Origin of the sequence: Mycobacterium sp. IEC1808, from assembly GCF_002101935.1 — a bacterium.
GTDB lineage: Bacteria > Actinomycetota > Actinomycetes > Mycobacteriales > Mycobacteriaceae > Mycobacterium.
In genome coordinates, this window is sequence record NZ_LQPV01000015.1 from 1 (window position 1) to 55,653 (window position 55,653).

Annotated in this window: 60 protein-coding genes and 1 pseudogene (1 of these 61 only partly in view); 30 read left to right on the forward strand and 31 right to left on the reverse strand. The window is 69.4% G+C overall.

Annotation, left to right across the window (positions count from 1 at the left end; translation table 11 throughout):
* Positions 1-599, reverse strand: a 599-nt coding sequence (locus AWB92_RS08605; RefSeq protein WP_142282006.1) for a PE family protein, incomplete at its 3' end; no start/stop codon positions are given.
* A 122-nt stretch (positions 600-721) separates the two neighbouring features.
* Complete coding sequence (locus AWB92_RS08610; RefSeq protein ID WP_085184957.1) at positions 722-1,747, reverse strand: methionine synthase; 1,026 nt, start codon at positions 1,745-1,747, stop codon at positions 722-724.
* A gap of 86 nt (positions 1,748-1,833) precedes the next feature.
* Between AWB92_RS08610 and AWB92_RS08615 the strand changes: the two genes are divergently transcribed.
* Complete coding sequence (locus AWB92_RS08615) at positions 1,834-2,478, forward strand: sensor domain-containing protein (RefSeq protein WP_173817384.1); 645 nt, start codon at positions 1,834-1,836, stop codon at positions 2,476-2,478.
* Positions 2,479-2,537: 59 nt separating this feature from the next.
* Here the strand turns inward: AWB92_RS08615 and AWB92_RS08620 are convergent, their stop codons facing one another.
* From AWB92_RS08620 to AWB92_RS08650, 7 genes are all read right to left on the reverse strand, one after another.
* Entirely contained in the window at positions 2,538-2,822 is a 285-nt protein-coding gene (locus AWB92_RS08620) for a DUF4190 domain-containing protein (protein ID WP_085184958.1), read from the reverse strand.
* A 102-nt stretch (positions 2,823-2,924) separates the two neighbouring features.
* Entirely contained in the window at positions 2,925-4,001 is a 1,077-nt protein-coding gene (gene mnmA, locus AWB92_RS08625) for a tRNA 2-thiouridine(34) synthase MnmA (RefSeq protein WP_085184959.1), read from the reverse strand.
* Entirely contained in the window at positions 4,002-5,204 is a 1,203-nt protein-coding gene (locus AWB92_RS08630; protein WP_085184960.1) for a cysteine desulfurase family protein, read from the reverse strand.
* 33 nt (positions 5,205-5,237) lie between these two features.
* A complete protein-coding gene (locus tag AWB92_RS08635) occupies positions 5,238-6,059 on the reverse strand; it encodes a lysophospholipid acyltransferase family protein (protein WP_085184961.1) in 822 nt (273 codons plus the stop codon).
* Positions 6,056-6,913 carry a GNAT family N-acyltransferase gene (locus tag AWB92_RS08640; protein ID WP_085184962.1) on the reverse strand — a complete coding sequence of 286 codons (858 nt, stop codon included), beginning with the start codon at positions 6,911-6,913 and terminating at the stop codon, positions 6,056-6,058. Before AWB92_RS08640 ends, AWB92_RS08635 begins: the two co-directional genes overlap by 4 nt.
* A 246-nt stretch (positions 6,914-7,159) precedes the next feature.
* On the reverse strand, positions 7,160-8,116 hold the full coding sequence (locus AWB92_RS08645) for an electron transfer flavoprotein subunit alpha/FixB family protein (RefSeq protein WP_085184963.1): 957 nt from the start codon (positions 8,114-8,116) through the stop codon (positions 7,160-7,162).
* A 40-nt stretch (positions 8,117-8,156) separates the two neighbouring features.
* Positions 8,157-8,957 carry an electron transfer flavoprotein subunit beta/FixA family protein gene (locus AWB92_RS08650; RefSeq protein WP_068100173.1) on the reverse strand — a complete coding sequence of 267 codons (801 nt, stop codon included), beginning with the start codon at positions 8,955-8,957 and terminating at the stop codon, positions 8,157-8,159.
* Between the two features lie 227 nt (positions 8,958-9,184).
* Here AWB92_RS08650 and AWB92_RS08655 point away from each other — a divergent pair, with 227 nt between their 5' ends.
* The 4 genes from AWB92_RS08655 (at position 9,185) to AWB92_RS08670 (ending at position 14,291) form a co-directional block, all read left to right on the forward strand.
* Positions 9,185-10,003: a class I SAM-dependent methyltransferase gene (locus AWB92_RS08655; RefSeq protein ID WP_085184964.1), complete on the forward strand. Its 819-nt coding sequence runs from the start codon at positions 9,185-9,187 to the stop codon at positions 10,001-10,003.
* A 20-nt stretch (positions 10,004-10,023) separates the two neighbouring features.
* Positions 10,024-11,586: a glycoside hydrolase family 57 protein gene (locus AWB92_RS08660; protein WP_085184965.1), complete on the forward strand. Its 1,563-nt coding sequence runs from the start codon at positions 10,024-10,026 to the stop codon at positions 11,584-11,586.
* Positions 11,587-11,680: 94 nt separating this feature from the next.
* On the forward strand, positions 11,681-12,925 hold the full coding sequence (locus tag AWB92_RS08665; RefSeq protein WP_085184966.1) for a glycosyltransferase family 4 protein: 1,245 nt from the start codon (positions 11,681-11,683) through the stop codon (positions 12,923-12,925).
* Positions 12,926-12,935: 10 nt separating this feature from the next.
* A complete protein-coding gene (locus AWB92_RS08670; protein ID WP_085184967.1) occupies positions 12,936-14,291 on the forward strand; it encodes a TIGR01777 family oxidoreductase in 1,356 nt (451 codons plus the stop codon).
* Between the two features lie 9 nt (positions 14,292-14,300).
* Here the strand turns inward: AWB92_RS08670 and AWB92_RS08675 are convergent, their stop codons facing one another.
* Complete coding sequence (locus tag AWB92_RS08675) at positions 14,301-14,975, reverse strand: phosphodiesterase (protein WP_085184968.1); 675 nt, start codon at positions 14,973-14,975, stop codon at positions 14,301-14,303.
* A gap of 351 nt (positions 14,976-15,326) precedes the next feature.
* Between AWB92_RS08675 and AWB92_RS08680 the strand changes: the two genes are divergently transcribed.
* The 11 genes from AWB92_RS08680 to AWB92_RS08730 all read left to right on the forward strand — a co-directional run bounded on the left by AWB92_RS08680 (position 15,327) and on the right by AWB92_RS08730 (position 24,456).
* Positions 15,327-15,764 (forward strand): STAS domain-containing protein, encoded by a 438-nt coding sequence (locus tag AWB92_RS08680; protein WP_085185153.1) that lies wholly within the window; start codon positions 15,327-15,329, stop codon positions 15,762-15,764.
* 243 nt (positions 15,765-16,007) lie between these two features.
* Complete coding sequence (locus AWB92_RS08685; RefSeq protein ID WP_085185154.1) at positions 16,008-17,084, forward strand: polyprenyl synthetase family protein; 1,077 nt, start codon at positions 16,008-16,010, stop codon at positions 17,082-17,084.
* Entirely contained in the window at positions 17,081-18,610 is a 1,530-nt protein-coding gene (crtI, locus tag AWB92_RS08690; RefSeq protein WP_085185155.1) for a phytoene desaturase family protein, read from the forward strand. Before AWB92_RS08685 ends, crtI begins: the two co-directional genes overlap by 4 nt.
* On the forward strand, positions 18,607-19,548 hold the full coding sequence (locus AWB92_RS08695) for a phytoene/squalene synthase family protein (RefSeq protein ID WP_085184969.1): 942 nt from the start codon (positions 18,607-18,609) through the stop codon (positions 19,546-19,548). Before crtI ends, AWB92_RS08695 begins: the two co-directional genes overlap by 4 nt.
* Positions 19,545-19,868: a lycopene cyclase domain-containing protein gene (locus AWB92_RS08700; protein ID WP_085184970.1), complete on the forward strand. Its 324-nt coding sequence runs from the start codon at positions 19,545-19,547 to the stop codon at positions 19,866-19,868. Before AWB92_RS08695 ends, AWB92_RS08700 begins: the two co-directional genes overlap by 4 nt.
* Entirely contained in the window at positions 19,865-20,176 is a 312-nt protein-coding gene (locus AWB92_RS08705; RefSeq protein ID WP_085184971.1) for a lycopene cyclase domain-containing protein, read from the forward strand. Before AWB92_RS08700 ends, AWB92_RS08705 begins: the two co-directional genes overlap by 4 nt.
* Entirely contained in the window at positions 20,163-20,888 is a 726-nt protein-coding gene (locus tag AWB92_RS08710; protein WP_085184972.1) for a class I SAM-dependent methyltransferase, read from the forward strand. The genes AWB92_RS08705 and AWB92_RS08710 overlap by 14 nt, the downstream gene beginning before the upstream one ends.
* Complete coding sequence (locus tag AWB92_RS08715; protein ID WP_085184973.1) at positions 20,885-22,393, forward strand: NAD(P)/FAD-dependent oxidoreductase; 1,509 nt, start codon at positions 20,885-20,887, stop codon at positions 22,391-22,393. Before AWB92_RS08710 ends, AWB92_RS08715 begins: the two co-directional genes overlap by 4 nt.
* Entirely contained in the window at positions 22,390-23,382 is a 993-nt protein-coding gene (locus AWB92_RS08720; RefSeq protein ID WP_085185156.1) for a DUF5914 domain-containing protein, read from the forward strand. Before AWB92_RS08715 ends, AWB92_RS08720 begins: the two co-directional genes overlap by 4 nt.
* A 47-nt stretch (positions 23,383-23,429) precedes the next feature.
* Positions 23,430-23,861: a DUF2784 domain-containing protein gene (locus AWB92_RS08725; protein ID WP_085184974.1), complete on the forward strand. Its 432-nt coding sequence runs from the start codon at positions 23,430-23,432 to the stop codon at positions 23,859-23,861.
* Between the two features lie 52 nt (positions 23,862-23,913).
* A complete protein-coding gene (locus AWB92_RS08730; RefSeq protein WP_068176074.1) occupies positions 23,914-24,456 on the forward strand; it encodes a MarR family transcriptional regulator in 543 nt (180 codons plus the stop codon).
* Here AWB92_RS08730 and AWB92_RS08735 read toward each other — a convergent pair.
* Genes AWB92_RS08735 through AWB92_RS08750 form a run of 4 tightly spaced genes read right to left on the reverse strand, consistent with a single transcriptional unit; the run spans position 24,421 to position 27,823 of the window.
* Positions 24,421-25,683 (reverse strand): glycosyltransferase, encoded by a 1,263-nt coding sequence (locus AWB92_RS08735; RefSeq protein WP_085184975.1) that lies wholly within the window; start codon positions 25,681-25,683, stop codon positions 24,421-24,423. The genes AWB92_RS08730 and AWB92_RS08735 overlap by 36 nt on opposite strands.
* A gap of 12 nt (positions 25,684-25,695) precedes the next feature.
* Positions 25,696-26,721 carry a type 2 isopentenyl-diphosphate Delta-isomerase gene (gene fni, locus AWB92_RS08740; RefSeq protein WP_173817389.1) on the reverse strand — a complete coding sequence of 342 codons (1,026 nt, stop codon included), beginning with the start codon at positions 26,719-26,721 and terminating at the stop codon, positions 25,696-25,698.
* 17 nt (positions 26,722-26,738) lie between these two features.
* A complete protein-coding gene (locus AWB92_RS08745; protein ID WP_085184977.1) occupies positions 26,739-27,242 on the reverse strand; it encodes a TspO/MBR family protein in 504 nt (167 codons plus the stop codon).
* A gap of 2 nt (positions 27,243-27,244) precedes the next feature.
* A complete protein-coding gene (locus AWB92_RS08750) occupies positions 27,245-27,823 on the reverse strand; it encodes a heme-binding protein (RefSeq protein WP_085184978.1) in 579 nt (192 codons plus the stop codon).
* A gap of 202 nt (positions 27,824-28,025) precedes the next feature.
* Here AWB92_RS08750 and AWB92_RS08755 point away from each other — a divergent pair, with 202 nt between their 5' ends.
* Positions 28,026-30,269, forward strand: a complete 2,244-nt coding sequence (locus tag AWB92_RS08755; protein WP_085184979.1) for an MMPL family transporter — start codon at positions 28,026-28,028, stop codon at positions 30,267-30,269.
* On the opposite strand, the gene AWB92_RS08760 is transcribed toward AWB92_RS08755, so the two are convergent.
* On the reverse strand, positions 30,220-30,693 hold the full coding sequence (locus AWB92_RS08760; RefSeq protein WP_068133282.1) for a MarR family winged helix-turn-helix transcriptional regulator: 474 nt from the start codon (positions 30,691-30,693) through the stop codon (positions 30,220-30,222). The two genes, AWB92_RS08755 and AWB92_RS08760, sit on opposite strands and share 50 nt — an antisense overlap.
* 74 nt (positions 30,694-30,767) lie before the next feature.
* Between AWB92_RS08760 and AWB92_RS30025 the strand changes: the two genes are divergently transcribed.
* The 4 genes from AWB92_RS30025 (at position 30,768) to AWB92_RS08775 (ending at position 33,372) form a co-directional block, all read left to right on the forward strand.
* Entirely contained in the window at positions 30,768-30,935 is a 168-nt protein-coding gene (locus AWB92_RS30025; protein WP_173817385.1) for an MMPL family transporter, read from the forward strand.
* On the forward strand, positions 30,932-31,411 hold the full coding sequence (locus AWB92_RS08765) for a TspO/MBR family protein (RefSeq protein WP_173817386.1): 480 nt from the start codon (positions 30,932-30,934) through the stop codon (positions 31,409-31,411). Before AWB92_RS30025 ends, AWB92_RS08765 begins: the two co-directional genes overlap by 4 nt.
* A 3-nt stretch (positions 31,412-31,414) precedes the next feature.
* Positions 31,415-32,746, forward strand: a complete 1,332-nt coding sequence (locus tag AWB92_RS08770; protein WP_085184981.1) for a deoxyribodipyrimidine photo-lyase — start codon at positions 31,415-31,417, stop codon at positions 32,744-32,746.
* 83 nt (positions 32,747-32,829) lie between these two features.
* On the forward strand, positions 32,830-33,372 hold the full coding sequence (locus AWB92_RS08775; protein ID WP_085184982.1) for a DUF4333 domain-containing protein: 543 nt from the start codon (positions 32,830-32,832) through the stop codon (positions 33,370-33,372).
* A gap of 6 nt (positions 33,373-33,378) precedes the next feature.
* On the opposite strand, the gene AWB92_RS08780 is transcribed toward AWB92_RS08775, so the two are convergent.
* Positions 33,379-34,116: an acyltransferase gene (locus AWB92_RS08780; protein ID WP_068176044.1), complete on the reverse strand. Its 738-nt coding sequence runs from the start codon at positions 34,114-34,116 to the stop codon at positions 33,379-33,381.
* An 89-nt stretch (positions 34,117-34,205) separates the two neighbouring features.
* On the opposite strand from AWB92_RS08780, the gene AWB92_RS08785 reads away from it, so the two are divergent.
* The gene (locus AWB92_RS08785; RefSeq protein ID WP_085184983.1) at positions 34,206-35,528 is read left to right on the forward strand and encodes a PQQ-binding-like beta-propeller repeat protein; all 1,323 of its coding nucleotides are present in this window, start codon (positions 34,206-34,208) and stop codon (positions 35,526-35,528) included.
* On the forward strand, positions 35,525-35,863 hold the full coding sequence (locus AWB92_RS08790; RefSeq protein WP_085184984.1) for a hypothetical protein: 339 nt from the start codon (positions 35,525-35,527) through the stop codon (positions 35,861-35,863). Before AWB92_RS08785 ends, AWB92_RS08790 begins: the two co-directional genes overlap by 4 nt.
* A gap of 83 nt (positions 35,864-35,946) precedes the next feature.
* On the opposite strand, the gene AWB92_RS08795 is transcribed toward AWB92_RS08790, so the two are convergent.
* The 8 genes and pseudogenes from AWB92_RS08795 to ctaD all read right to left on the reverse strand — a co-directional run bounded on the left by AWB92_RS08795 (position 35,947) and on the right by ctaD (position 44,366).
* Positions 35,947-36,630, reverse strand: a complete 684-nt coding sequence (locus AWB92_RS08795) for an esterase (protein WP_085184985.1) — start codon at positions 36,628-36,630, stop codon at positions 35,947-35,949.
* 57 nt (positions 36,631-36,687) lie between these two features.
* Complete coding sequence (locus AWB92_RS08800) at positions 36,688-37,884, reverse strand: class I SAM-dependent methyltransferase (RefSeq protein ID WP_241523402.1); 1,197 nt, start codon at positions 37,882-37,884, stop codon at positions 36,688-36,690.
* Positions 37,885-37,922: 38 nt separating this feature from the next.
* Positions 37,923-38,906, reverse strand: coding sequence for a class I SAM-dependent methyltransferase (locus tag AWB92_RS08805; protein WP_085184986.1), 984 nt, complete (start codon positions 38,904-38,906; stop codon positions 37,923-37,925).
* A gap of 31 nt (positions 38,907-38,937) precedes the next feature.
* Positions 38,938-39,600: pseudogene (locus tag AWB92_RS08810) on the reverse strand (enoyl-CoA hydratase); the annotation flags it as partial.
* Positions 39,597-40,430: an NUDIX hydrolase gene (locus AWB92_RS08815; protein WP_085184988.1), complete on the reverse strand. Its 834-nt coding sequence runs from the start codon at positions 40,428-40,430 to the stop codon at positions 39,597-39,599. The pseudogene AWB92_RS08810 and the gene AWB92_RS08815, both read right to left, overlap by 4 nt.
* Positions 40,427-41,302 (reverse strand): ABC transporter ATP-binding protein, encoded by an 876-nt coding sequence (locus AWB92_RS08820; protein WP_085184989.1) that lies wholly within the window; start codon positions 41,300-41,302, stop codon positions 40,427-40,429. The genes AWB92_RS08815 and AWB92_RS08820 overlap by 4 nt, the downstream gene beginning before the upstream one ends.
* A 52-nt stretch (positions 41,303-41,354) precedes the next feature.
* The gene (gene serB, locus AWB92_RS08825) at positions 41,355-42,590 is read right to left on the reverse strand and encodes a phosphoserine phosphatase SerB (protein WP_085184990.1); all 1,236 of its coding nucleotides are present in this window, start codon (positions 42,588-42,590) and stop codon (positions 41,355-41,357) included.
* Between the two features lie 15 nt (positions 42,591-42,605).
* A complete protein-coding gene (ctaD, locus tag AWB92_RS08830; RefSeq protein WP_085185158.1) occupies positions 42,606-44,366 on the reverse strand; it encodes a cytochrome c oxidase subunit I in 1,761 nt (586 codons plus the stop codon).
* A 178-nt stretch (positions 44,367-44,544) separates the two neighbouring features.
* On the opposite strand from ctaD, the gene AWB92_RS08835 reads away from it, so the two are divergent.
* Entirely contained in the window at positions 44,545-45,600 is a 1,056-nt protein-coding gene (locus AWB92_RS08835) for an iron-siderophore ABC transporter substrate-binding protein (RefSeq protein WP_241523410.1), read from the forward strand.
* 78 nt (positions 45,601-45,678) lie between these two features.
* Positions 45,679-46,719, forward strand: a complete 1,041-nt coding sequence (locus tag AWB92_RS08840) for an NAD(P)-dependent alcohol dehydrogenase (RefSeq protein WP_085184992.1) — start codon at positions 45,679-45,681, stop codon at positions 46,717-46,719.
* Here AWB92_RS08840 and AWB92_RS08845 read toward each other — a convergent pair.
* Positions 46,708-47,124, reverse strand: a complete 417-nt coding sequence (locus AWB92_RS08845; RefSeq protein WP_085184993.1) for a DUF3349 domain-containing protein — start codon at positions 47,122-47,124, stop codon at positions 46,708-46,710. The genes AWB92_RS08840 and AWB92_RS08845 overlap by 12 nt on opposite strands.
* A gap of 195 nt (positions 47,125-47,319) precedes the next feature.
* A complete protein-coding gene (locus tag AWB92_RS08850; RefSeq protein WP_346962948.1) occupies positions 47,320-47,469 on the reverse strand; it encodes a CsbD family protein in 150 nt (49 codons plus the stop codon).
* Here AWB92_RS08850 and AWB92_RS31270 point away from each other — a divergent pair.
* Entirely contained in the window at positions 47,404-47,922 is a 519-nt protein-coding gene (locus AWB92_RS31270; protein ID WP_346962946.1) for an ANTAR domain-containing protein, read from the forward strand. The two genes, AWB92_RS08850 and AWB92_RS31270, sit on opposite strands and share 66 nt — an antisense overlap.
* 168 nt (positions 47,923-48,090) lie before the next feature.
* On the opposite strand, the gene AWB92_RS08860 is transcribed toward AWB92_RS31270, so the two are convergent.
* From AWB92_RS08860 to AWB92_RS08875, 4 genes are all read right to left on the reverse strand, one after another.
* Entirely contained in the window at positions 48,091-48,579 is a 489-nt protein-coding gene (locus AWB92_RS08860) for a hypothetical protein (RefSeq protein WP_085184996.1), read from the reverse strand.
* A gap of 39 nt (positions 48,580-48,618) precedes the next feature.
* Positions 48,619-49,755 carry a GGDEF domain-containing protein gene (locus AWB92_RS08865; protein ID WP_085184997.1) on the reverse strand — a complete coding sequence of 379 codons (1,137 nt, stop codon included), beginning with the start codon at positions 49,753-49,755 and terminating at the stop codon, positions 48,619-48,621.
* Between the two features lie 200 nt (positions 49,756-49,955).
* Positions 49,956-50,930: a class 1b ribonucleoside-diphosphate reductase subunit beta gene (gene nrdF / locus AWB92_RS08870; RefSeq protein WP_142282007.1), complete on the reverse strand. Its 975-nt coding sequence runs from the start codon at positions 50,928-50,930 to the stop codon at positions 49,956-49,958.
* Between the two features lie 112 nt (positions 50,931-51,042).
* Positions 51,043-51,642 carry a TetR/AcrR family transcriptional regulator gene (locus tag AWB92_RS08875; RefSeq protein ID WP_085184998.1) on the reverse strand — a complete coding sequence of 200 codons (600 nt, stop codon included), beginning with the start codon at positions 51,640-51,642 and terminating at the stop codon, positions 51,043-51,045.
* Positions 51,643-51,782: 140 nt separating this feature from the next.
* Between AWB92_RS08875 and AWB92_RS08880 the strand changes: the two genes are divergently transcribed.
* Genes AWB92_RS08880 through AWB92_RS08890 form a run of 3 tightly spaced genes read left to right on the forward strand, consistent with a single transcriptional unit; the run spans position 51,783 to position 54,375 of the window.
* Positions 51,783-53,363, forward strand: coding sequence for an NAD(P)/FAD-dependent oxidoreductase (locus tag AWB92_RS08880; RefSeq protein ID WP_085184999.1), 1,581 nt, complete (start codon positions 51,783-51,785; stop codon positions 53,361-53,363).
* A gap of 33 nt (positions 53,364-53,396) precedes the next feature.
* Positions 53,397-53,843 (forward strand): SRPBCC family protein, encoded by a 447-nt coding sequence (locus AWB92_RS08885; RefSeq protein ID WP_085185000.1) that lies wholly within the window; start codon positions 53,397-53,399, stop codon positions 53,841-53,843.
* Entirely contained in the window at positions 53,827-54,375 is a 549-nt protein-coding gene (locus tag AWB92_RS08890) for a TetR/AcrR family transcriptional regulator (protein ID WP_085185001.1), read from the forward strand. The genes AWB92_RS08885 and AWB92_RS08890 overlap by 17 nt, the downstream gene beginning before the upstream one ends.
* Here AWB92_RS08890 and AWB92_RS08895 read toward each other — a convergent pair.
* Positions 54,347-54,919 carry a TetR/AcrR family transcriptional regulator gene (locus tag AWB92_RS08895; RefSeq protein WP_085185002.1) on the reverse strand — a complete coding sequence of 191 codons (573 nt, stop codon included), beginning with the start codon at positions 54,917-54,919 and terminating at the stop codon, positions 54,347-54,349. The two genes, AWB92_RS08890 and AWB92_RS08895, sit on opposite strands and share 29 nt — an antisense overlap.
* A 101-nt stretch (positions 54,920-55,020) precedes the next feature.
* Between AWB92_RS08895 and AWB92_RS08900 the strand changes: the two genes are divergently transcribed.
* A protein-coding gene (locus AWB92_RS08900; protein WP_085185003.1) for an SDR family NAD(P)-dependent oxidoreductase crosses the window boundary here: on the forward strand, positions 55,021-55,653 show its 5' portion. The gene runs 276 nt beyond the window's last position; 633 of the gene's 909 nt are visible here — the first part of the coding sequence; it begins with the start codon at positions 55,021-55,023; the stop codon falls past the right edge of the window.

Sequence of the window (55,653 nt, forward strand, 5' to 3'; positions counted from 1 at the left end):
CCGCTCCCCCACAGCAGCCCGCCGGCCCCACCGGCACCACCCGTAGTGATCGCGGTCGCACCCGACCCGTTTCCACCGGCCCCACCGGCGCCACCGGTGCCGAACAGGCCGGCGGCGCCACCCGCGCCGCCGTTCTGACCCGTTCCGCCCGATCCGCCGGCCCCACCGTCACCGAGCAACCACCCGCCGGCCCCGCCGGGCGCGCCGGTGCCCGGCGCCCCGTTGGCGCCGTTGCCGATCAGCGGGCGCCCGGTGAACTGAAGGAATGGCGCGTTGATCTGGTTGAGGATGTCCTGCGCCGTCGGAACGGCGGCGGCGTTGGCGGCCTCGGTGCTGAGATATGTCGCCGCGCCACCGTTTAACAGGCCGACGAACTCGTCATGAAACGCCGTGGCCTGATTGGCGAGCGCCTGGAAATCCAGGGCGTGCGAGTTGAAAAGCGCCGCGATCGCTCCCGATACCTCGTCGGCGGCCGCAGCGGTGATCCCGGTGGTGGACGCGGCCGCCGCGGACTGCGCCGCGCTCAATGTCGAGCCGATATTCGCCAGATCCCCGGCCGCCGCCGTCACAAACTCCGGCGCCACAACGACAAACGACATGCCCGTGCCCCTTCAAGTCGACCGAACCGATGCCGGCCCCAACTCCGGGACACAGGCGCGAACTAAGATTAACGGGCCCGTCAATTAATCCCAGCGCTTTTGGATAAAGTTCTTTAAACGAGCTAAATGGCGTCCGGATCCTCGGCGAACGCCTCGGCGGCCTTGCGGGCGAGCTCGATCGCGGTCCGGGCCCACGCCGGCGTGGCGTCCGCCAGGCCGCACGCCGGGGTCACGCCGATGCGCTCGCGCAGCGCCGAGCGGCCGAATCCGAGCCGATCGGTCACCGCGACGACGGCGGTGGCCACCTCCTCGAACGACGGCCGCTTGGGCGGCGCCGCCACCGGAATCACGCCCAATGCGACGGTGCGGCCCGACTCCACGAAGGCCGCGATGCCGTCCAGGTCCTCGGCGCGCAGCGTGCCGGCGTCCACGGATACGCCACCAATCCCGCTGCGCTGCAACAGATCCCACGGCAACGCCGGCGCGCAGCTGTGCAGCAGCACGGCCGCGCCGACGGTCGCGGCGCACGCGTCGAGCAGTCCCAGGGCAACGGCCTCGTCGAGCGGGGCCACCGGGCTCAGCGACGTCACCCCGCTCAGCTGCCCGCCCAACGCCGCCGGCAGCGACGGCTCGTCGAACTGCACCACCACCGGCGTATCGAGGCGCCGGGCGAGCGAAGCACGGTGCGCCGCAACGCCTTCGGCCAGCGACGCCGCCAGGTCGCGCACGGCACCAGGGTCGGTGATGGCCCGGTGCCCGTTGGCGAGCTCGAGCCCGGCGGCCAGGGTGATCGGCCCGGGGGCCTGCACCTTGACAACGCGCTCACCGCCGCGCAGGCCCGCCGTCTCCCACGCCTCCTCCAGCGCGTCCATGTCCTCGTCGAGCAGGCTGACGGCGCGGCGCGTCACGGCGCCGGGCCGGGCGACGACGCGATAGCCGCGCGGCACCGTGTCGATGGCCACGTCGATGAGCAGCGCGCCGGCCCGCCCGAACAGGTCGGCACCGACTCCGCGGGCGGGCAGCTCGACGATGTGGGCCAGCGCGCCCGCCAACTCACCGACCACCACCTCGGCGGCCTCGCGCGCCGCGGTGCCGGGCCACGATCCGACGCCGCTGCCCGTCGCGAACGGATGCGCCAAAACACTCACCGGCCAACCGTATTCGACGTCGCCCAGCGCGCCGGTCGCGAGGGGTGTTGCGGCGAGGTAGGTTCTAGCCGAGAAGGGTGCAAACGGTGGGGCGTAGAGCGAGGTTCACCAGGCCGCTGCTGTTGGTGGGCGCGGTGTTGCTGGCGGCGGCGTGCACCCGGGTGGTGGGCGGCACCGCCCTCCCGGGATTCGGGCCCGCGGCCAAGGGCGTCCAGGGCGTCAACGTCGACACGATCCTGCTGGACCAGTCACGGATGCGGGCCATCACCGGCGCGGGCGAGCACCTGACGATCATCCCCTCGATGGACGGCACCCGCCCGGTGGACATCGACGCGCTCGCCGAGGCCACGCCCGCCGAATGCCGGTTCCTCTATGCCGAGACGGCGACCTTTGGCCCCGACATCGAGGAGTTCCACAAGACCACCTTCCAGGACCCGCCCGACGGGGCGCTGATCTCCGAGGGCGCCGCCGCCTACCAGGACGTCGACACCGCGCGACGGGCGTTCAGCGCCCTGGTCGGCGCCGTCCGCGGCTGTGCGGGCGGCTCGGCGGGCGAGTCGTTGGTCGGCGGTTGGAAAGCCGATGCAACATCGCTGCACCTCGGACCCGGCGGGTGCGGCCGCGACTACCGGGTGCTGAAGGTGGCCATGGTGGAGGTCACTTCCTGCGGCTTCGCGCAATCGGTGTCGGACATCGTGATGACGAACATCGCGGCCAACATTCCGGGCTAGTGGCGATCGCAAGCGCGGCGTAGCCGGGCGCAGCGGGTCGCCACCATCCCGGCGGGGCGTCACCAGTGCGCCGTCGCCATCAGCTCGAAGTTGGGGTGGCCGAACTTGACCCACATCGCCACGTGCAGGGCCGTCATGGCCGCCGAGACCGCCAGGGCCGCGATCGCCAACCCGAAGCCGTTCTGCCCGCGGTGCTTGACCTGGTGCAGCGCGACCACCGCAAAGATGCTGCTCAGCAGTGGGCTGCCGTACATGCCCATAAGGCTCAGCACGAACGCCGCGATAGCCAAGGCGTTGGTCTGGACGGACGATTCCTCACGGGCCGCGACTCGCTGTGTGCTCATGTCTGCTCCTTTCCTGGCTGTCACGGAAAGGATCGGAAACCGCCCTTGGCGGATCCTTGATGAATCCTTGAGGCGCTCAGCCCGGGCGCTCAGCGCGCGGAATCAGCGTGACGTGCCGGCGATCGTGGCGCTGCCCAGCACCTCGTCGCCGTCGGGATCCGGGCGGTACAGCACCAGCGTCTGCCCGGGTGCCACGCCCCGCAGCGGAACCCGCAGCCGGACGACGAGCTCGTCGCCGACCAGTTCGGCGACGGCGCCGACCGTCTCGCCGTGCGCCCGGACCTGGACCACGCACTCGACGGGCCCGTCCAGCGGGGCTCCCGCAGTGAGCACCGGCGACCGCCCGAGCAGGCCGCGCACGTCGAGGTCGGCGGCCTCCCCGACCTCGACCGTCCCCGTGTCGGCGTCGATCGACGTCACATAGCGCGGGCGGCCGTCGGGTCCCGGACCGGCGATGCCCAGCCCCTTGCGTTGCCCGATGGTGAACCCGTGCACCCCGTCGTGGGTGGCCAGCACCGCCCCGTCGGCGGTGACGACGGCGCCGCGGCGCACCCCGATGCGCTCCCCCAGGAAGGCCCGGGTGTCCCCGGACGGGATGAAACAGATGTCGTGACTGTCCGGCTTGTCCGCGACGGCCAACCCGCGCCGGGCCGCCTCGGCCCGGATTTCGGGCTTGGGGGTGTCCCCGATCGGGAACGCCGCGTGCCGCAACTGCTCGGCGGTCAGCACGGCCAGCACGTAGGACTGGTCCTTGTCCCGGTCGACGGCGCGGCGCAGCCGCCCGCCGGACAGCCGGGCGTAGTGGCCGGTGGCCACCGTGTCGAAGCCCAGCGCGACGGCCTTCGCCGACAGCGCCGAGAACTTGATCCGCTGATTACACCGCACGCACGGGTTCGGGGTCTCGCCGCGCGCGTACGAATCGACGAAGTCGTCGATCACGTCCGCTTTGAACCTCTCCGCGAAATCCCATACGTAGAAAGGGATTCCGAGCACGTCGGCGACGCGGCGCGCATCGGAGGCGTCTTCCTTCGAACAGCAGCCGCGCGAACCGGTGCGCAGCGTGCCGGGCGCCGAGGACAGCGCCAGGTGCACGCCGACCACGTCATGCCCGGCGTCGACCATGCGGGCGGCGGCGACGGACGAATCGACGCCGCCACTCATCGCGGCGAGGACCTTCACTTACGGCGCCCCCGCGGCGGCCAGCGCGGCCCGCCGAGCTCGGTCCACGGCGCCGGGCAGCACCCGCAGCACCGCATCCACGTCGGCGTCAACGCTGGTGTGCCCCAACGAGAGTCGTAACGACCCTCGTGCGCTCGCCGGGTCGGCGCCCATCGCGACCAGTACGTGCGACGGCTGCGCCACACCGGCGGTGCAGGCCGAGCCGGTCGAGCACTCGATCCCGTTGGCGTCCAACAGCATCAACAGCGCGTCGCCCTCGCAGCCGCGGAAGGTGAAGTGCGCGTTGCCGGGCAGCCGCTGGGGGTACCTCCCGCTTGCGGGGGACGGGTCGCGGGCGCCGTTGAGGCTGACGTCGTCGATGCCGGCCAGGACGCCCTCGACCAGGCGATCGCGCAACACCCGCAGCCGCGCGCTGTTCGGCTCGAGGCCGTCCACCGCGATCCGGGCCGCCGCCGCCATGCCGACGGCGCCGGCGACATCCGGTGTGCCGGAACGGATGTCGCGCTCCTGTCCACCGCCGTGCGACAGCGGCACGCAGGCGACGTCGCGGCGCAGCAGCAGCGCCCCCACGGCGGGCGGACCACCGAACTTGTGCGCCGTCACGCTCATCGCCGAGAGACCGCTGGCCGCGAAGTCGACGGGCAACTGCCCCACCGCCTGAACGGCGTCGCTGTGCATCGGGACGCCGAATTCGGCTGCGACGGCCGCGAGTTCGGCGACCGGCATCACGGTGCCGACCTCGTTGTTGGCCCACATCACCGACACCAGGGCGACGTCATTGTGGCTCCGCAGCGCCTCGCGCAGCACGGCCGCCGACACCGACCCGTCCGCGGCGGTGGGCAGCCAGGTCACCTCGGCGCCCTCGTGCTCGACGAGCCAGTTCACCGAGTCCAGCACCGCGTGGTGTTCCACCTCGCTGGCGATGATGCGCCGGCGCGACGGTTCGGCGCCGCGGCGGGCCCAATAGATGCCCTTGACGGCCAGGTTGTCGCTCTCGGTGCCGCCCGCGGTGAAGATGACCTCAGAGGGGCGCGCGCCCAGTTTGGCGGCGATCAGCTCCCGGGATTCCTCGATGCGCCGCCGCGCCGCCCGCCCGCTGGTGTGCAGCGAGGACGCGTTGCCGACGGTGCCGAGCGCGGCCATCATCGCCTCGATGGCGGCGGGGTGCATCGGGGTGGTGGCGGCGTGGTCGAGATAAACCATGACGCGCCCCACGATACCTGCAGGTCTGTGTGGCTAACCCACCAGCACGTGGCGGCGCCGGGGGCGCTGCGGCACTCCCACACCGACCGCCGACTCGCAGCGGCGGGCCAGCGCCCGCCGGTCGGTGCCCGGCAGCTGCAGGGATTCGACGTGAACGTGCGCCAAGGTGCGGCGCACGGCCAGCAACCGGCACATCGAGCGCCACAGGGTGTCGTCACCCACGAAGGCGGGAGCGGTCGAAACGCCGCCGTCGACGTGGTGGTAGGTCAACCGGAGCGGCTGCACCGGGCGGCCGGCATCGATCGCGGCCTGGAACATCGCCGGGTAGAACGAGCCACAGGCCACCCCGCACCACGTGGTGCCCTCCGGGAATGCCACCACGGTCTGCCCCGCGCGCAGCCGCCGTGCGGCCGTTTCGACCACCCAGGGCAGCCGCCGCAGGTTGGCCCGCTCGATGGGAATGATCTTGAGCAGGCGCACCGCGAGCTCACCGAACAAATCGGCGCGGGCCACGAACGAGCCGGGCAACACCGAGCCGATGGCAAACACGTCCAGCCAGGACATGTGGGGGCTGACCACGAGGACCCCACGCAGGTTGCGGATCGGACTGCCAGACACGCTGATCCGGACACCGAAGCAGCGCAGCAGCACCCGGCAGCAGAACCGTTGCACCCGCATCTGGCCCGGCAGCGGCACCAGCGCCAGCGGCACCACCGCCGCCAACAGCAGCGCCAGCATGACCCGAAGCGTCACCCGCAGCACCACCCGCCACCGCGACGACGCGGGGCCGACCCGCACACAGCTGCTGTCGCACGTCGCGCGGGGCAGCCAGGCGTGGGCGGCGGGGGCGTTCACTGCGCGCCGCCCACCATTTCGGAAGCCGCCGACACCGATCGCAGCCGCTTGAGATATCGGGTATCGGCGCGTCGCTTGTCCAGCAGGACGCAGAAGTCGCCGACACCGAAGTCCGGGTCGTGCGCGGGCTCGCCGCAGACCTGGGCGCCCAGCCTCAGGTAGCCGCGCATCAGCGGCGGCACCGAGGGCCGCGGCGGCGCGGGGATGTCGTCGAGGGCGCGCCCGGCCACCCGGACGGGGCGGTGGGGATGCACCCGGTACTGTGGCGGCGCGGCGTGGCGGTTCAGGATGAAGTCGCGCACCCCGCGCAGTTGGCTGCCGGGAGCCTGAACATCCGCCCCGTCCAACGCGCTATTAACGGGCACCGACACGCAGCCGGTCACATAGTCGTAGCCGTAGCGATCCAGGTAGGCCAGGATGCCCGCCCACATCAGCAGGACGACGCCACCGTTGCGGTGACCGTCGCGAACCACCGCGCGTCCCATCTCCACCAACGACGGCCGCAGCGGGTCGAAGGCGCGAACGTCGAATTCCGTTGCGGTGTAAAGCCCTCCGGCCGCGATGGCTCCGGTGGGCGCCAGCATCCGGTAGCAACCCACCAGCTCGCCGGTGTCGTCGTCGCGCACCAGCAGGTGATCGCAGTATTCGTCGAACCTGTCGACGTCGAGGCCCTCGGCACCGGCGGTCGGCAGGGCGAAACCCGGCGTGCTGGTGAATACGTCGTACCGGAGCCGCTGCGCCGCCTCGATCAAAGTGGGATCGGTGGACAGCAACAGCGAATAGCGCGGCCCGGCCGAGCTGGTCGCCGTGCCGTCCGGCGCGTCGGCGGCTATCAGGACAGAAGCAATGCTCATGGGAAACAACGTGGCGCAACCGATGAGCTAGTCGGCATCGACGCTGTGACGTGTCGGTGCACGTCAGATGACGAAATATCGCGAAATTTCGCCCTAATTGACCGCGCGGTTAACGGATGCAGGACCGCCGGTGCCGCCGCAGCGGCACGAATTACTCGTCACCGCAAGCGAAACGCTGGGCGTCATCCCGGGATCGCTTGCCGCGCTTAGGTTCTCGGCCGGGGATGGACCCGGCCGCGGGCGAAATCAGCCCTTTCGCGCCTTGATCGCGTCGGTCAGCTGCGGGGCGACCTTGAACAGGTCGCCCACCACGCCGTAGTCGGCGATCTCGAAGATCGGTGCCTCTTCGTCCTTGTTGACCGCGACGATGGTCTTCGAGGTCTGCATGCCCGCGCGGTGCTGGATCGCCCCGGAGATGCCCAGCGCGATGTAGAGCTGCGGCGACACCGTCTTGCCGGTCTGGCCGACCTGGAACTGGCCCGGGTAGTAGCCGGAGTCGACCGCGGCGCGCGACGCGCCGACGGCGGCACCCAGCGAGTCGGCCAGCGCCTCGACCACGCTGAAGTTCTCCGCGCTGCCGACGCCGCGACCGCCGGAGACCACGATGGTGGCCTCCGTCAGCTCGGGGCGGTCACCGGCGACCGCGGGCTCGCGAGAGGTGACCTTGGTGGCGTTCTCCGCGGGCGCGGGCACCTCGACGGTGACCTCTTCACCGGCGCCGGCCTGCGGCTCGGCGTCCACCGCACCGGCGCGGACCGTGATGATCGGGGTGTCGCCGTTGGCCTGCGCCTCGACGGTGAACGCGCCACCGAAGATGGAGTAGGTGGCCTTGTTGCCTTCCTTGACCTCGACCACGTCGACCAGCAGGCCGGAGCCGAGCCGGGCCGCGAGCCGGCCTGCGATCTCCTTGCCGTCGGCGTTGGCGGCCAGCAGCACGGCCGCGGGCGAGCTGGATTCGGCAATCGACGCCAGCACGTCGATGACCGGGGTGAGCAGGTACTTGTCGACGTCGTCGGATTCGGCGATGTAGATCTTGGCGGCGCCGGCCTCCTTCAGGCCGTCTACCAGCGGCGCCGCCGTGCCCGGCGCGCCGACCACGACGGCGGAGGGCTCGCCCAGCGCGCGGGCGGCGGTGATCAGTTCGGACGTGACCTTCTTCAGCGCGCCTTCGGCGTGCTCGACCAACACCAGTACTTCAGCCATGGGTTATTTCGCTCTTCTCGTCTGTGGTTTCGTGCTCGTGCTAGATGATCTTCTGGGCGACCAGGTACTGCGCGACCTGGTTGCCGCCCTCGCCCTCGTCGGTGACCTTCTCGCCCGCGGTCTTCGGCGGCTTCGGCGTCGACGACAGCACGGTCGAGCCGGCGTTGGCCAGGCCAACCTCGTCGCTCTCGACGCCGATCTCGGCCAGGGTCAGCACCGTGACCTCTTTCTTCTTGGCGGCCATGATGCCCTTGAAGGACGGGAAGCGCGGCTCGTTGATCTTCTCCGTCACGCTGACCACCGCGGGCAGTGTGGCCTCGAGCGTGAACACGCCGTCGTCGGTCTCCCGTTCGCCGGTGACCTTGCCGCCCTCGATGGACAGCTTGCGCAGGTGGGTCAGCTGCGGCAGGCCGAGGTACTCGGCGATGACGGCCGGCACCGCGCCGCCCGTGCCGTCGGTGGCCTCGTTGCCCGCGATGACGAGCTCGGTGCCCTCGATGGTGCCCAGCGCGCGCGCCAGTGCCCAGGCGGTCTGGATCAAGTCCGAGCCGTGCATGCCGTCGTCCTTGAGGTGGACGGCCTTGTCGGCGCCCATCGACAGGGCCTTGCGGATCGCCTCGGTGGCCCGCTCGGGCCCGGCGGTCAGCACGGTCACCGACCCGTCGACGCCGTCGGCGGTTTCCTTCTCCCTGATCTGCAGCGCCTCTTCCACGGCGCGCTCGTTGATCTCGTCCAGCACCGCGTCGGCGGCCTCGCGGTCCAGCGTGTAATCGCCGTCGGTGAGCTTGCGCTCCGACCAGGTGTCTGGGACCTGCTTGATCAGGACCACGATGTTCGTCATGAGTCTGGTTCGTCCTCCTCGAAGGGGTCACACAGCGCTCGACTGCGGACCTCGGCCACGCACATTAAAGACTGCACCTCGTGTTACCGGCGGGTAACTTTGTGCGGTCTGCTCTCACACCATAGCGGGTCGTAGTGCAGGTTCTTTCGGCCCGTCTGTCCCTTCCGGCCGGGGTGCCCGCTTGGCCGGTTCGCGAATCGGACACTTCGCGTTAGCCTGCCTATTCAATGAGCGCATTCCTCCCCGACGTCCCCTCGGACGCGTCCGCTCCGCAGGCGTCGGCCCCTGCAGCGGCCGACGCGGTGTTGACGCTGACGGGCGAGCGCACCATCCCGGACCTGGACATCGAGAACTACTGGTTTCGCCGGCATCAGGTCGTCTACCAGCGGCTTGCGCCGCGCTGCGCGGGCCGGGAGGTGCTCGAGGCGGGTTGCGGCGAGGGCTACGGCGCCGACCTGATCGCGGCCGTCGCGCGCAGCGTCGTCGCGGTGGACTACGACGCGGCCGCGGTGGCCCACGTCCGCAACCGCTACCCCCGCGTCGAGGTCATGCAGGCCAACCTCGCGGAGCTGCCGCTGCCCGACGCGTCGATGGATGTTGTGGTGAACTTCCAAGTCATCGAGCACCTGTGGGATCAGCCACAATTCGTCGCCGAGTGCGCCCGGGTGCTGCGGCCTTCGGGGCTGCTGATGGTGTCCACCCCCAACCGGATCACGTTCTCACCCGGGCGCGACACCCCGGTCAACCCGTTCCACACCCGCGAACTCAACGCCGACGAGCTGACCGAGCTGCTCGTCGACGCGGGCTTCCGCGATGTCGCGGTCTGCGGGCTGTTTCACGGCCCGCGCCTGCGCGAGATGGACGCGCGCCACGGCGGGTCGATCATCGACGCGCAGATCCGACGGGCGGTTGCAGACGCGCCGTGGCCGCCCGAACTGGCCGCCGATGTCGCCGCGGTCAGCTGCGACGACTTCGACCTCCTCGACGCCGGCGACCGCGACATAGATGAAAGCCTGGACCTGATCGCGATCGCGGTGCGGCCGTGAGCGCCCCGCACGTTCCCGGCATGTTCACGCTGGTGCTGCACACCCACCTGCCGTGGCTGGCCCACCACGGCCGCTGGCCGGTCGGCGAGGAATGGCTCTACCAGTCCTGGGCGGCGGCCTACCTGCCGCTGCTGCGGGTGCTGCGCACGCTGGCCGACGAGGATCGCCACCGCCTCGTCACGCTGGGCGTCACGCCGGTGGTCAACGCCCAGCTCGACGACCCGTACTGCCTCGACGGCATGCATCACTGGCTCGCGAACTGGCGGCTGCGGGCAACCGAAGCCGCCAGCGTGCGCACGGCCCGCGGCTCGAAGTCGGCGGACTACCAATCCTGCACACCGGAAGCGTTGCGGGCCTTCGGAATTCGCGAATGCGCCGAAGCGGACCAGGCGCTGGACGACTATGCCACCCTCTGGCGGCACGGCGCCAGCCCGCTGCTGCGCGCCCTTATCGACGCGGGCACGGTGGAGTTGCTCGGCGGCCCGCTGGCCCACCCGTTCCAGCCACTGCTGAACCCGCGGCTGCGCGAGTTCGCGCTGCGCGAGGGCCTCGCCGATGCGCAGCAGCGGCTGGCACACCTCCCGACCGGCATCTGGGCGCCCGAGTGTGCCTACGCCCCCGGCATGGAACACGACTACGCCGCCGCCGGGGTCACGCACTTCATGGTCGACGGCCCGTCACTGCACGGCGACACCGCCCTGGGCCGGCCCGTCGGCGACACCGACGTGGTCGCGTTCGGGCGCGACCTGCAGGTCAGCTACCGGGTGTGGTCGCCGAAATCCGGCTACCCCGGCCACGCCGCCTACCGCGACTTCCACACCTACGACCACCTGACCGGGCTCAAGCCGGCCCGGGTCACCGGGCGCAACGTGCCGTCGGAAGGCAAGGCGCCCTACGATCCCGAGCGCGCCGACCGCGCGGTCGACGCCCACGTCGCCGACTTCGTCGACGTGGTCCGCAGCCGGCTGTGCAGCGAGTCCGAGCGCATCGGGCGCCCCGCCCACGTCGTCGCCGCCTTCGACACCGAGCTGTTCGGACACTGGTGGTACGAGGGCCCGACATGGCTGGCGCGCGTGCTGCGGGCCCTGCCCGCCGCCGGCGTGCGCGTCGGCACGCTGCACGACGCGATCGACGGCGGATTCGTCGGCGACGCGGTCGCGCTGCCGCCGAGCTCGTGGGGCTCGGGCAAGGACTGGCAGGTGTGGGCCGGCGAGAAGGTGGCCGACCTGGTGCAGCTCAACAACGAGGTGGTCGACACGGCGCTGAGCACGGTCGACAAGGCCTTGTCACAAACGGGGTCGCAGCCGGCGTCGCTGGACGGGCCACTCCCCCGCGATCACGTCGCCGACCAGATCCTGCGCGAGACCCTGCTCACCGTGTCCAGCGACTGGCCGTTCATGGTCAGCAAGGACTCGGCCGCCGACTACGCCCGCTACCGCGCGCACCTGCACGCGCACGCCACCCGCGAGATCGCCGGCGCGCTGGCGTCGGGCCGGCGCGACACCGCGCAGCGGCTGGCCGACGGCTGGAACCGCGCCGACGGCCTGTTCGGCGCCCTGGATGCGCGTAGGCTGCCCCGGTGAAGATCGCTTCCCGTCGCGAGCGCGCGTGTCTGTACGACGACACGCCGTTGCAGCCGACATTTTGCGGACCGTCGCGGCGGAGGTATGCAATCGCGTGAAGATCCTGATGGTGTCGTGGGAATACCCGCCGGTGGTGATCGGCGGGCTGGGGCGGCACGTGCATCACCTCTCGACCGCGCTGGCCGCCGCCGGCCACGACGTCGTCGTCCTGTCGCGCCGGCCGACGGGCACCGATCCCAGCACCCACCCGTCCTGCGACGAGATCAGCGAGGGCGTCCGGGTCATCGCGGCCGCACACGACCCGCACGAATTCACGTTCAGCAACGACATGATGGCCTGGACCCTGGCGATGGGTCACTCGATGATCCGCGCCGGGCTGTCGCTCAAGAAATACGGCAGCGACCGCCCGTGGCGTCCCGACGTCGTGCACGCGCACGACTGGCTGGTCGCCCACCCGGCCGTAGCCCTTGCCCAGTTCTACGACGCGCCAATAGTTTCCACGATTCACGCGACCGAGGCCGGCCGGCATTCGGGCTGGGTCAGCGGCGCGATCAGCCGACAGGTGCACGCGGTCGAGTCGTGGCTGGTGCGCGAATCCGATTCGCTGATCACGTGTTCGGCGTCGATGGCCGACGAGATCACCGAGCTGTTCGGTCCCGGCCTGGCCGAGATCACGGTGATCCGCAACGGCATTGACGCGGCGCGCTGGCCCTTCGCGCCCCGCCGGCCGCGCACCGGCCCGGCCGAGCTGCTCTATCTCGGGCGCCTGGAGTACGAGAAGGGCGTGCACGACGCGATCGCGGCGCTGCCGCGGATCCGGCGCAGCCACCCGGGCACCACCCTGACCATCGCCGGGGAGGGCACCCAGCAGGACTGGCTGATCGAGCAGGCGCGTAAACACCGGGTGCTCAAGGCGATCCGCTTCGTCGGACACCTCGAGCACGCCGAGCTGCTCGCGCTGCTGCATCGTGCCGACGCGGCGGTGCTGCCCAGCCACTACGAGCCGTTCGGCCTCGTCGCCCTTGAGGCCGCGGCGGCCGGCACTCCGCTGGTGACCTCGAACATCGGCGGCCTCGGCGAGGCCGTGATCAACGGCCAGACCGGGGTGTCCTTCCCACCCCGCGACGTGGCGGCGCTGGCCACGGCCGTCCGCACCGTGCTCGACGATCCCGACGCCGCGCAGCGGCGGGCCCGCGCGGCCCGCGAACGGCTCACCTCCGACTTCGACTGGCGGACGGTGGCAAAGGAGACCGCGCAGGTCTACCTGGCGGCCAAGCGCGGCGAGCGGCAGCCGCAGCCGCGCCTGCCCATCGTGCAGCACGCACTGCCGGACCGCTAACGTTCGAGCGATGGGGCTGCAGTATTCGAGCGTCGTCGACGCACCGCGCGACGAGGTGTTCGCCTGGCACGCCAGGCCGGGTGCCTTCAACCGGCTCTCGCCGCCGTGGCAGCCCATGCGCATCCTCACCGAGGCCGACTCGCTCGAGAACGGGCGCGCCACGCTCGCGCTGCCCGGGGGGCTGCGCTGGGTGGCCCAGCACCAAGCCGACTCCTATGATCCGCCAAGGCGATTCGTCGACGGCATCGGCGGCGGCGGGCCGGCGGCCCTGCCGGCGCGGATCGCGGTGCGGTGGCGACACACCCACGACTTCGAGGATGTCGGCGGCAACCGCACCAGGGTCATCGACCGGGTCGACACGCCGGTGCCGGGGTCGTTGCTGCGTCCCATGTTCGCCTACCGGCACCGCCAGCTGGCCGACGACCTGGCCGCGCACCGACTGGCCCGCGAGGCCGGTCTCGGCGCCGCAACCTTTGCCGTCACGGGGGCGTCGGGGCTGGTCGGTTCGGCACTGACCGCGTTCCTGCGCACGGGCGGCCACCGCGTCATCACGCTGGTCCGCAGGTCTGCCGGCGGCGACGACGAGCGTCGGTGGAATCCCGACGACCCGGATCCGAACCTGCTGGACGGGGTCGACGCGGTGATCCATCTCGCCGGCGCCTCGATCGCCGGCCGGTTCACCGACGCCCACCGGAATGCGATCCGCGACAGCAGGATCGGCCCGACCCGGCGATTGGCCGAATTGGTGGCCCGAACCCACCCCGCGCCCACCGCATTCGTCTCGGCTTCGGCGATCGGGTACTACGGCTACGACCGCGGCGACGAATCCCTGACCGAGGACAGCGATCGCGGGGACGGGTTCTTGGCGGACGTCGTCGCCGAGTGGGAGGACGCGACGGCGCCCGCGGAGGCGGCCGGTGCGCGGGTGGTGCGGGTGCGCACCGGCATCGTGCAATCACCCCGCGGCGGCACCCTGAAGTTGATGCGTCCGCTGTTCGGCGCGGGATTGGGCGGACGGCTCGGCGACGGCCGGCAGTGGTTGTCCTGGATCGCGATCGACGACCTGGTCGACGTCTACCACCGCGCGGTGTGGGACACCGGCCTGTCGGGCGCGGTGAATGCCGTTGCGCCGCAACCCGTCCGCAACAGCGAGTACACCCGCACCCTCGCCCATGTCGTGCGCCGGCCGGCGATGCTGCCCGTGCCGTCCCTGGGCCCCCGCCTGCTGTTGGGCGAGCAGGGCGCCCGCGAACTCGCGTGCGCCAGCCAGAAAGTGGTTCCCCACAAGCTCACGGCGGCCGGGCACCGGTTTCGTCAACCCGACCTCGACACCGCGCTGCGGCACCTGCTGGGGCGCGTCCGTTAGTTCACGGCCTCACTCGGCGTCTCTGCCGTCGCGGCTGCGCCGGTAGGCGCGGGCCCGCAGATCGGCGAGCCAATCGGGGTAGAGGCTCACCCCGGGCGCGGTGTTGGTGACCGGATCGAACGACACGTCCGGCTCGGGGTCAAGGACGCCGGTCAAGCTCAGCCGGGCCAGTGGCGTGAAATCGCCTCGGCCGCAAGCCTGGTCAATCGCAAAGTCGATGCCGGTATGGCCGATGGCCTGCTCGACGGTGTCCAGAGACAGTCCAAAGCCGTTGACATCACTCATGATTCGCGCCCTCAGCCACCAGACGCTGCCCTGATAGCGAAAGGGCATCAGGCTAGTCAGCGTCTGGCCGGACCAGGACGTGGTCGGGCGCAGCGCCACGGCCCGGGCCAGCACACCCGAACCCGCCGAGACAAGCAGGATGTCCCACGGCGACGCCGCCACCTGCTGGGGCGCGACGCGGAGCGCCAGGCCGATGAAGTCGGGCAGCACCCCCGGGGTGCCGGCGGCCTTGGAGAGTCGGGCGACGACGTCGGAGGACGGGACGGGCAGCCCGTCGGCCGCGGGGGCGACGCGTTCGAGCGAGCCTTCGGCGAGCACGCCGACCGGATGGAAAAACCGGCGGCCGCGCAGTGCGGACCCCCATTGAAAGGGCTTGGCCAGAAGATCAGAAACGTCCACCGGCGCCGGGTTCCCGTTCTTGCCCGCGAGAAACCCCGGCCGAAAGGCTCCGAAAGCGAACGGGAGGCGGATGCGTCCCGGCCAGAAAACGAATATTCAAGGGAAGTTGCCGCGCCACGTCCCGGGTCCCGCCTGGCCCGCGGGCCGGGCCCGAAAACCCGCACTCCCATTTCGCCACGCCGGGGCGCCGCCGCGGCTAGCATGTAAACCAGGTTGAGTTCACAGCTTCTTTGTCGAGCGCGGTGCACGGCGCACCTGCCGCTCCCCCTCACCAGCCGATTGGTGCACGAGATGACTGCTCACCGTTCCATGGATTTACCCGAGACCAAACAACCCGCCAGCTGCCGATACATGGCCGACTTCGACGGCGCGCGGCTCTACGTTTATGCGCGCAGCCTGGGCACCGTCCTGCGCGTCGATGGCGAGATCGACGCGTCGAATGCCGACCAGTTCGCCCAGGCGATCCGTCGTTTCTCCCGCCTGAAAACCCCGTTGATCCTCGACCTGAGCCAGCTGGATTTTCTGAGCCTTGACGGATTCCGGGCGCTGCTGTCGCTCAACCACGAACATCGCCAGGCGCGGGTGCACTGCAGCGTCGTCGCCGACCGTGCGATGCGCCCGCTGCTGCACATCATCACCGACCACGGGTTGCAGGTGGTGGGGTCGGTGGCCGAAGCCCTCCAGCTCCTCGACGACATCGTCAAGGCCAGGCGCCGGTTGCTCTCGGGCATCGTCGCGGATCGGCGACAACGGCACGACCCGGTGCAACCGGCCGCCATCCCCTCCTGAGGCCATAACCGCGTCCGGCGACGCACCTCACCGCACGGGCTAGCGACTGCGCAGCGCATGTCCGCCAGCACTGGCGTACCGCTCGATCATTCAGTAAGTTAATGTTTCAATAACTTAACTGAGCGGCGTCGAGTGGTTGGCCGTCGCCCGGTGTTTGTTTCGTCACCAGAGGGGTATCAACGCGTGAATCCGAGCCTTTCGAGCCGGCGGCTGGCGGACGTTTCGTGGGAGGCGGTCGGCCCGATGTGCCTGCCCGACAAAGACCAATTGGACGCCTGGCGTACGAGCCTGCGGCGGGCGGTGCTGGATCAAGTCACCGGATTCGTCGCGGAGCGATGCCACGACGCCTTGGGTGACTGCGGGGTCGACGTGGCCGGCGAAATCTTGCTGGAGTTCGTCAACGGCGGCAAGTGCCTGCGGTCGATGTTCATGTATCTGGGCTGGTTGTGCGGCCAACGGCCCAGCTATGCGGCACTGTCGGCTACCGCCAGCCTCGAGTTGCTGCACGCGTTTGCACTGTTGCAAGACGATGTGATGGACAATTCGCCGTCGCGGCGAGGGCGCCCGGCCGCGCACCTGCAATTCGCCAAGTGGCACCGCCGCCGCGGGCTGTCCGGCTCCTCGCGGCGGTTCGGCGAATCGGCCGCCATCCTGCTCGGCGATCTGTGTTTGATCTGGGCCGAGCAGATGCTGCGCGACAGCGGCCTCGAGCGCCACCACCTGCTCAAGGCATGGCCACGCTACGACGCCATGCGTACCGAGCTGGCGGTGGGCCAGTTCGCCGACCTGGCAACGGATATGCGGGACCTACCGACGATGGAGGCCGTTCTGGAGGTGGCGCGGCGCAAGTCCGGGAACTACACCGTGCGCCGACCGCTGGAGATCGGCGCCGCGATGGCCGGGTGCGACGTCCGGGTGCTCGACGCGTTAGGCGACTACGGCACCGCCATCGGCGAAGCCTTCCAGCTGCGCGACGACATCCTGGGCATCTTCGGGTCGCCCGCGGTGACCGGGAAGCCCAACGGCGGGGACCTGATCGAGCGCAAGGCCACCAGCGTCGTGGTCGCCGCGCACGAGTTGGCCGACGCGTCGACCCGTCGGCAGTTTCGCCAATTCATGAGCGGCGACCGGCTCGACGATTCCGCACTGGACCAGTGGCGGAACCTCATCCTGGCCACCGGGGCGGTGCGGCTGATCGAAGAACTGATCGCCGATCGCGTCGAGGCGGCTCTCAAGGCTTTGGACGGCAACATCGTCGATGGCGCGCTCACCGCCGCGCTCGTCGACATGGCGGGCCTGTGCACCCGGCGCGCCGCATGAGCATCCGCACGGTGTCCGGGCGCACCGACCACGTCGTCGTGGTCGGCGCGGGATTCGCGGGGCTTGCCGCCGCGCTGCACCTCGCCGGCCGGGGCCGTCAGGTCACCGTGGTTGAGCGCCAACCCTGGCCCGGCGGCCGGGCGGGGCGCCGCGATGTCGACGGCTACCACATCGACACCGGCCCGACGGTGCTCACGATGCCGGACATCATCGACGAGGCGTTCGCCGCGGTGGGCGAAACCGCCTCGGACCGAGTCGAATTGCTCCCGGTCGACCCGGCCTACCGGGCGCTGTTCGCCGACGGCAGCGCCATCGACGTGCACACCGACGCCGACCGGATGGCCGCCGCCGTGCGCGAGTTCGCCGGACCACAGCAGGCCGACGGCTACCGGCGGCTGCGCGACTGGCTGAACCGGCTGTATCGCACGGTTTTCGACGGCTTCATCGCCGCCAACTTCGACTCCCCGCTGTCGCTGCTGACTCCCCAGCTGGCGCGGTTGGCCGCACTCGGCGGGTTCCGCCGGTGGGACACGATGGTCAAGCGCCACATCAGCGATCCCCGGTTGCGCCGGGTGTTCACCTTCCAGTCGCTCTACGCCGGTGTCGCGCCGCAACACGCCTTGGCGGTATACGCGGTGATCGCGTACATGGACACGGTCGCCGGGGTCTTCTTCCCGCGCGGGGGCGTGCGGGCGCTGCCCGACGCCCTGGCGGCCGCGGCCGCCGACGCCGGGGTGCGATTCCGCTACGGGTCGACGGTCACCCGGCTGGAGCGCAGCGGCCAGCGGATCACCGCCGTCCACACCGACCGGGATGCGCGCATCGACTGCGACGCGGTGGTGCTGACGACCGAGCTGCCCCAGGCGTACCGACTGCTGGGCCGGCAACCGCGCCGGATCCTTCCGCTGCGCGCGGCGCCCTCGGCGGTGGTGCTGCACCTCGGCTGCCGCGCCGTGGCGTCGCACAACGCCCACCACAGCATCCTCTTCGGCTCGGCATGGGAGCAGACGTTCAGCGACATCATCCGCGACGGCCGGCTGATGGCCGATCCCTCGCTGCTGGTGACCCGGCCGACGGCCGGCGATCCGAGCCTGGCCCCCGCCGGCCGCGATTTGCTCTACGTGCTGGCACCGGCCCCCAACCTGTCGCGCGGTGAGATCGACTGGTCGGCCACCGGTGGCGCATACGCGGACTCCCTCCTCGACATCGTGCAGGACCGGCTCTTGCCGGGCGTGCGCGACGACGCCCGGCTGCTGCACGTCGCCACCCCGGCGGACTGGGCCCGCCAGGGCATGGCGGCGGGCACACCGTTCGCGTGGGCCCACACGTTCGCCCAGACCGGGCCCTTCCGGCCGGCGAACACCGTCCGCGGCATCGAGAACGCGGTGCTGGCCGGGTCGTCGACCCTGCCCGGGGTGGGCGTGCCGACCACGCTGATCTCCGGGCGGTTGGCCGCCGACCGCATCACCGGCGCCCCAACGCGGACGACGACCCGAACGCTCGACCTGAAAGCGGGATCGCGATGATCCGGACCGAATTGGACGCCGCCGGAATCGACGAAGACCGGCTGCGCGCGGCCTATCGGTGGTGCCGGCGGATCGCCGCCGAGAACGGCCGCACCTACTTCCTCGCCACCCGGTTGCTCGCCCCCGACCAGCGCCCGGCCGTGCACGCGTTGTACGGCTTCGCCCGCCACGCCGACGACATCCTCGACGAGCTCAACCCGGCCGTGGACGTCTCCGAGCGGGCGGACCGCCTGCAGCGGCTGTCGGATCGCTTCTTCGACGGGGGCGACCACCACGACGAGCCCATCCTCGCCGCCGTCACCCACACCGCGCGTCGCTACGGGATTCCCGCGGACCTGTTCGCGGATTTTCTGGAATCCATGCGCATGGATCTCACTGTCACCGACTATCCCGACCGGGCGGCGTTGAACCGATACATGCGTGGCTCGGCGGAAGTCATTGGCCTGCAGATGCTTCCGGTGCTGGGGACCGCCGGCCCAGCGGTCACCGCCGACGACGCCGCGCCGTACGCGGCGGCGCTGGGCCGCGCGTTTCAGCTCACCAACTTCCTACGCGACGTCGACGAAGACTTGGCGCGGAACAGGATCTACCTGCCGGCCGACGAACTCGCCGCCTTCGGCGTGGACCGCGACCTGATGATGTGGTGTCACCTGCACCGGCGCACCGACGCCAAAGTCCGCGCCGCCCTGGCGGCTCAGCACCAGATCACCCGCGAGATCTACCGTTTCGCCGCCGACGGGATCGCTCTGCTGGCGCCCCGGTCCCGGCCGTGCGTGGCGACCGCGTTGACGCTGTACTCCGAAATCCTGGATCGCATTGAGGCCAGCGATTTCTCGGTGTTCACGCACCGGGCCACCGTCGGCACGGCGCGGCGGCTTCGGGTCGCCGGTGGCGCGCTGGTGCGGTCGTGGCGGGCCCGGATGAGGACCGCGTCGTGAGCGAGAAGTGGCAGTACCTGATCGTCCTGGGCCTGTGCCTGGCGATCACCGCGCCGCTCGAGCTGTTCGGCGCCGGTGTCTACCGCCAACCGCGCCGCCTGGCCCGCGCGGTCATTCCGGTCGCGGCGGTGTTCCTCGTCTGGGACGCGGTGGCCGTCGCCAACGGCGTGTGGGCGTACAACTGCGAATACATCACCGGCCTGCACATTCCGTTCGGGGTGCCGATCGAGGAAGTGCTGTTCTTCCTGGTGATTCCGGTGTGCGCCGTGCTGACCTACAACGCGGTGACCACGATCCTCGAAAGGGGCAGACGCCGATGACCGGGCTCGGCTATACGGTGCCGGCCGTGGCGGCGGTCCTGGTCGTCCTCGCGTTGGAGTTTGCGCTGTTGCGCACCAACCTGTTTCGGCGGCCGGCCTACTGGGTGTCGATGGTGATCGTGCTCGGCTTTCAGGTTTTGGTCGACGGTTGGCTGACGAAACGCAGCGCCCCGATCGTGATCTACAACGAGCGGCATACCGGCGGTGCGCGGTTTCCGTTCGACATTCCCGTCGAGGACTTCTTGTTCGGCTTCGCGCTGGTCACCGCGGTGCTGCTGCTGTGGGAGCGACAACGTGCGCGCCGATAAGGCGGGTCTGCCCCGCAACGAGGTGCCCGGCGCCTTCGACGCCGGCGCCGCGGCGTACGACCGGCTGGTCGGCGCCAACCCGTACTACCACGCGAACCTGGCGCTGTCGGCGCGCCGCATGCGGCTGCCCGGACGCGGCCGGGGCCTACGTCTGCTCGACGCGGGCTGCGGCACCGGCGCGTCGACGGCCGCGCTGCTGGCGGCGGCGCCCGAGGCGGAGATCGTCGCGGTTGACGCCGCGAACGGAATGCTCGATGTGGCACGGGGGAAGGCGTGGCCGGCGTCGGTGCGGTTCGTGCACGCGCGCGTCGAAGAACTGGAGGAATGCGGCGTCACCGGACCGTTCGACGGCATCCTGGCCGCCTACCTGCTGCGCAACCTCGCGGATCCGGACGGCCAGCTGCAAGCGTTTCGCGCCCTGCTCGCCCCCGGCGCCACCCTGGCGATGCACGAGTACTCGGTGCGCGATTCGATCGCGGCGAGGTTGGTCTGGCACGCGGTGTGTTGGGGCATCATCGTCCCCGCCGGCTGGTGGCATACCCGGGACACGGCGCTCTACCGGCACCTGTGGCGCAGCGTCCTCGCGTTCGACGGGGCGGCGGGGTTGCGGCGCCGGATGCACGACGCCGGCTTCACCGGAGTGCGCAGCGAGACGATGCCGGGCTGGGAGCGCAACGTCGTCCACACGTTTGTCGGGGAGGCGCCGCGATGACCGACCGCCGACGGCGCGTTCACCCCGCCACACCCGGCCTGGCCGACGCGGGCGCGCTGTCGTCGCGGCCGCGCGCCGTCGTGGTGGGCGCCGGGATCGCCGGCCTGACGGCCGCCACCGCGCTCGCCGAACGCGGCGTGTCGGTGGACGTCGTCGAACGCGAGGACTACCTGGGCGGCCGGGTAGGCGGCTGGACCGAACACCACGACGGCGCCGAGTTCGCGATGAACCGCGGATTCCACGCCTTCTTCCGCCAGTACTACAACCTGCGCGCGCTGCTCCGCCGGGTCGATCCGCGGCTGCGCATGCTCGCCCCCGTCAGCGACTACCCACTGATCGACGGCGCCGGCCGGCGCGACACCTTCCGCGGACTGCCACACACCCCGCCCTGGAACGCGCTGGCGTTCGCATTGCGCAGCCCGACATTTTCACTCGGCGACCTGGTGCGCATCAACGGCCGGGCCGCCGCACCGCTGGCGGCGGTGTCGGTGCCCGACATCTACCGGCGGCTCGACCACATCGACGCGGAAACCTTCCTGAAGAGCATCAACTTTCCCGAGTCCGCGCGCCACCTGGCGTTCGAGGTGTTCTCCCGCAGCTTCTTCGCCGAGCCGGCACAATTGTCCGCCGCGGAGCTGGCGACCATGTTCCACATTTATTTCCTCGGTTCCAGCGAGGGCCTGATCTTCGACGTCGCCACCGCGAATTTTCAAGTGAGCCTGTGGAATCCGCTGCGGGACTACCTGCACGAGCGGGGAGTTTGGATGCACCTCGGCACGCAAGTGTCCTGTGTCACGCCCGGAGCCACGAAAGCCTTTGACGTCCATACCGAGTCGGGCGATCGGTACGAGGCGGACGCGGTGGTGCTGGCGCTCGACGTGGGTGGCCTGCAGCGCGTGGTGGCGGCGTCTGCCGGCCTCGGCGACGATCCGTGGCGCGCCCGGATACGCCGGTTGCGCACCGCGCCGTCCTTCGTGGTGCACCGGATATGGCTCGAGAAGGCCGTCGATTCGGACCGGCCCGCTTTTCTCGGCACGGCCGGTCATCCGCCCGTCGACAACATCAGCGTGCTGGAGCGTTACGAGCGGGAGGCCGCGGTGTGGGCACGCCAACACCGCGGGTCGGTCGTCGAATTGCACTCGTACGCGGCCAGTTCCCAATCCCCCGATCGGGCCGCGGTCGGCCGGCTGCACCAGTTGTATCCCGAAACGGCCGGGGCCCGGGTCGCTTACGAACGCGTGCTGCGCCGCGACGACTGCCCCCTGTTCGCACCGGGAACCTTCCCGCAACGGCCGACCGTGGCCACGCCGCAGCCCGGGCTGGTGCTGGCCGGCGACGGGATCCGTGTCGACCTGCCGGTCGCGCTGATGGAACGGGCGGCCACCACCGGATGGTCGGCCGCCAACCAGCTGCTGGCATCGTGGGGCATTGCCGGCCACGCGCTGTGCACCGTTCCCACCCGCGGGCGGTCCGCGCTGCTGCGGTCACTGGCGCGGCCGCGATGAGCGTCGGCGACCGCTTGCGCCGGCGCTGGAAAGACTGGCCAGTCGGCGTAATCCCGCGTGTCTCATGGACACAGCAGCGCCCGACCTACCGCGACGCGCAGCCGGGCATCATCAACGCCGCGTTGGCGCGGTCGGGGCGCCGGGCGACCGGAAACTGGTTCGCGTTTGCCGCGAGCCGCGACGTGCGCACCGGTCACGCCCACGGGGCGCGGGTCGCCGGCATCGACCTGGTCGCCTGGCGCGACGAGCACGACCGGCTGCGGGTCGGTCCGGCCGCCTGCCCGCACCTGGGCGCCGACCTGGCCACCGGCCTGGTGCGCAAGGGCGTCCTGTACTGCCGGTGGCACGGGCTGGCGCTCGACGGCAAAACGTGCGAATTGCGTTGGCAGCCGTTGCCCAGCCACGACGACGGCGCGCTGGCGTGGGTGCGCCTCGATTCGGTTGGGACGGAGGCCCCGACGGATCGGCCGGTCGTGGTGCCGAGGCCTTCCGTTGACACCCTGACGGCGGTCACCCGCGTGGTCGGTCGCTGCGAACCGTCCGACGTCCTCGCCAACCGGCTCGATCCCTGGCACGGCGCGTGGTTCCACCCCTACTCGTTCACCCGACTGGAGGTGCTCACCACCCCGACCGAGGAAGACGATCGCTTCCTGGTCTCGGTCACCTTCCGGATGGGTCGCCTCGGCGTGCCCGTCATCGCCGAATTCACCACCCCCGACGCGCGCACGGTCGTCATGCGCATCATCGAGGGCGAGGGGACGGGAAGTGTCGTCGAAACCCACGCAACGCCAATGGGTTTGGGACACGACGGCCAGCCGCGCGTTGCCGTCCTGGAGGCCACCGTCGCGACATCGCAACGCCCGGGTTTCAAGACGGCGCGCCGGGCGGGCCCGTTGATCACACCGCTGATGCGCTACGCCTCGAACCGGCTGTGGCGCGACGACCTGGCCTACGCCGAACGCCGGTATCGACTTCGCACGGGTGGCTAGCATGGACCTACCTCAGCACGGGCCGCCAGCGGAAGTCCGAACCGACGATGACGAAAGCGCATTTCGCCTGCTTTAAGTACCTCGTGACGCTCAGCGTGGGCGCGCACTTCGCCTACCTCTGCTATGTGCCCTGCGGTGGTTTCCTCGCACTGCGGTGGCCCCGCACCATCTGGCTGCACCTGGCGAGCGTGTGCTGGGGCGTGGCGGTCGTGACGCTGCCCGTGCCGTGTCCGCTGACCTCCCTGGAAAATTGGGCGCGATTACGAGCCGGCATGACGCCACTGCCCAGCACCGGGTTCGTCGACCGTTACGTCGCGGGTGTGATCTACCCGGCCGGCCGAACCGGTACCGTGCAGACCATCGCCTTCCTCGCCGCCGTGACGTCATGGATCGCCCTGGCGAAAAGGCGGCGGAACTCGAGAAGTGGTCGTGCGACGGCTCGGGTAGGTTCTTTCCCGGCGCGCAGCACGTCGCGCTAGGTCCCCGACAGGGGCACGGATACGCTGGTGGTCTGATGAAGGATGCGGGTAGGTGAGCAAGCGCCGCGCGCAAGATCCGCCGCCCGGCCGGGCTGAGCTGGAAAGGCAGTTGTCGGCCGACATGCGAGCGATCACGGCGCAATCGGATCGCATCGGCCGCCACTTCGCGCGCACGAACGAGGTCGGCAGCAGCGATTTTCACGCCCTCCTGCACATCATGGTCAGCGAGACCGCGGGAAAACCGTTGACCCTGGCCGAATTGCGGCAGCGCATGGACGTCTCCCCCGCGGCGATCACCTATCTCGTCGATCGGATGATCGAAGCGGGCCACATTCGGCGCGAGGCGGACCCCGAGGACCGACGAAAGTGGTTGCTGCGCTACGAGGAAAGCGGCATGACGCTGGCGCACGCTTTCTTCCGGCCGCTCGGTCTTCACCTCAGCAAGGCCATGGCGGACTTGAGCGACAAGGATTTGATCGCCGCTCATCGGGTTTTCACGGCGATGATCGGGGCGATGTCGACGTTCGAGGACGAGCTTTCCGACCGGCCGGCCAGACCGTCAGCGGCCGCCCGGCGGCAAAAGGCCGCGCCGTAGCACCCCGTGCAGTAGCCGCTGTTCGATGAGGTCCGCACCACGGGCCACGCCGCCGGTCGCGGCGAAACCGGCGGCCACCCGGCGCGCGCCCGCCGCCATGGCCGTCGCCTCGCGCACGGCGAGGCGCAGGCGCGCCGCGGTCAGCCTCTTGGCCGGCAGCCGAGTCCCACAGCGGGCCACCTGTACGCGGCGCGCCACTTCGGCCTGATCGCGGGCGAAGGGCACCGCGCAAACCGGGACACCCCGGCCCAGGGCCTTCACCGTGGTGCCCATCCCGCCGTGGGTGACGGCGCAGACCGCACGGTCGAGGACCGCGCCGTGGGGCGCGAAGCGGCACACCGTGGCGTTGGAGGTTTGCGGGAGCCCGTCGGGCACACCCGCGGGGAACGTCGCGACGACGTGGACCGGTTCAGCGGCCAACGCCTGCAAGGCGATTCGGCCCAGTTTGGCGTCGGCCTGTGCGATCGAGGAGGTGCTGACCAAAACGATGGGCCGGTCGATGCCGGTGATCCACTCCGGCGCGGCGGCGGGGGCGGGCTCGAACTCACAGGCACCGATGAAGTGCACGTGGCCCCAATCGGGATGCGGATACTCGAACGGCTCGCCGCCGACGGCCAACATCAGCGGCGCGCGGCGCATCAGCCCATCCACCGACTTCACCCGCGGCAGCCCGAGTTCCGCGCGGACGGCGTTGACCCGGGGCACGATCCGGCGGTCGAACAGGTGGCGCACGAATGGGCGCATGGACGCGTCTCGGACCATCCCGACCGGTCCGGGCAGCGGGCGCAGGCCTGGGCCGAACGGCGGCGCCGAGCGAGACCTCAGGTAGGGTGTGAACGGCGAAAACACCAGCCACGGAACGCCACTCGCCTCGGCCATCGCCATGGCTCCCCAGCAGTTCGCGTCGATCAACACCGCGTCGGGACGGACCCGAGCCAGCGCGCGACGAAGATCGTCGACCTCGATCACGGCGCGTCGGCACAGCACCTCGATCGTCTCCTGGAGGACCCCTAACGCGTTGGGCGCCAGCCAATCCCGGCCCGCGATGGCCTCGATTCGCCGGTCAACGGCTTCGGCGTGGATGCCGGCCGCGCGCACGGCGGAAACCCCGCCGGCCAGGGTCAGCAGGTGAGCTCGATGGCCCCGCCCGCCCAGCTCGGTCAGCAGCGCCGCCATGGGGTAGGCATGACCGAGCGCGGGCGATCCGTACGCCAGTATCACCGCCATCCGCCGTCGCCGCTACGAAAGAGGCGTCAGGCCAACGCCTCGCAGCGCCCTCACCTCCGCCGCGCCGCACCCGTGCAGGCAGATGCGGAACTCGTCGATGAATCGCTGCAGCCAGGCGGTCGCCGCGTCCGCCGACTCGATCGCCGCGGATAAGAGCGGCCGGGCGACGGCCACCACGTCGGCCCCCAGCGCCAGCGCCTTGGCCGCGTCCATGCCGGTCCGGATTCCCCCCGAGGCGACCAGCGGGATCTCGGGCAGCGCCGCGCGCACCTCCCCGATCGCCTGCGCGGTGGGTATGCCCCAGTCCGCCAGGTCGGGGTAGCGCACCTCGCCGTAGCGGACCAATTGCTCGACGCGCGACCACGAGGTTCCGCCGGCGCCGGCCACATCGATGGCCGCCACCGGCAGCTCCCCGGACGAGCGCAGCAGTTGGCCGATCGCGGCGCCGCCAATGCCGTGACCGACCTCCTTCAACAGCACCGGGTAGCCCAGCATGCCGGCCACGTCGTGCAGCCGGTCCAGCGACCCGGCGAAGTTCGTGTCGCCATCGCGCTGGATGGCTTCTTGGAGCGGATTCGTATGCACCGCAAGCGCATTCGCCCCCACCCGGTCGAGGGCTCGAACGATGTCCGGCACCGCGTCCTTGGTGAACTGGGAAAGGCCGATGTTGCCCAGCAACAGCACGTCCGGCGCCACGTCGCGCACGGTGAAGCTGGAGGCGGCCTGCTCCCCCAGCGCGCTGTCCAGCATCACCCGCTGCGAGCCCAGCATCATTCCGATGCCGAGCCGTTGCGCGGCCGTGGCCAGGTTGCGGTTGATGGTGCCCGACAGCTTCGCCCCGCCGGTCATGGCGCCGATCAGAATCGGAGCCCGCAACCGCGCGCCGAGAAATTCGGTGCGCAGGTCGATGTCGGCAAGGTTGGTCTGGGTCAGGGCGTTGTAGGGCAGGGCGTAGCGTTCCAGGCCGGTCGTCAGGCCGTGATAGCCGACGTCCCCGTCGAGGCACACGTCGATGTGACGGCGCTTGCGGGTGGTCATCTCGCCGCGGTCGCTTGTCACGGCGCGTCGATCCTGCGGCGGCGATTCAGCAGCCAAATGTGGGCGGACAGGGCGAAGGCGAACGCGCACCAGGCGGGATACGCCGACAGCCACACCGCGCGCCTCCCGCGTACGGCGATGGCGCGCCGGGTCAGGTCGGCGCTGCTCGCGGTCAGCGCGGCGTTCACCGCGACCGCCGCCCCGAGGTGGCGTCGATTGAAGAACACCCATGACCAGCCGGCATTCAGCAGGAGGTTGATCACCAGAGCACCGAGGTAGGAGCGGGCCGCCGGCGCGTTCCCGCCGTCGCGCAGCCGGTCGAGGGTGACCGCGGACACCGCCGCGATGTCGGCGTACAACGCCGGCCAGATGACGGGAAACACCGACCGCGGCGGCTGATAGGTGGGTTTGCGTAGTTGGCGGTACCACACCGACTGGGCCGCCGGGCGGGTCGCCAGCCCGCCCACCGTCGCCGCCGCGATCACCGCCGCGGCGGATGCAAAAAGTGTCGATGGGCGCATGGTCAGGCCGTCGGCTCCACCGGCACGGCAATCTCGTTGCGGCGCAGCGCCGGAACGGTCCAGGGCGGATCGTAGAACCAGGCGGTCGGCGTGTCGACGGCCTCGAATCCGGTCTCGCGCAGCGCGGTCAGCAATCTGGCGGTGTGCGCAGCGACGGCACGGCGGCTGCGGCTGCCCGTGAAGCGGTGCACCGCAACCGTCTCCGGCGGCACGGTCGCCAGCCTGACTTCCCCGTCGTCAGGCTCGGGCAGTGAATCCAGCGTCTTTTCGGCAGGCATGAAAAACCGGATCACCCATCGGCGCTCGCCCGCCGCCTCCTGGGCCACCGGGGCGGTCATGGCGATCTTCTCGTTTACGCGGTTGCCACCGAATATGTAACGGGCGAGCCGGCGAAACCCGGCATAGCGGGCGGCCTCTTCGTCCGCGACGACGGTCGTCTCCGCGGCGATCCGGGCACCGTAGTGCCGGAGCTCGACATCCCGGGTCAGCTGCTCCGCGGTGTAGTCCGGCTCCTTGGTGCCGTGGCGGTAGCCGACCACCGACCCCGCCGCGTCGATCACCCCGCCGATCATGGCTCCCATCGACCCGAACACACTGCTCACCTCGTTCCTTGCTTATCGGGTGGTACCCAGGCCCACGCCGGTCAATCCGCCATCCCCCGGCCGCCAGCCTAGTGCAACTTCCGAATTTATTTAAGTACTTGAATGGTTAAGAATCTTAACGTAATCTCGAGTAGGGAGCGCCGGCCCACGCCATTCAGCGCGGATCACCACGAGGCGGTAGATGCTAACGCGAATCGCCCGACTCGCCGTCGCCGCGCCGCGCCGGATCATCGGCATCACCGTCGTATTCGTGATTGCCGCAGCCGTTTTCGGCATACCTGCCGCATCCAGGCTGTCCGCCGGAGGATTTCTCGACCCGGCATCCGAATCGGCCCGCGCCGCCGCGACGCTGGCCGAGAAGTTCAACCAGGGCGGCATGGATTTGGTTCTGCTGGTGAGTTCGTCGGAGGGCGCCAGAGACCGCCCCGCACAGGCCGTCGGCACCGACATTGTCCAGCAGCTTTCCCAATCGCCCTTCGTCGCACAGGTGACCTCACCCTGGGCCGCGCAGGCCAACCCGGACCTGTTCAGCGCCGACGGAAAGACCGCGATGATCCTGGCGGCACTCAAGGGCGACGAAAACAGCGCGCCCGACCACGCCCGGACGCTGGCGGAGCGTCTCGCGCGCGACCATCAGGGCGTCACGGTGCGAGCGGGAGGGTCGGCGCTGGTTTACCAACACGTCAACCAGCAGACCGAAAAAGACCTGCTGCGGATGGAAATGATCGCGATACCGCTGAGCTTCGTGGCGCTGGTGTGGGTCTTCGGCGGAATACTCGCGGCGGCACTGCCCGTGGCGGTGGGCGGAGTCGCGATCCTGGGTTCGCTCGCCGTGCTGCGCGCGATCGCCCTGGTCACCAACGTGTCGATCTTCGCTCTCAACGTGACGGCGGCGTTGGGATTCGCCCTGGCCGTCGACTACACGTTGCTGATCATCAGCCGGTACCGGGACGAACTGGCGCAGGGGGCCGGCCACGACGAGGCGCTGGTGAGGACCGTGACGACCGCAGGGCGCACCGTGCTGTTCTCGGCGATCACGGTGGCCCTCGCATTGGCCGCAACCGCGCTGTTCCCGATGTACTTCCTCAAGTCCTTCGCCTACGCCGGCACCGCGGTGGTGGCGTTCGCCGCCTTGGCGGCGACGATCCTGGCGCCGGCGACGATCGCGTTGCTCGGGGACCGTCTCGACGCGCTCAACATGTGGACCCTGGGTCGCCGGCTCCTGCGGCGCCCCGCACCCCCGCCGCGGACCTTGGAACACAGCTCCTGGTATCGGATTGCCAAAGCGGTGATGCGGCAAGCGATCCCGGTCGGTTTGGCGATCAGCGCCGTCCTGCTCGCCCTCGGCGCACCGTTCCTGGGCGTCAGGTGGGGCTATCCCGACGATCGGGTGCTGCCGACGTCCTCGTCGGCGCGGGCCGTGAGCGACCGAATCCGCAGCGACTTCCGCACCGGTAATGAGATCAAGGTCGTCCTGCCCGACGCAGCCGGCCTCACCACCAGCGACCTGGACGACTACGCCATGCGGTTGTCCCTCGTTGCCGATGTCGCGGCGGTATCCGCGCCGACCGGCACCTTCGTCGCCGGGAAGCCGAGCGGCCCGCCGTCGGCCTCAAGCGGAATGGCAACCGGCAGCGCCTATCTGACCATTGACAGCGCCGCGCCCCTCTACACCCGGGCGTCCGAGGCGCAATTGGACCGGCTGCACGCGATCGAACCGCCGCGAAACCAACCGGCGCGGTTCACCGGGATGGCACAAACGAATCGTGACTGCGTGCACGGCATTACGAGCCGCTTGCCGTTGGTGTTCGGATTCATTGCCGTCGTGACGCTGGTGCTGCTCTTCCTCCTCACCGGCAGCGTGCTGCTGCCGATCAAGGCGGTACTGCTCAACATGGTCTCGCTGACGGCCGCGTTCGGCGCCCTGGTGTGGATCTTTCAAGACGGGCACCTGGGCGCGGCCGGCACCACGCCGACCGGCACGCTGGCGGCGAACGTCCCGGTGCTGATGTTCTGCATCGCGTTCGGGCTGTCGATGGACTACGAAGTCTTCCTGCTTTCCCGGATCCGCGAGTACTGGCTGGACTCACCGCGAACGCGCGCGGACAACGACGAGAGCATCGCGCTGGGGCTGGCGCGCACCGGCAGGGTGATCACCGCTGCGGCGCTGCTGATGTCGATCTCGTTCGCGGCCCTGACTTCCGCCGGGGTGTCCTTCATGCGCATGTTCGGACTGGGCCTGACCATCGCGGTCCTGGCCGATGCGACGCTGGTGCGGATGCTGCTGGTGCCGGCCTTCATGCACGTGCTCGGCGGCCGGAACTGGTGGGCACCCGACTGGCTGGCGCGATGGCACCGTCAAACGTTCAGGGAGGTCAACTCAATTCGCTCTGAAAGTGGCGCATCGCGGCAATCAGCGCAGTGAAGACCCGGTGGGCCGCGGCCAAATCCTCGTCGGGCAGGTCGTTGAGCGCGGCTCGGGTGTGCAGTCCCAGTGGGGTGAAGAACGAGCGGGCGGTGTCCAGCCCGGGATCCGAGTAGCGCAGGATGACCTTTCGGCGGTCGTCGGCGTGGGTGTCGCGGCGGATATGACCGGAATTGATCATCCGCTCCACCAGGTAGGTGATCGCCGCCGCCGACAGCCCCATCTTCTGACGTAACTCCCCCGAGGTCAGCGGGGCTCCCGCCGTTTCGGCAACCAGAATATGCAGCAAGGCGCGAAAGTCGCTGGGGCCCAACTGGTGCGCCGCGGCGAAGACGCGACCCATCTGGTCGGATTCGGCGGTCAGGGCACGCGCGTCGGCCGCGATCAGCGCCTCGAGCCGAACACGGTCGGTGGTGGCTTCCATCAGAATCGCAGCATACCGCGCCAAACGGCGATTGTTAACTTGATTAATGGTTAAATCACTGAAATACTTGTCGCGTGAGTTGGGACGATGCGCTGACGCGGCTGGGCATCATCCTCGGCCTCGGCATCCTGCTCGACACCTTCGTCGTGCGCACCCTGGTCATCCCCGCGCTGTTCACCCTTATCGGCGACCGCATCTGGTGGCCCACCGATCCCACCCAACCGAAAGGAAGCAGAGCGTGAAACCGTCGATCGTGGTCGCGACCACCCTCGCCGTCGCCGTTGCCGCCGGCACCGGAAGCATCGCCAGCCCAAGCCGCGTGCCCGCCTGGTATTCCCGGCTTCGCAAGCCGCCCTATCAGCCGCCCGGCGTCGCCTTCCCCGTCGTCTGGACCGCGCTCTACACCGATATCGCGGCGACGTCCGCGGTGGTCATCGACCGGTTGCGCGCGGCCGGGCGGCACGACGAGGCGCGCCGCTACGCCGCGGCGCTCGGGCTGAACCTGTCGCTGAACGCCGGATGGAGCTGGCTGTTCTTCCGCTATCACAAGCTCGGCGCCTCCGCGCTCGGCGCCGCAGCGCTGGCAGTCAGCAGCGCCGACCTCGTGCGCCGGGCCGCGCGGGCGGACGCCAAGGCCGGAGCCGCGCTGTCCCCCTACCCGTTGTGGTGCGCTTTCGCCACCGTCCTGTCCACCCACATCTGGCGGCTCAACCGCTGAATCATGCCGACGCTGTTATGGTTTCGCCGTGACCTGCGGTTGCGCGATCACCCCGCACTTGTCGCCGCCGCCCAGCACGGCGAGGAAGTGCTCGCCTGCTTCGTCCTCGATCCGAGGCTGGAGGCCTCGTCGGGGCGGCGCCGGCTGCAATTCCTGGGTGACTCGCTGCGCCGCCTGCGCGACGACCTCGATGGTCGGCTGCTGGTGGCCCGCGGACGGCCCGAGACGTGGATCCCGCGCATTGCCAAGGAGATCGGCGCGTCGTCGGTGCACATCTCGGAGGATTTCGCACCCTACGGAAGGCGCCGCGACGAACGTGTCGGCGCCGCACTGGATTCCGTGCCGTTGGTGGCGACGGGCTCGCCGTACCTGGTTTCACCCGGGCGCGTCACGAAGCAGGACGGCTCCCCCTATCAGGTGTTCACCCCGTTCCTGCGCCAGTGGCGCGACGTCGGCTGGCGGGCGCCGGCGAAATCGGGCGCCGCCTTCGCGCGCTGGCTCCATCCGGGGCGGCTGAGGATCGAGCAGTGCCAGATCCCCGACCCCGGCGCCGCGCTCGACGTGGTGGCGGGCGAGGCCTCGGCGCTTCGGCTCTGGAAGTCGTTCGTGGACAAAGGGTTACAGCGCTACGGGCAGGACCGCGACCGGCCGGACCGGGCGGGCACCAGCCGGATGTCGGTGTTCCTGAAATTCGGCTGCATCCATCCCCGCACCATGGTCGCCGACCTCGACCTGCGCGGCGCAGGGGCGCAAGCCTTCCTGCGGGAGTTGGCATTTCGCGATTTCTACGCCGACGTGCTGCATCACCGGCCGGCCAGCGCGTGGCACAACTGGAACGGCCGGTTCGACGACATCCCCATCGACACGGGACCCGACGCCAAGCGCCGCTTCGAGGCCTGGAAGGCCGGCCAAACCGGGTTTCCCGTCGTCGACGCCGGGATGCGTCAGCTTCGCGAGACCGGCTTCATGCACAACCGGGTGCGGATGATCACCGCGTCGTTTCTGGTCAAGGACCTTCACCTGCCGTGGCAGTGGGGCGCCGAATGGTTCCTGGATCAGCTCGTCGACGGCGACATGGCCAACAACCAGCACGGCTGGCAGTGGTGCGCCGGATCGGGCACCGACGCGGCGCCGTACTTCCGGGTCTTCAACCCGACCACGCAGGGCGCGAAGTTCGATCCGTCCGGCGACTACATCCGGCGCTGGGTTTCCGAATTGCGCGGAGTCGACGACCCGCACTTGAGGAAAGGCGAACGGCCGCAGGGATACCCGGCACCGATCGTCGACCACGGAGCCGAACGCGCCGAAGCGCTGCGCCGCTATCACAGCATCTGAGCGATTCCTTGGACCCGAAGCTGGTTGGCATGCAATTATCAGCCGACTCACAGTTGTCGTCGATTTCGCCCACGGGAGGCGCCATGGCTCGCTCGATCGTTCGGACGTTGTTGGTGGCGGGCGCGGCCGCCGGGGTAATGGCCGGCGCCGGCGCCTGTTCGTGTTCGGTCTCGTCGAAGCACGCGGTCAGCAAGGGCGACGTCGCCAACCAGATCACCGCCAAGCTGACCGACGCCGCCGGCAACAAGCCCGAATCGGTCGACTGCCCGAACGACCTGCCGGCCTCGGTCGGCGCGCAGCTGAACTGCACGATGAAGGTCAAAGACCAGACCTTCAATGTCAACGTCACGGTGACCAGCGTCAACGGCAACGACGTCAAGTTCGACATGGTCGAGACGGTCGACAAGAACCAGGTCGCGAAGATCCTCAGCAACAAGCTGACCCAGCAAGTCGGCCGCAAGCCCGACTCCGTGACGTGCCCGGACAACCTGAAGGGCGTCGAGGGCGCGACGCTGCGCTGCGAGCTCACCGACGGCACGCAGAAGTACGGCATTGCCGTCACCGTCACCGGCGTCGACGCGGGCGACGTCAGCTTCGACTACAAGGTCGACGATCATCCCGAATAAAGCGGGCTAGCGCGCCGCCTTCTTGCGTTCGATATCCGCCAGCGCGGCCGCCAGTTCGGCGCGCTGCGCGGCCGAGCTCTCCCAGGACAGCTGGCGGTTCTTGACTACCTTGGCCGGTGCGCCGACCGCGATCGAGTAATCGGGGATGACGCCGCGCACCACCGCGTGCGACCCCAGCACGCAGCCGCGCCCGATGGAGGTGCCGCGCAGCACGGTGACCTTGACCCCGACCCAGGTGTCCGGCCCGATCCGGACCGGGGACTTGACGATGCCCTGATCCTTGATCGGCAGGTTGATGTCGTCCATGCGGTGATCGAAGTCGCAGACGTAGCACCAGTCGGCCATCAACACCGAATCGCCGAGCTCGATGTCGAGGTAGGTGTTGATGACGTTGTCGCGGCCGAGCACCACCTTGTCGCCGAATCGCAGCGAGCCCTCGTGCGCGCGGATGGTGTTCTTGTCGCCGATGTGCACCCAGCGGCCGATCTCCATCTCCGACAGTTCCGGTGTCGCGTGGATCTCCACGCCCTTGCCCAAAAACACCATCCCGCGGGTGATGATGTGCGGGTTGGCCAGCTTGAATTTCAGCAGCCGCCAGTAGCGCACCAGGTACCACGGGGTGTAGGCCCGGTTGGCCAGCACCCACTTCAGCGAGGCCAGCGTGAGGAACTTGGCCTGGCGGGGGTCGCGCAGGTTCGATCCACGCCAGCGGCGATGAAGCGGAGCATTCCACATGCTCGTCATGGCCGGAAAGCCTATCGGAGCCGTCAGGGGTTACCCTCACCTGTACTCGCTCGCTGCCCCCGCAACGTAGAAGGACTTGGAAACCCGAGGTGCTTGCCCGACATCTCCTGCGTGGGCTTCGGCGCGGCTCGTGCGCCGCCTTGGCGGCCGGGCTCGCGGTCGGGCTCGGCGGCTGCGGCAACACCGACTCGTGGGTGGACGCCTCGCCCGCGCAGGGCTGGCCGGCGCAATACGGCGACGCCGCCAACAGCAGCTACACCGCGACCGGCGGCGCCACCAAGCTGTCGCTGCAGTGGACGCGGTCGGTCAAGGGCAGCCTCGGGTCGGGCGCGGCGCTGAGCGCGCGCAGCTATCTCGCGCTGAACGCGCAGACCCCGGCCGGCTGTTCGCTGATGGAGTGGGAGGCCAATGACAACGGCCGCCAACGCTGGTGTGTGCGGCTGGTGCAGGGCGGCGGCTTCGCCGGCCCGCTGTTCGACGGCTTCGACAACCTGTACGTCGGCCAGCCGGGCACCTTCCTCTCGTTTCCGGTGACCCAGTGGACGCGGTGGCGCCAGCCCGTGATCGGGATGCCCACCACCCCAAGGTTTCTGGGCCACGGCCAGCTGCTCGTCACCACGCACCTGGGACAGGTGCTGGTTTTCGACTCGCACCGTGGCGAGGTGGTCGGCAGCCCACTCGATCTGGTGGAGGGCGTCGACCCCACCGACGCGACGCGCGGGTTGGCCGATTGCGCGCCCGCCCGGCCGGGCTGCCCGGTCGCCGCGGCGCCGGCCTACTCACCGGTCAACGGGACCGCGGTGCTGGGTGTCTGGCAGCCCGGCGCCCCGGCCGCCGGGCTGGTCGGGCTGAAGTACCACCCGGGCCAGACGCCGCTCATCACCCGGGACTGGACCAGCGACGCCGTCGGCGCCGGTGTCATCGCCAGCCCGGTGCTGTCCGCCGACGGCTCGACCGTCTACGTAAACGGCCGCGACCAACGGCTGTGGGCCCTGCACGCCGCCGACGGGAAACCGAAATGGTCTGCGCCACTTGGGTTTCTGGCGCAGACGCCGCCCGCGGTCACACCGCAGGGGCTGATCGTGTCGGGCGGCGGCCCCGACACGCGGCTGGTGGCGTTCAAAGACGCCGGCGATCACGCCGACCCGGCATGGCGCCGCGACGACGCGACGCCGCTGTCGTCGTCGAGCCTGGCCGGCGGCGGCGCCGGATACGTGGTCGTCGGCGGTCCACCCGCGGACGGCGCACCCGGGATGTCGGTGTTGGTGTTCGACCCGGGCAACGGGCACACGCTGGGCAGCTATCCGCTTCCGGCGGCCAGCGGGTATCCCGTCGGCGTGTCGGTGGGCAACGATCGCCGGGTGGTGGCCGCCACCAGCGACGGTCAGGTCTATGGATTCGGGCCGGCATGAGCGCGCGCAGCCGCCCCGCCGACGTCGTCGCGACCGTCGTCCTGCTCATCGTCCACGGATTCCTGCTGGCGGCGACGTATGTGCTGCTGGGCCTGTTCGTGATGGGCACCGACCCGTGCGGCGCCGTCAAGTGCGGCGACCCCGCCTGGATCGACCGCGCCATGATGCTGGGGGTCTGGGGCGGCGCCGCCGTCCTGGTCGCCGACGTCGTCGTCGCGGTGGCCCTGCTCATCCGGCGCCGAAGGGCCTTTTTCGTTCCGATCGTCGGTTGTGTGGCGCAGGTCGGGCTGGCGATCGGCGCCGCGGCGATCGAGACGCTGGCCGGGCCCGTCTGAGCCGGCTACGCGTTTGAATGTGAATTCGCGGCTTTGCTTTGTGCGGCTGGGGCGGAGCCCGTCGGCGTGTCGCCGCCCAGGACTCACACGGCGAGCGGCGGGATGGCGCTGCGCGGCACCTCCGCCTGCGTGGGGCCGCCGAACGCCGGCAGCATCTCGCCGGGGGCGAAGTAGAAGATCAGCTGGTCGTCGGTGATGGCGAAGTTCTGATAGTGCGACGGGTCGTGTCCGGTCGACGGCAAGATCACTGCGCCCAGCGGGTTTTGCCGGTTCAGGTCGCGCTGGACGATGGGAAAGATGCTGTCCAGCGGCGTCGTGCCCGGCGCGAACAGGTTGTCGAAGGTGATGGGCTGTTTGGTCCCGAGGTTGTAGTTGAACGCCTTGTACCAGGTGGTCGGCCGGGAACCGCCCAGGTCCTGGAAGAACTTCAGCACGACGCTGCGGGTGTTGTGCGGCGGCTGTCCGGCGGTGTGTTGCTCGGTGGTGGCCTCCATTTGGTACGGCTGGTCGCGCGTGCCGGACCCCTGCGCGACGTTGACGAACCCGTCGCGGTTCTGCGTGATGTAGTCGACCAGCGCCTGCTCGTCGGGGTAGTCGGCGGGGAACGTCATGTTCAGCATGTAGGTGGGGCCGGTGGCGTGCACCTGACACATCTGGCCGGCCTCCACGGTGCCGCCCAGGCTGGCGCACGACGCCGGTTCCGCGCCCGCCGGGACCATAAAAGCCACCGCGGCAGCCAGCACCGCGACCGCTATCAGGTAACGCATCGTGAATTGTCCTCGCGGATTTAGGGCGGGGCGCCTACCAGGTGTGACGCAGCCAGCCTACCGGGACGCCCGGCAGACGAAGGCCGTCGCACGGCCGGCGGCCCCGGCGCCGATGCGGGTGATCACCACCGACAGCGGCCGGTCTCCGCGCGGACGCAGCCGGCGCCGCAGCGCGTCGGGGTCGACCCGCACCCCGCGGACCAGGATCTCGAGCGCCCCGCAGCCCAGCGCCGCCAGGGCCTGCCGCAGCCGGCGCTCGTCGAATGCCAGCTGCTCGAGCACCTCGAAACCCCGGACCCCCGGCGGCAGCCGATCCCCGGACAGGTACGCGATGTCGGGGTCGAGTTGCCATAGCCCGTGCCGGGCGGCGTAGTGACGCACCAGACCGGCCCGCACGACGGCTCCGTCGGGGTCGACGATCCACCGCCCGGGCGGGCCCACCGGGCAGTCGTCCGGTTCGGTGTCGCTGAGCTGTTCCCCGCGATCGAGGACGCTGGCCCGCCGGCGCACCCCGGCCCGCGACAGCCCGGCCGACCACAGGCACGCTTCCCGCACCGACCCCTGATACGACGTCACCTCGATTTCGCCGCCGAAACCGAGACGGCTCAGTTCGTCGAAATCTATTCCGGGGGCGCACTTTACGACGAGGTCACGGTCGGAGTAGGTGTCCAGCACCCGGCCCAGGGCGGGTGCGTAGTCGTCGACGCGCATCCGCCGGCGTCCCCCGAGGCGGCGCGCCGGGTCGACCAGCACCACCGCGTCGCGGGTCACCGGGTGCAGCGCGTCGGCGCGGCACAGGCCGGTCGCCGCGCCCAGGTTGTGCCGCGCCATCGCGAGGCGCACCGCGTCGATGTCGCTGCCGACCGCGCTAACGCCCGCGGCGCGCAGCGCGGCCAGCTCAGTGCCGATCGAACAGGTCGCGTCGTGCACCGGCACGCCCGCCTGGGCCAGCCGCGACGCCCGGTGCAACGCCACCGGCGCGGCGGTCGCCTGCTGCAGCGCCTCGTCGGTGAACAGCCAGCCGGAGACCTCAAGCTGCCCGAGTTTGTCCAAGGCGCGGCGGCGCAGCAGCGTCGTCTCGACCAGCACCGGCGCCCGGTCGCCGAATCGGGTACGCACGGCCGCGATGTCGGCGACCCGCGTCGCGTCGGTCAGCTCGAATTCGGCGACGGCGGCCAGCGCCGCGGCACCCGGTTCCGAGCGCAGGTAGCTGACGTCGTCGGTGCTGATTCTGATTGCCCGACTCCTCCTCACGCCGCTGCGCGGCCTGCATCGTCGCCGGGCGCGCCCAGTCAGGAGGGTTTGACCCCGGTGACCATCACGTTGTAGAACCAGCCCTTCGGCACCACGTGCCGCCACACGTTGGCGTCCACCCAGCTCAGCGTCTTCCAGCCGTTGAAGGCGAATTTCGCCCAGCCCCAGCCCAGCCGCCCCGGCGGGACCGCGCACTCGAACGTGCGAAGCGGCCAGCCCAGCATCGCGGCGGTGAACTCGACGGTGGCGGTCCGGACGTCGACGGCGCCGGCGCCCTCCGCCATCCGCTCCAGGTCTTCCGGCGCGAACGTGTGCAGGTCGACCAGCGCCTCCAGCGCCGCCGCGCGCGACGACTCGTCCAGCTCGGCCTGCGGGCGCCGCCAGCCGCCCAGGCCGGGCAACCGGGTGACGTTGGTGACGACCCGCCAGGTCAGCGTCGATAGGGCTCGGGCGTAGACCTCGCCGGCATTGCTCGGCTCACCGGCGAAGACGAACCGGCCGCCGGGACGCAGCACCCGGACCACCTCGCGCAGCGAGAGCTCGACGTCGGGGATGTGGTGCAGCACCGCGTGGCCGACCACCAGGTCGAAGGTGTTGTCCTCGTACGGGATGCCCTCGGCGTCGGCGACGCGCCCGTCGATGTCCAGGCCCAGCGATTGGCCGTTGCGGGTGGCGACCTTGACCATGCCGGGCGACAGGTCGGTGACCGACCCGCGCCGCGCCACCCCGGACTGGATCAGGTTGAGCAGAAAAAAGCCTGTCCCGCAACCTAATTCGAGTGCGCGGTCGTAGGGCAGCTCCCTGAGCACCTGGTCCGGCACGGTGGCGTCGAAGCAGTCCCGGGCGTACTCGACGCACCGCTGGTCGTAGGAGATCGACCATTTCTCGTCGTAGTTCTCCGCCTCCCAGTCGTGGTAGAGAACCTGGGCCAGCTTGCTGTCATGCCGCGCCGCCTCCACCTGCTCGGCGGTGGCGTGCGGGTTGGGAACGGCGTCGCCTGAGATCCCGGTACTCGTCGTCATGCAGGGCAGCCTAATCGGCGTCGGGTAGCCGATCGAAAACGGCGTTGATTCTGGCCTTGGCCACAGCGATCGCCTGCGCCGGCCCGTCGAGGAAGCGGCGCGCCCACGCCGCCGCGGCGTCGTAGACGTCGTCGGGGGCCACCATCTCGTCGATCAGGCCCAGCGCCAGCGCCTCCTCGGCGTCGAAGAAGCGCCCGCTGAACACCAGCTCTTTGGCCCGGCTCGCGCCGGTGACGCGGGCCAGCCGGGTCATCGCCCCGCCGCCGGGGACCAGGCCGGCCAGGATCTCGGTGGCGCCGAACTTGACGTTGTCGCCGCTGACCCGCCAGTCGGCGACCAGGGCCAGGGCCAGGCCGGCGCCCAGCGCGTAGCCGGTGATCGCGGCCACGGTCGGCTTGGGGATCGCCGCGACGGCGTCCAGGGCTTCCTGCCGCACCCGGGCCGCCGTCTCGGCCTCGCCCGCGGTCAGCGTTTGCAGCTCGGGCGCGTCGTCGCCGGCGGAGAAGATTTCGTGGCCGCCGAACAGGATCACGACGGCGACATCGTCGCGGCGCCCCAGCTCGTCGGCCGCGGACACGATCTCGCGGTAGACCTGCCGCGTCATCGCGTTGGTGGGCGGCCGCGACAGCAGCAACATGGCCAGGCCGGCGTCGCGCGACCCGTCGCTGACCACGACGCTGACGAATTCCCTCAATGCCGCCACCCCATGCCGCCCGCCTCGCGGGCCTGGTGGTAGCGGTCGGAGTCGAAGAACTCGAAAATCCAGTTGTCGCCCTGGATTTCAAGGTGCGGCTGCACCGTGACGATCTGGCGCTCGACGGCCAGCACGTCGGCGACCGTGCGGCCGGCCAGGGAGTCCAGCTGCGTCCAGGTCGGCGGCAGCAGGAAGCACCGGCCGTGGGCGAAGTCGTCGATGGCGGCCTGCGGCGTCGTCCAGCCCGCGCGGTCGGACTCGGTGTTGCGCCCGTCGGCCCGCTGCCCCTCCGGCAGCGCCCCCACAAAGAAGTAGGTGTCGTAGCGGCGGGTGCGCTCGGCCTCCGGGGTCACCCAGTTGGCCCACGGCCGCAGCAGGTCCGATCGCAGTTCCAGGTTCTCGCGGCGCAGGAAGTCGGCGAAGGACAGCGTGCCGTCGGCCAGCGCGCGGCGCGCCTCGCCGTACACCGAGGCGTCACCGACGATCCCATCGGGGTCCCCCGCCGGTCCCGCGAACAGCACCCCCGATTCCTCGAACGTCTCGCGCGCGGCGGCGCAGACCAGCGCCTCGGCCAGGTCGGGTTCGATGCCGAACCGCTGCGCCCACCACTGCGGCGGCGGCCCCGCCCAGGCGATATCGGCGTTTCGGTCGCGGTCGTCGACGCCGCCGCCGGGGAACACCATCGTCCCCGCGGCGAACTCCATCTTGGCGTGCCGGCGCATCAGGAAGACCTCTAACCCGGTTTCTGAGCCCTTCGGGTCAGCGCGGACCAGCATCACGGTCGCCGCCGGTCGGGGGACCAGGGGCGGCGGATCCTGCGGTGTACTCATAGCTGCCTCCGGTGGGCCGCGCGGGTGCGGACTCGCCGAGCGAAATAGCGCCCGTCGACGACGTCCAGGGCGATCGACTGGCCGAACGCCGCGGACAGGTTCTCGGCGGTCAGCACGTCGGACAGCAGTCCTGCCGCGACCACCCTGGCCTCCGACAGCAGCATGCAGTGGCTGAAGCCGGGCGGCACCTCCTCGACGTGGTGGGTGACCAGCACCAGCGCGGGCGCATCGGGGTCGGCGGCCAGATCGGCCAGCCGTGCCACCAGCTCCTCCCGGCCACCCAGGTCCAGGCCGGCGGCGGGCTCGTCGAGCAGCAGCAGCTCCGGGTCGGTCATCAACGCGCGGGCGATCAGCACCCGCTTGCGCTCCCCCTCCGACAGCGTGCCGTAGGTGCGGTCCGCGAGGTGCTCGGCGCCAAGGCTTTCCAGCATGTCGATCGCCCGGCGGTAGTCGACGTCCTCGTAGCGCTCGCGCCAACGGCCCAGCACCGCGTAGCCCGCCGAGACGACGAGGTCGCGCACGACTTCGTCGGTGGGGATCCGCTGCGCCAGCGCCGACGAGCTCAGCCCGATCCGCGACCGCAGCTCCGACACATCGACCCGGCCCAGCCGCTCGCCGAGCACGAACGCCACGCCCGACGACGGGTGCTCGCTCGCGGCGGCGATCCGCAGCAACGACGTCTTGCCCGCGCCGTTGGGCCCGATGATCACCCAGCGTTCGTCGAGTTCCACGGCCCAATCCAGCGGTCCGACCAGGGTGCGTCCATCGCGCTGCAGCGACACGTTCCTGAAGTCGATCAGCAGATCGGCGTCCGCTGCCTCGTTAGTTTGGTCGGTTCCACCCTCGGATTCTCTCGAATCCTCGGGCTTCACCTCCGACTTCCGTTTTCGGGCACCCGCCCATCGTGCCGTACCGCGGTCACCACTAATCCGGCGGGATCTCCACGCGACGCACCTGGCCGTCGACCGCGTCGGCGGCCTCGATCTCGCTGCGCGTCACGCCGAGCAGAAACAGCACCGTGTCCAGGTAGGGGTGGCTCAACGACGCGTCGGCGACCTCGCGCAGCGCGGGTTTGGCGTTGAACGCCACCCCCAGCCCGGCCGCGGCCAGCATGTCGATGTCGTTGGCGCCGTCCCCGACGGCGACGGTCTGCTCCATCGGCACCCCCGCCTGCTGCGCGAATTCCCGCAGGGCCTGCGCCTTGCCGGCCCGATCGATGATCGGTCCGGTGACCCGCCCGGTGAGCGTCCCGTCGACGATCTCCAGCTCGTTGGCGGCGACGTAGTCCAGCGCCAGCTCCTCCGCCAGCGGCTCGATGATCCGCCGGAACCCGCCGGAGACCACCCCGCAGCGAAAACCCAAGCGCCGCAGCGTGCGCAGCGTCGTGCGGGCGCCGGGCATCAGCTCCAACTGGGCGGCGACCTCGTCGATCACCGTGGCGGGCAGGCCTTTCAGGGTCGCCACTCGCTGCTCGAGCGACTGCGCGAAGTCGAGCTCGCCCCGCATGGCGGCCTCGGTGATCGTGGCGACCGCGCCCTGCGCGCCCGCCCGCGCGGCCAGCATCTCGATGACCTCACCCTGAACCAGCGTCGAGTCGACGTCGAACACGATGAGCCGCTTGGCGCGCCGCTCCAGGCTGTAGCCCTCGACCGCGATGTCGACGCGCTCGTCGCCCGCGACGCGCGACAGCGTGTTGCGCAGCGGCCCGTCGGCGCCGGGCGGCACCGATACCCGCAATTCCAGGCCGGTCACCGGGTAGTCGGACACGCCGCGAATGAGGTCGATGTTGACGCCCAGCGCCGCCGCCTCCCGCGCCACCGCGCCGAACGCCCGGGCCGTGATCGGACGGCCGAGTACGAAGATGGTGTGGGTCGACGGATCCCGGATGATCGGGACGTCGTCGCTGGGTTCGATGCTGACGTCGAGACCCTTTGCGCGAATGGCGGATTCGACGTCATCGCGCAGCGCCGGGCCGTCGGCGACCTCGGGTGGGCAACACAGCAGGACCCCGAGCGTCAGGCGCCCGCGGATCACCACCTGTTCGACGTTGAGCAACTCCACCCCGTGCCGCGACAGCACCTCGAACAGCGCCGACGTCACGCCCGGCTGATCCACGCCGGTGACGGTGATCAGCACCGACACCTTGAGTGGTGAGTTCACTCCCGGCAGCCGCCGCTACTGGTCGGCGGTCGAGCGATCGGGTTCGGTCCGCGGACCGAAGCCCTTCGGCGACTCGAGCGCCGTCGCGTGGCGGCCGACGTGCGCCTCGGCGCGCAGCCGCTCCACCATGTGCGGATAGTGCAGCTCGAATGCCGGGCGCTCCGAACGGATTCGGGGCAGCTCGGTGAAGTTGTGCCGCGGCGGCGGGCAGCTGGTCGCCCACTCGAGCGAGTTGCCGTAACCCCACGGGTCGTCGACCGTCACGACCTCGCCGTAGCGCCAGCTCTTGAACACGTTCCACACGAACGGGAACATCGACGCGCCCAGGATGAAGGCGCCGATCGTCGAGATCACGTTGAGCGTGGTGAAGCCGTCGGTCGGCAGGTAATCGGCGTAGCGGCGCGGCATGCCCATATCGCCCAGCCAGTGCTGCACGAGGAACGTGGTGTGGAAGCCGATGAACGTCAGCCAGAAGTGCAGCTTGCCCAGCCGCTCGTCCAGCAGCCGGCCGGTCATCTTCGGGAACCAGAAGTAGATGCCGGCGAAGGTGGAGAACACGATGGTGCCGAACAGCACGTAGTGGAAGTGCGCGACCACGAAGTAGCTGTCGCTGACGTGGAAGTCCAGCGGCGGGCTGGCCAGCAGCACGCCGGTCAGGCCGCCCAGCAGGAATGTGACCATGAAGCCCATCGAGAACAGCATCGGCGTCTCAAAGGTCAACTGACCCTTCCACATCGTGCCGATCCAGTTGAAGAACTTGATCCCGGTCGGCACCGCGATCAGATACGTCATGAACGAAAAGAACGGCAGCAGAACGGCTCCGGTGGCGAACATGTGGTGCGCCCACACCGCGACCGAGAGTGCGGCGATCGACAACGTCGCGTACACCAGCGTGGTGTAGCCGAAGATCGGCTTGCGGGAGAACACCGGGATGATTTCGCTGACGATGCCGAAGAACGGCAGCGCGATGATGTACACCTCGGGGTGGCCGAAGAACCAGAACAGGTGCTGCCACAAGAGGACTCCGCCGTTGGCCGGGTCGTAGACGTGCGCGCCCAGGTGGCGGTCGGCGGCCAGGCCGAACAGCGCCGCCGTCAGCAGCGGGAAGGCAATCAGCACCAGGATCGACGTCACCAGGATGTTCCAGGTCATGATCGGCATCCGGAACATCGTCATGCCCGGGGCCCGCATGCAGACCACCGTGGTGATCATGTTGACCGCGCCGAGGATGGTGCCCAGGCCGGCGACGGCGAGGCCCATGATCCAGAGGTCACCGCCGGCGCCGGGCGAATGGATCGCGTCCGACAGCGGGGTGTAGGCGGTCCAGCCGAAGTCCGCCGCGCCGCCAGGCGTGATGAAACCGGCGGTCGCGATCAGGGCGCCGAACAGGAACAGCCAGAACGAAAACGCGTTCAGCCGCGGGAAGGCGACGTCCGGCGCGCCGATCTGCAGCGGCAGCACCAGGTTGGCGAAGCCGAACACGATCGGGGTCGCATAGAACAGCAGCATGATCGTGCCGTGCATGGTGAACAGCTGGTTGAACTGCTCGTTCGAGAAGAACTGCAGGCCCGGCGACGCCAGCTCGCTGCGCATCAACAGCGCCAGGAACCCGCCCAGGAAGAAGAAGATGAAGCAGGCGACGCAGTACATGATGCCGATCATCTTGTGATCGGTGGTGGTGATCAGCTTGTAGACGAGGTTCCCTTTGGGACCCGTCCGGGCCGGGAACGGACGGACGGCCTCGAGTTCTCCCAACGGGGGGGCTTCGGCTGTCAACAGCTCCTCCAAACATCCGTATCGGACAGGGCCCGAACCCAGTATTGCTCCGAATCTTAGCCTTCCGACAACTCGCCGTCAGGGGCAGTCCTACAAACTGTCGTAAATGGCTCCGAAGTCGCCGGATGTTAGCGTCGGACCCGTGCTGGGAAGGCGATCGACCGTGGCCGCAGCGGGTCTGGCCGTGGCCGTCCTGGCCTGCGGCGCATGCGGTGCCGGCGGCTCGGGCAGCAACGCATCGACCCGGTCCCTGATCACGCCCACCACCCAGATCGCGGGCGCCGGTGTGCTCGGAAACGACCGCAAGCCCGACGAGTCGTGCCCGCGCGACGCCGCCCCGGCCGATCCCGGCCCGCCCACCCGCCAGGCCCGCAACGCCGCCGGCGTCACCCCCGACACGGTCGCCGTTCCCGCGGAGCCGCAGCGCATCGTCGTGCTCTCCGGCGACCAGCTGGACACCCTGTGCGCGCTCGGCCTGCAATCGCGGGTGGTCGCCGCCGCGCTCCCGGACGGGTCGTCGGGCCAGCCGTCGTACCTGGGCGGTGCGGTGCACGGCCTGCCGGGCGTCGGTACCCGCACCAATCCCGACCTGGCTGGCATCGCCGCGGCCCACCCCGACCTGATCCTCGGATCGCAGGGCCTGACCCCCAAGCTCTACCCGCAGCTCGCCGCGATCGCCCCGACCGTGTTCACGGCGGCGCCCGGCGCGGCCTGGGAGGCCAACCTGCGCGGCGTCGGCGCCGCCACCGCGCGCACCGGCGCCGTCGACGCCCTGATCGCCGGGTTCACGCAGCGGGCCACCCAGATCGGCACGGCGCACGACGCGTCCCATTTCCAGGCGTCGATCGTGCAGCTGACCACCACCGCGATCCGGGTGTACGGGGCCAACAACTTCCCGGCCAGCGTGCTCGGGGCCGTCGGGGTGGACCGGCCCGCCGCCCAGCGGTTCACCGACAAGCCCTACATCGAGATCGGCGCCACCGACGCCGACCTCGCCAAAAACCCGGACCTCTCCGCCGCGGACGCCGACGTGATCTATGTGTCATGCGCCACCCCGGCCGCCGCGGATCGCGCCGCCACCGTGCTGGACAGCAACCCCTGGCGCAAGCTGTCCGCCAACCACGACAACCGGGTCTACGTCGTCAACGACGAGGTATGGCAAAGCGGCGAGGGCCTGATAGCGGCCCGCGGCATCGTCGACGACCTGCGCCTGCTCAACGCCCCGATCAACTAGCTCACCCGCCAATTGGCCCGAGAACTTTACCTTAGCTAAACTTCTGTAGGACGCATCGAAACTCGAAGAGGGATATTCATGAGCACTGTTTCGGCGTACGCCGCCACCTCGGCGACCGCACCGCTGACCAAGACCACCATCGAGCGCCGCGACCCCGGCCCGCACGACGTCGCCATCGACATCAAGTTTGCCGGGATCTGCCACTCGGACATCCACACCGCCAAAGGCGAATGGGGCGTGCCGAATTACCCCGTGGTCGTCGGCCACGAGATCGCCGGCGTGGTGACCGAGGTGGGCGCCGAGGTCACGAAGTACAAGGTGGGCGACCACGTCGGCGTGGGCTGCATGGTGAACTCCTGCGGCCAGTGCAGCAGCTGCAAGGCCGGGCTCGAGCAGTACTGCAAGCCGGGCGCGACCTTCACCTACAACTCCATCGACAAGGACGGCACCCCGACGCAGGGCGGCTACAGCCAGGCGATCGTCGTCGACGAGAACTTCGTCCTGCGCATCCCCGACTCGCTGCCGCTGAACAAGGCCGCGCCGCTGCTGTGCGCCGGCATCACGCTGTTCTCGCCGCTGCGGCACTGGAAGGCCGGCAAGGACACCCGCCTGGCGATCATCGGCCTCGGCGGCCTGGGGCACATGGGCGTCAAGCTGGGCGCCGCGATGGGCGCCGAGGTGAGTGTGCTGTCCCAGTCGCTGAAGAAGATGGAGGACGGCCTGCGCCTGGGCGCCAGCCACTACTACGCGACGGCCGACCCCGACACGTTCCGCAACCTGCGCGGCAGCTTCGACCTGATCCTGAACACGGTGTCGGCGAACCTGCCCCTCGGGGACTACCTCAACCTGCTCGACGTCGACGGCACCCTCGTCGAACTCGGCATCCCCGAACACCCCATGGAGGTCCCGGCGTTCCCGCTAGCACTGGCGCGGCGCAGCCTGTCCGGGTCCAACATCGGCGGGATCGCCGAGACGCAGGAGATGCTGGACTTCTGCGCCGATCACGACGTGACGCCCGAGATCGAGGTGATCGAGGCGGCCTACGTCAACGAGGCCTACGAGCGGGTGCTCGCCAGCGACGTGCGCTACCGCTTCGTCATCGACATCTCAACCCTGTGAGGCGGCCTCTTCTCGCCGGCAGGCGATCTCCTCGGCGGCCTCGCCATGCTCGTCGCCGGGGCACACTTCGCTGACGTCGATTCCGGCCAGCGGCCAGCCGGCGGCGGCCAGCGTCGCGGCCACCCGGATGATGTTCTCCCGGCCGGGGTCGTGGTGGGTGGTCTTGGTGATGAACTCGCCGATCTCGTCCTTGCTGATCGGCCCGTCGCCTTCGGCGCGGTGCTTGGCGATGACGTTTTCCACCACTTCTTCCAGCTGATCCTGGGTCAGCGGTGTGCTCCTGAGCAGGGCGAAAAGGGCCACCTGGTCCGGCCCGGGAACGCCCTGTGGGTACCCGACGTCCAGCCAACGGATCACTGACTTGAGAAACTTGGCGTGCTTGTGGTTCGCGTGGGTTGAAGTCACCCAATAAGTCTCACGTTGGCGCGCTTCGGGGGCGTCGCAGCCGACCCACAATTCATGCGCCGTTCACGACGCGCACATCTTGCCCTTTCAGTCCACTTTTGATGGCGCCCCGACGGGGATCGCGTTTTCGCGCAGCCGAGGAAAACCAATGGGATGCGTCGTGTCACGCCGCCGAGCCGGCCGTGACACTTCGCGCTAGATCTGCCGACGCCGTCGAAGCGTCGCCCGACGGCGTCGCGGCCGGAAGGCGTCCTTGACCTTTTCGCCGGCGTCTCGCAGGTGGGCCGCGCGCTGATCGGCCCTCCCCTCGGCTTCCAGCGCTGGATCGTTCATCGCACGGCCGATTGCCGCTTTGGCCTTGCCGGTGATCTGGTCGACTTTGTTCCGGGCTTTATTCGCACCGCTCACTGGCGTGTCCTTCTCTCCCAGGTTTCCGAATCGTGCGCTAAGACGCGGTTACCCCTTTTTCGTTCCGGCCATCCGGGGGCTTTCATTCCTGACATCGGCAGAGGACAATGGGGTGTCTGCAGGGGCGGCTTTGAAGAACAGATTGGTCAACTGAGCATGGAGACCGCCCATCCGCGTCCGGACTGGCCCGCGGATTCCGGTGTCTGGCAAGCCACAGGCATCATCATGAACCGCTTCGATCTCGACAGCGAGCACGCCCTGGACGTGCTCCGCAGAATGTCACAACGCTGCATGAGGCCCATGTGGCGGGTCGCCGAGGAGGTAATCCGCCATAACGACCCCGTCCGGGCCTTCCAGCGTCTTGAAGAGGACGGACTGGGTCCCGGTTGACCCCTGAGCCGACCGCGCGACGTCGTCCTACTTTCGGTTACGTTGCGCGTCAGCGGATTTCGAGACGGGCCCGTAAACCGAAGTTTTGGAAGTCCCCGTCTTCGTCCTCGGTGACGACGGCCTTGCCGATCACGTACGACGAGCATCAACCGATCCCGCGCCTGCCTATCAACTGTTCTCCTCGCGCAGGGCTTGCATCGCCAAGTTGTTGATCAACTGCCGGCCGGCAGCAGTGCGTAACTGAGGCAACATCGCGGAGACGACGCCGGCGGCGGTGAGCGCGAGGCGTACCAGACCGTCGGGCGCCGTGGCGGCGTCGCGGAGCACTGCATACTCAGCGCTGGGATCCCCCGAATGTTGTGCCATGGACATCCGGGCCACGAGCCGGTTGTCACGGTCGAGACCGATCTCGTCGTCGGTCGACGCCAAGGCCAGGGTTTCGCCGATTTCCGCGACTTCGTCCGGGTCGCAGAGCTGAGCCACCAGTTGCCAAAGGATCGACACGGTGGCGCGGATCAGCTGCGGCAGCCGGCCAGCCGGGATGACTTCATCGTCGACGATGACGCGCATGCCCGCTTCATCGCCGCGCTCGCCGTGCTGGATGAGCGCCAATGCGCGACGGAAGTCCGCCGCGCCCACACTGTCGTCACTGCTCATTCCACACATCCTGCCCGACCGCGACCACGGCCTTGCCGATCATGCACCGCGAGCCGGAGCCGCCGACGACGTGGCGCTTCGCGTCGGACGGGCCGTGCTCGGCCCGGCTACCCGGCTCGCGTGGCGAGCCTGGTTCCCGCCGCTGCGTTTGGCGGCGTACATCGCGCCGTCAGCGATCGCGATCAGCTCCTCGATGCGGGCGTGACTCTCGCGAACGCTCAACGATGTCAACTCGGCGCTGGCGGTGCCGATGCTCGCCGTCATCTTCGGGGAAAGGCCGGTCAGGGCAGCGCAAATCCGCGCCGCCAGCGGTTCTATCTCGGAGGTCGCGCACGTCAGCGCGATGAGAAACTCTTCGCCGCCGGCGCGGCAGACGACGGCGTCGGGAGGGGTGTGCTCGATCAGCAGCCCGCTCACCGCTCGGAGCGCATCGTCGCCAACACAATGACCGTGGGTGTCGTTGATGCGTTTGAAGTTGTCGAGATCGAGCATCACCACGGTCAGATGGGTGTGCGCACGCGACGCGTTAGCAACCCGATTACCGACCGTCTCGACGAATGCGCGCCGGTTCAGCAGGCCGGTGAGCGCATCCTCTTCCGAGCGCTGCGCGTACCCTCCCATCGCCTGCGACATGCCCCAAGCGCCAAGCACCATAGACACATTGACGAATGTGATCAGCCAGAACGCCGCTATCGCCGCGGCGATGCCGACGTCACCGGCCAGGCGCGCCAGCGCCGCCAGCGCGACCGCGACTGCCACCGCGGAATGGAACACCACCACCTTTTGACGGTGAAATATTGCGCTGTAGGCCCCCGTGACCGTCGTGGCGGTACAGGCCAGGACGGAGAGCGCCGCAGTGGGCTGGACCAAGCTCCATCCACCGACCAACAGCACGCCAACGGCGGCGGTGGCCTCTGACTGCCGTCGCGTTGGCCAACGCATCAGCCAGAAAGCCGTCATGCCGATGGTGAACGCGGCGGTGAGCACGCCGATGACCACCGCGGCTGCGCTCGGCCGGTACTGGCTGATCAACACGGTCAACGGCGGCAACGCCGCCGCCGCGCAGACAACGGCCATGATCCGCTGTGCGGCGCGTAACCGTCCCCGTTGCCACAGCAACGCCCTGATCCGCTCGTACTTGTCAGGCCTATTCGGCCGATACCTCGCCCCGGACATCGGTCGGCAAACCCCCCCCAATGCGTCGCCGCGCGCAGCGCGAGAAGGTCGTAGGAAAACTTGGGCCCGACGTCATGAGTAGACCAGATAAAGAAGGGCAAAAGTTTGTTTTTAGGAAGTTTTGGTCGACTCCCACCCCGTGAACTTTTGGGGCCGCGCGGGGACCTTGCAGCGTCGCCGTTTCGCTGACAACCGCAGCTCTAGAAGTCCCAGTCCTCGTCCTCGGTGACGACGGCCTTGCCGATCACGTACGACGAGCCAGAGCCGGAGAAGAAGTCGTGGTTCTCGTCGGCGTTGGGCGACAGCGCCGACAGGATCGCCGGGTTGACGTCGGTCTCGTCGCGCGGGAACAGGGCCTCGTAGCCGAGGTTCATCAGCGCCTTGTTGGCGTTGTAGCGCAGGAACTTCTTGACGTCCTCGGTCAGCCCGACCTCGTCGTAGAGGTCCTGGGTGTACTCCACCTCGTTGTCATAGAGCTCGAAGAGCAGCTCGTAGGTGTAGTCCTTCAGCTCGGCGCGCTTCGCCTCGTCGACCAGGGCCAGGCCACGCTGGAACTTGTAGCCGATGTAGTAGCCGTGCACGGCCTCGTCGCGGATGATCAGCCGGATCATGTCGGCGGTGTTGGTCAGCTTGGCCCGGCTCGACCAGTACATCGGCAGGTAGAACCCGGAGTAGAACAGGAAGCTCTCCAGCAGCGTGGAGGCCACCTTGCGCTTCAGCGGCTCGTCACCCCGGTAGTACTGCATGACGATCTCGGCCTTGCGCTGCAGATTGTGGTTCTCCTCCGACCAGCGGAAGGCGTCGTCGATCTCGGCCGTCGAGCACAGCGTCGAGAAGATCGAGCTGTAGCTCTTGGCGTGCACCGACTCCATGAACGCGATGTTGGTGTAGACGGCCTGCTCGTGCGGGGTCAGCGCGTCGGGGATCAGGCTGACGGCCCCGACCGTGCCCTGGATCGTGTCCAGCAGCGTCAGCCCGGTGAACACCCGCATCGTCAGCTGCTTCTCGCCGGCGGTCAGGGTTCCCCAGGACGGGAGGTCGTTGGAGACCGGCACCTTCTCGGGCAACCAGAAATTGCCCGTCAGCCGGTCCCAGACCTCGGCGTCCTTGTCGTCTTGCAGCCGGTTCCAGTTGATCGCCGAGGTCCGATCGATCAGCTTCATGTTTTCAGTCACCAGAACCCCACTTCACCAGCCGGTTTTGACTTCGATGTCTAGGCCACAAACACTACCCCTGGGGTCCGACAACCCGCGGCAACACAATAAGTTGTGTTTGCGTGTCGCGCTGTCAGTCCAACCCGGCCTTGCGCAACGTGTGCGTCAGGCCGTCCTCCAGCGCGCTCAGCGCCATGTCGGTCAGCCGGCTCAGGTCGTCGGTTTCGTGCACGCCCTTGGCCATCCACGTTTCCAGCGCGATGAACACCGCGCTGGCCAGGCTGTGCGCGGCGATGTCGGCGATCATCGCGCCGTCGGCGGTGATCGCGGATCGTCGCCGGATGAAGCGCTGGATCTCGGCCGCAAGCTGATCACGCAGCCGCCGAATGTGGCCGGTGATGATTTCCTGGTCCAAGTCGCGCGACCGGATGATGGCGGCCTCGCGGACCATCTCGAAGTCAAAGGGGAAGGCGTCCACGGCCTTTCGCACCGACTGGGTGATGGGCTCCCCGTGCGGCCGCAGCGCCAGGGCGCGCGCAAACCATTCGAAGCCGATGTCGTAGTCGGCGAAGAGCACCGCGTGTTTGGACACGAAGTGCCGGTAGAACGTCCGTTCGGTGACGCCGACGTCGGCGGCGATGTCGGCGACGCTGGTCTGGTTCACGCCGTCGGCCACGAAGCGGCGCATCGCCGCCTCGTGCAGTGCCTGACGCGTGCGTGCGCTGCGGCTCACTTCGGACGTGCCAACACGCTGGCCGCTGGTTGACGGTGCCACGGATGCAAGCTTGCACCCAATGTCACCCTTGACGCAAATATGTCATTTGTGACATTGTGCGGGTCAGGCGGGGATCACCTGATCGGAGGCGGATCGGAATGGCTGACTACGACGCGATCATCATCGGGGCCGGCCACAACGGTCTGGTCGCCGCCAACGTGCTGGCGAAGGGCGGCGCGAAAGTGCTTGTCCTGGAACGAGCACACTTCCTCGGCGGGATGGCCGCCACCCGCGAACTCTTCGACGGATACAAGCACAGCGTCGGCGCCTGGGCCGTGCTGATCTGGCGGCAAGAGATGACCGAACGGCTCGAGCTCACCAAGTGGGGCTTCGAGCTGATGGATCAGTGGACGTCGACGTGCACGTTCGGCGATGCCGCGGACACCCCGTTCGTGATGTACAACGACCTCGAGCGCATGGCGCGCCACCTGCTCGACGACCACGGCGCCGACACGGCGGCGGCGCTGGGGTCCCTGTTCGCCCACATCGGCCGGTTCGCACCGTATTTCGTCGACTCCGCGTTCGGACCGCCGCTGGACATCATCGAGGTGATCGCCTCCCAGCCGACGCCCGAGGACCGCCACGATTTCGCCCAGATGTGGTACGGCAGCACGATGGACACGGTCCGGCGGTTCCTGGCGCCCGACCAGGGCCGCTGCATCCAGGGCTCGCTGGCGGCGATGTCGATCGACGCGTTCGACGGCGGTCCGTGGACCCCCGGTTCGAACGCATCGACCTTGTACCACTACCTGATCGGCGGCGGCAACGTCGAATACATCATGCCGCGCGGGGGCATCGGCTCGCTCAGCGCCGCGCTGTGCCGGCGCGCCGAGTCACTGGGCGCCGAGGTGCAGATGAAGCAGCACGTCAAGGACATCCTGGTCACCGACGGGCGCGCCACCGGCGTCCAATTGCGCGACGGCACAACGATTTCCGCGGACGCGGTGCTCTCGTCGCTCGACCCGTACACCACCTTCGTGAATCTGGCCGGCGCGCAGAACTTTCCGCCCGACTACATCCGCAAGATCAAGGAGATCAACTTCAACCTGGGTTACATCCAGGCGCATCTCACCATCGACCAAGCGCCCCAATGGATCGAGCGGCTGCAGCCCTACATGCACGACAACGGCCAATGGTGTCCCACCGTCGCCTACGCCCCGTCGCCGGAGTACATCAGCGACGCGTGGGAGCAATACCGCAAGGGGCAGCTTCCCGACGCGCCGCCCACCTACCTGTACATCCCCAGCATGGTCGACTCGTCGCTGGCGCCGGCGGGCAAGCACAGCGCGACCATCTTCACCCCGTACTTCCCCACCGGGCTGGACGCCGACGAAAACCGAAGCTGGAAGGAGCAATACGCCGACACCTGCGTGCGCATCTTCGACAGCTTCGCGCCAGGGTTCGCCGACTCCGTCACCAACCGCGTCGTGTTCTCCAACCGCTACTTCGGCAGCACCTTCAGCGCGCACGCCGGCGACTACTCGCACGGCCTGCTGCAGCCCAACCAGCTGTGGACCGGCCGCGTCGTCGAGGGCGCCGACAAGTTCGCCACCCCGGTCGACGGGCTCTTCCTGTGCGGTCAGTGCACGCACCCCGGGCCGGGGGTGACGGGCATCCCCGGCTGGAACGGAGCCGAGGCGGCCCTCAAGCACCTCAACGCCCGCGTCGCAAGGGCATAGGCAAAGCCGGAACTAACATGTACCATTTGGTACATGTTTACCGAAGACAGCATCGAGATCGACGCGCCGCCGCAGGTCGTCTGGGACGTCTTCAGCGACGTCGAACACTGGCCCGAGTGGACCGCGTCGGTCACCTCCCTGACCGGGCGCGACGGTTCGGCCCTGGCCGTGGGCAGGCGGTTCGCGATCAAGCAACCCGGCCTGCAGAAGCTGATCTGGAAGGTCGCCGAGATCGATCCCGGCACCTCCTGGACCTGGGTGACCCGCTCCCCCGGCGTGCAGGTGACCGCGCGCCACTACGTCACCGCCCTGCCCGGCGGACGCACTCTGGTGCGCCAGGAACTCGACCAGCGGGGCCTCCTCGGCGCGCTGGTCGGGCGGTTGACGGCCAAACGGACCCAGCGCTTCCTCGAGATGGAGGCCAAGGGCCTCAAGGCCCGGTCTGAACAGGTCAGCCGCGCCAATGGCCCGCACGCCTGACCGACAGCGGCGCCGCGAACTACTGGATGCGCTCTTCGACGAGTTCGCCGCGAACGGCATCGGCGATCGGTCGCTTCGCGATGTCGCCGCCGCGGTCGGCACCAGTCACCGGATGCTGTTGCACCACTTCGGTTCTCGCGAAGACCTGCTGATCGCGATCGTCGAGGAGGCCGAGCGTCGCCAGATGGCCCTCGTCCCCGACCTGCCGCAGAACCCGGCCGAGGGCTTCGCCGCGATGTGGGCCGACCTTCGTCGCCCCGAATTGCGCCAACTGGAGCGCCTCTTCTTCGAGTGCTATTCGCGGGCCGCCCAGGGCGAAAAGCCTTTCACGCGAATGGTTCCCGGCGCCGTCGACGGCTGGTTGCGCGAGGTGGAATCGGCCGCCGCCGGGGTTGCCTACGACGCCGCGATGGCGAGGCTCGGGCTGGCCGTCACCCGTGGGCTGCTGCTGGACCTGGTGGCCACCGACGACGCGGCCGGCGTCGACGCGGCCGCGCAAGCGTTCATCGAGCTTTTGGCAACAGCGCGATGAGCGTGTCGACGAGTTCCTCGGCGTTGGTGTGCCACTTGTCCAAGTCCATGTGGCCGCTCAGATCCAGGCCCGTGATGCCGTGGGCGCTGGTCAGCACCACGGCCCCATAACGGCGCGCCTGCTGTGGTCCGACAATGCGGCCCATGATGTCGAGGAACAGATCCTGAGCGCGTTCGGCCGCCCGCATCGCCGCGGCCGGATCACCCGCCGGCGGGGTGAACATCAAGCGATACAGGTGAGGCCGGGTGCGGCCGATGGCGATCAGCGAAAGCAGGCCGGATCGCAACGACTCCTCCGGCGGGTCCCCGCTGTTGGCCAACGCCTCCAGCGCATCGCCCAGGTCGGTCAAGGCGTTGGTCGCGACCACCGCGAGCAGAGCCTCCTTGTCGGCGAAGTGGCGATACGCCGCCGAACGCGACACGCCGCTGCGCGCACCCACCTCGCGCAGCGTCACCGCCTCCACTCCACCGAGGTCCAGCAAGACCTCGGCGGCCTCGAGCAGCGAACGACGTGTCGCCGCAGCGCTCTCCGCTCGACTCGTCACCCGCAGAGCATAAGCCCGACGCCCAGTTGACAACGTCAACTCAAACGCCTAGCTTCAGTTGACAACGTCAACTCAGATGCATTCACCGGACGGAGACAGCCATGAATTCCTCGAATCGCGCCGACCGCAACGAGCTGATCGTCGTCACCGGCGCGTCGACGGGGATGGGCGCGGCGACGGCTCGGGAACTGGCGCGCAAGGGTTTTCACGTGCTCGCCGGCGTACGCCGCGAAGCCGACGCCGTAGCGCTAGCGGTTGACGGGCTGGAGCCGCGCATCCTGGACATCACCGTCGAATCGGACGTGGCCGCGATCGCCGAACGCGTCGCGAACGATCCGCTGCGCCGTCCGCTGCGCGCGCTGGTCAACAATGCCGGGATCGCGATCAACGCGCCCGTGGAGACACTGCCAATGGCCGAGTGGCGCAAGCAGTTTGAGGTCAACCTGTTCGGACACATCGCGATGACGCAGGCGTTGTTGCCGGCACTGCTGCTCAGCTCGGGCACCGTCGTGAACATCAGTTCCATCGGCGGGAAGGTCGTGCTGCCGACGTACGGCGCATATGCCGGCTCGAAGTTCGCGCTGGAGGCGGTCAGCGATGCCCTGCGCCGCGAGGTCGGCGAGCTCGGTATCAAGGTCGTCGTCGTCGAACCCGGCGCCGTCAAAACCGAGATGGCGGAGCGTGGGATCGCCACCGCGGAGGGGCTGATGGCCAACATGACCGCCGCACAGCTC

Excerpts from the sequence above, each read along its gene's own strand:
- AWB92_RS08620 (WP_085184958.1), bottom strand. The coding sequence starts at position 2,822 with ATGAGCACACAGCGAGTCGCGGCCCGTGAGGAATCGTCCGTCCAGACC.
- AWB92_RS08630 (WP_085184960.1), bottom strand. The coding sequence starts at position 5,204 with ATGGTTTATCTCGACCACGCCGCCACCACCCCGATGCACCCCGCCGCC.
- AWB92_RS08640 (WP_085184962.1), bottom strand. The coding sequence starts at position 6,913 with ATGAGCATTGCTTCTGTCCTGATAGCCGCCGACGCGCCGGACGGCACG.
- AWB92_RS08645 (WP_085184963.1), bottom strand. The coding sequence starts at position 8,116 with ATGGCTGAAGTACTGGTGTTGGTCGAGCACGCCGAAGGCGCGCTGAAG.
- AWB92_RS08650 (WP_068100173.1), bottom strand. The coding sequence starts at position 8,957 with ATGACGAACATCGTGGTCCTGATCAAGCAGGTCCCAGACACCTGGTCG.
- AWB92_RS08655 (WP_085184964.1), top strand. The coding sequence starts at position 9,185 with ATGAGCGCATTCCTCCCCGACGTCCCCTCGGACGCGTCCGCTCCGCAG.
- AWB92_RS08660 (WP_085184965.1), top strand. The coding sequence starts at position 10,024 with ATGTTCACGCTGGTGCTGCACACCCACCTGCCGTGGCTGGCCCACCAC.
- AWB92_RS08670 (WP_085184967.1), top strand. The coding sequence starts at position 12,936 with ATGGGGCTGCAGTATTCGAGCGTCGTCGACGCACCGCGCGACGAGGTG.
- AWB92_RS08680 (WP_085185153.1), top strand. The coding sequence starts at position 15,327 with ATGGCCGACTTCGACGGCGCGCGGCTCTACGTTTATGCGCGCAGCCTG.
- AWB92_RS08685 (WP_085185154.1), top strand. The coding sequence starts at position 16,008 with ATGTGCCTGCCCGACAAAGACCAATTGGACGCCTGGCGTACGAGCCTG.
- crtI (WP_085185155.1), top strand. The coding sequence starts at position 17,081 with ATGAGCATCCGCACGGTGTCCGGGCGCACCGACCACGTCGTCGTGGTC.
- AWB92_RS08695 (WP_085184969.1), top strand. The coding sequence starts at position 18,607 with ATGATCCGGACCGAATTGGACGCCGCCGGAATCGACGAAGACCGGCTG.
- AWB92_RS08705 (WP_085184971.1), top strand. The coding sequence starts at position 19,865 with ATGACCGGGCTCGGCTATACGGTGCCGGCCGTGGCGGCGGTCCTGGTC.
- AWB92_RS08715 (WP_085184973.1), top strand. The coding sequence starts at position 20,885 with ATGACCGACCGCCGACGGCGCGTTCACCCCGCCACACCCGGCCTGGCC.
- AWB92_RS08720 (WP_085185156.1), top strand. The coding sequence starts at position 22,390 with ATGAGCGTCGGCGACCGCTTGCGCCGGCGCTGGAAAGACTGGCCAGTC.
- AWB92_RS08725 (WP_085184974.1), top strand. The coding sequence starts at position 23,430 with ATGACGAAAGCGCATTTCGCCTGCTTTAAGTACCTCGTGACGCTCAGC.
- AWB92_RS08735 (WP_085184975.1), bottom strand. The coding sequence starts at position 25,683 with ATGGCGGTGATACTGGCGTACGGATCGCCCGCGCTCGGTCATGCCTAC.
- fni (WP_173817389.1), bottom strand. The coding sequence starts at position 26,721 with ATGACCACCCGCAAGCGCCGTCACATCGACGTGTGCCTCGACGGGGAC.
- AWB92_RS08745 (WP_085184977.1), bottom strand. The coding sequence starts at position 27,242 with ATGCGCCCATCGACACTTTTTGCATCCGCCGCGGCGGTGATCGCGGCG.
- AWB92_RS08750 (WP_085184978.1), bottom strand. The coding sequence starts at position 27,823 with ATGGGAGCCATGATCGGCGGGGTGATCGACGCGGCGGGGTCGGTGGTC.
- AWB92_RS08755 (WP_085184979.1), top strand. The coding sequence starts at position 28,026 with ATGCTAACGCGAATCGCCCGACTCGCCGTCGCCGCGCCGCGCCGGATC.
- AWB92_RS08760 (WP_068133282.1), bottom strand. The coding sequence starts at position 30,693 with ATGGAAGCCACCACCGACCGTGTTCGGCTCGAGGCGCTGATCGCGGCC.
- AWB92_RS08770 (WP_085184981.1), top strand. The coding sequence starts at position 31,415 with ATGCCGACGCTGTTATGGTTTCGCCGTGACCTGCGGTTGCGCGATCAC.
- AWB92_RS08775 (WP_085184982.1), top strand. The coding sequence starts at position 32,830 with ATGGCTCGCTCGATCGTTCGGACGTTGTTGGTGGCGGGCGCGGCCGCC.
- AWB92_RS08780 (WP_068176044.1), bottom strand. The coding sequence starts at position 34,116 with ATGACGAGCATGTGGAATGCTCCGCTTCATCGCCGCTGGCGTGGATCG.
- AWB92_RS08790 (WP_085184984.1), top strand. The coding sequence starts at position 35,525 with ATGAGCGCGCGCAGCCGCCCCGCCGACGTCGTCGCGACCGTCGTCCTG.
- AWB92_RS08795 (WP_085184985.1), bottom strand. The coding sequence starts at position 36,630 with ATGCGTTACCTGATAGCGGTCGCGGTGCTGGCTGCCGCGGTGGCTTTT.
- AWB92_RS08805 (WP_085184986.1), bottom strand. The coding sequence starts at position 38,906 with ATGACGACGAGTACCGGGATCTCAGGCGACGCCGTTCCCAACCCGCAC.
- AWB92_RS08815 (WP_085184988.1), bottom strand. The coding sequence starts at position 40,430 with ATGAGTACACCGCAGGATCCGCCGCCCCTGGTCCCCCGACCGGCGGCG.
- AWB92_RS08840 (WP_085184992.1), top strand. The coding sequence starts at position 45,679 with ATGAGCACTGTTTCGGCGTACGCCGCCACCTCGGCGACCGCACCGCTG.
- AWB92_RS08860 (WP_085184996.1), bottom strand. The coding sequence starts at position 48,579 with ATGAGCAGTGACGACAGTGTGGGCGCGGCGGACTTCCGTCGCGCATTG.
- AWB92_RS08865 (WP_085184997.1), bottom strand. The coding sequence starts at position 49,755 with ATGTCCGGGGCGAGGTATCGGCCGAATAGGCCTGACAAGTACGAGCGG.
- AWB92_RS08880 (WP_085184999.1), top strand. The coding sequence starts at position 51,783 with ATGGCTGACTACGACGCGATCATCATCGGGGCCGGCCACAACGGTCTG.
- AWB92_RS08885 (WP_085185000.1), top strand. The coding sequence starts at position 53,397 with ATGTTTACCGAAGACAGCATCGAGATCGACGCGCCGCCGCAGGTCGTC.
- AWB92_RS08890 (WP_085185001.1), top strand. The coding sequence starts at position 53,827 with ATGGCCCGCACGCCTGACCGACAGCGGCGCCGCGAACTACTGGATGCG.